This is a genomic window from Streptomyces sp. NPDC037083 (assembly GCF_055606485.1).
The window spans coordinates 1-44,388 of sequence record NZ_JBVJSQ010000026.1 but is presented as its reverse complement, the minus strand read 5'-3'; the positions used below and the strand labels follow the sequence as shown (position 1 = coordinate 44,388).

Below are 44,388 nucleotides of genomic sequence, written 5' to 3'. Positions count from 1 at the left end.
GTCACCGGCGACGTCGGCGGCCAGGTCCTGCCCTTCCTCTTCGGCTCCGGCAAAAACGGCAAATCCGTCCTGCTGGACGTGCTCATGAAGCTCCTCGGCGACTACGCCGACGCCGCCCCGCCCGGCTTCCTCATGGCCCGCCCCTACGAAGGCCACCCCACCGACCTCGCCGAACTTCACGGACGGCGCGTCATCGTCTGCTCCGAGGTCAAGCACGGCGACAAGTTCGACGAGGCCCGAGTCAAGCTGCTGACCGGCGGCGACCGCATCAAGGCCCGCCGCATGCGGCAAGACTTCTTCAGCTTCGAACCCACTCACAAACTGTGGCTGCTGGGCAACCACCGGCCCGAAGTCGGCACCGGCGGCTTCGCCTTCTGGCGTCGCATGCGCCTGATCCCGTTCGAGCGAGTCGTCCCCGACAGCCGCAAGATCGACAACCTGGCGGACATCCTCGTCACCGAGGAAGGCCCCGGCATCCTCGGCTGGCTCATCGACGGAGCCCGCCGCTACCTCGCCGGCGACCGCGACCTCACCGGACCCGAACGCGTCCGCATCGCCACCACCGCATACGCCGAAACCGAAGACCACACCGGACGCTTCTACGAGGAGTGCTGCACCCTCGGCCCCGACCTGCGCGCCGAACAGACCGCGCTCTACGCCGTCTACAAGACCTGGTGCCAGAATGAAGGCGCACCGGCCATGACCTCACGGGCGTTCGCCGCCCGCACCCGGGAACTCGTCGGCTTGGCCTCGCCCAAGGAGATGATCCTGTCCAACCAGCGCAAGCACTACCCCGGCATCGGCCTGCTCACCGACCAGGAGAGGGACCCCAGCACATGAGCTCCCTGATCACCGAGGACGAGATCAGCCACGAAGCCGACATCGTCTGGCTGGAGGACATCGACCACCTCGACTACGTACGCCAAAGCCTGGACCGCCTGCCCACCCGCAAGGCACGCCCGGCCTACCACCGCGACGGCCGCATGGTCGGCTACGCCCTCCTAGCCCCCACCGCCAAACCCTCCCGCGCCAGCGGCACCTTCCGCCGCCGCGTCTTCTGGCTCCTGCCCCACGACCGCGACAGCCAGCCCGAAGGCCTCTACGCCAAGAGCGCCCCCGCCGAAGCCGTCGACCCCCGCACCCTCGAACCCCGCATCAAGGGCTACAAGACCGAACGCTCCGAAGGCGGGCCGCCCTCAACCGCCATGCAGGAACTCGGCATAACACTGCCCCTGTGACAAGGCCTCCATGCCCTACGGAGCCGTCCATCCACGGGGACGACGTGGTCCGCACCTCCAGACACCGTCGGTACCCTAACGGACGGATCGCGAACCGCCGGTGCTTCTCACGCGTCGGCCGAGGTCACCGCGTTGCACCGTCGTGGGAGCAGCCACATGCAGCCCACGGCGGGTAGGGCCTGTTGTGGAGGCGTCGCAACGCTGCTCCAGGTGCAGGACACCCGCTCTTTCTCGCCCGTGCTGATCGTCCTCATTCTGTTGGAGTGTCAAATCGCCGATTTCAATCGCATGGGGACGGTGAGGGCACGCTCCGACGCAGCGGTACGGGTCCCGATCTGCGTCTTGGCCGACTACAGCATGGTGGCCGTCGTGGCGGTCGCCGACTCTCGCCAGATCCGCGTCCCTGTCGCGCTCGGCGGCCCGGCCCACGGGTGCCTGCACCGTCCAGCTTCTTCGACGTTGCCCAAGCCGCTCTCGCCAGGTTCAGCAGACCGTCTCGGCTCCTGTTTGCCCGTCGCGCGGTGTGCCCGTTAGTCGACGAGGAGCCTCGATCGTGTCGGGACCAGAGGCGAGGGTGGGATGATCCTCTCCTCTCCGGTACGCCTGGCGGCGCCACATTTACCGGATCGCACCGACGAGGAAGACGAAGGATCGATGATGCTGAGCGTGGGCCAACGGGTGCGGCTGGCGGTGGACCTCCGGTTGGCCGGGCCGGTGACCCCAGTCGAGGAGCTGGTTTCGTAAGCGAGAGCGGACAACGTTTGTCGACGGTTTCGGACAGCACTTTGGCGATCAACGCCGCAGAAATGGTGACGAGAACCGACAACGCTTTGGCCGCCTGCTAGGACGTCCTTGTCAGCCATGCTGGCACGTGGGGGCTGGCATACCCGCTGCCGCTGCGAGAGGCTGACCCATCACGGGTTGATCTTCACACGGAGGCTACGAGCTCATGGCAGCATCAGGGAACCAGCTCTTACCAGCAGCAGGTGCATACGAGATCGATCAGGCGGCATCAACGGTCCGCTTCGACACACGCGCCATGTTCGGGCTGCTCCCAGTCCGAGGTACCTTCGCCATCGGTCATGGCCGCATTACTGTGGCGGACCCGGCAGACGAGTCGTTGGTGCACGTCGTAATAGAGGCAGGAAGCTTCGAGTCGGGCAATCAGCAGCGTGACGACCACGTCAGGTCCTCTGACTACCTCGACGTGGCTCGGCATCCCGAGATCGGCTTCCGGAGCCAGCGTCTGGAACGATCCGACGCTGATGCCACTCTGTACGGCGAGTTGACCGTATGTGGGGTGACTCAGCCGATCGCCGTCACACTCGGCACGATTGCCCACGAGGACAAGCGGATAACGGCGAGCGGCACTACCACGATCGACCGGTACTCCTTCGGCATCACCAAGGCCAAGGGCATGACGGGCCGGCATCTCAAGATCACTTTGGAAGTCGTCGCGCACTGCTGAACCGATCGTGGTGCCAAGCAGCGCACGGATCAGCGTGACAATGATGAGGTCAGCCTGCGGCGTCCTGCGCTCGGGCCGCCCTGGTGCTGGCGAGCCGGTAGGACTCCGTGCCGGTCTCGATGATGTTCCCGCCGAAGGTGAGGCGGTCGACGATGGCCGCGCAGAGCCGCGGGTCGGTGAACGTCCTGGTCCACCCGCCGAACGATTCGTTGGAGGCGATGGCGACGCTGTTCTTCTCCTCGCGTTCGGTGAGCACCTGGAACAGCAGCTCAGCGCCCCTGCGGTCCAGCTCCATGTAGCCGAGTTCGTCTATGCATAGGAGATCGACGCGTCCGTAGCGGGCGATGGTTTTGGTGAGGACCTTTTCGTCCGCGGCCTCGACCAGCTCGTTGACCAGTTTGGTGGCGAGTGTGTAGCGGACCCGGAAGCCGGCCATGGCGGCCTCGGTGCCGAGCGCGATCAGCAGGTGGGACTTGCCCGTGCCGGAGTCGCCGATGAGACAGAGTGGCAGGCCCTTCTTGACCCATTCGCAGGTCGCCAGGGTGTGGATGACCGCGGCGTCGATGTTCCCGTTGGCCTCGAAGTCAAAGGTCCGCAGCGACTTCTCCCGCGGGAACTGCGCAGCCTTGATGCGTCGTTCGGAGCGTCGCCGGGCCCGGTCGTCACACTCGGCCATCAGAAGTTCAGCGAGGAAGCCGCGATAGGACATCTGGTCGCGGGCGGCGGCTTCGGCCAGGTCGGGGAACTGGGCCCGAATGGTTGGCAGCCGGAGCATGCGGCATGCCTGGTCGACGGCGGCGTCGGCGGCCTGTTCGGTCAGCCCGCGGTGGCGTTTGAGGGTCACGGCATCTCTCCCTGGATGGCGGGGCGATCGGCCGGCTGCCGTGCTCGCAGCAGCTGGTCGTAGGCCGCGACCGAGGGCGGCGGCCGGGTGTCGGGCGGCAGCTGGGCCAGCCGCCGTTCGGTCAGCGAGGTCACGTTCGTCCGGTCCGGCTTGGCCGGGACAAGATCCGCGACCTCGTCGGCTTCGGCCGCCTTCCGTGCCTCCAGGGCGACGGCGTCCGCGGTCAGGGCGCCGGCCCTGAGTGCGGAGGCAAGCCCGGCGACCAGGTGTTCGTGGGATGTGGGCCACCTGACGGCTGTGCTGTCAGGTGCCTCCCCGATGAAGCCGATAACTACAGCCACTCTGGTCAGCATGTACGTCAAGCCCGAGTGGCGTCGCGAGCAGATCGGCGCCCGCCTCCTGGCCGGCTTCATGGCTTGGGCCAAAGAGCAGCAGGCTCAGCGCGCCGATGTCACCGCCTACGCAAGCAACCCCGATGCCATCAAGTTCTACGAGCGGCATGGCTTCGCCGCGAAGTCGGTGGTCCTGGAAGCCGACTTGTAACTCGTTCATCCACACACACGTCGAAGAGCGCCCAGGCCGAATGGTGAAACTGGCAGACACGCGAAAGCCTGGAGCGCCCAGCGCTCCGGGCCTTCTGGCACGAGGTGCTCTCCACGTCGTGGCAAACGGCACCGGAAGCGTGATTGGACAACCCCGGCGCCGGTCGTCCTGCCCTCGCCGCGTTCCGTAACCGCGCCCGACCTGGTCGACGGCGATGTCGACCAGGCAGGAGCTCGTCCTCGAGGACCTGACCCGCAAGCAGGTCCTGGAGTGGCGCATGCGCCGTCGCTCGTGATCGCCAGGTGGTGTTCGACCACGTCGACCGCTACGGCCCGCCGGCTGTCACCCGGCGGTTCGTGGACCAGGTGCAGCGCCTGGCTGGCCTCGGGGACTGCTATGCCCCCTGAGGCGAGCATGAGCAGCGGCTATCCAGCGAGTTGGCACTCTCGGAAGTGCTTCCTCCCGCAAGTTATCGTCCACATGTTCTATTTAGGCGGTTCGGCCACCGCTCGGCAGGGTCGGTGGTCCCGCGGGGAGGGCCCGGAGGGACGGCGCGGTCCCGCCCATGTGACAGCACACGGGCGGGGTCAAGGGGCGGGGGGCCTCCACGGGGGTTTAGAGGATCACCGCCGTCACAGCATGGCGCTGGATTCGGCCAGGCAACAGGGTTGTGACTGGAATCAGCCACCTGACGGGTACGGGTACGTACCCGTACCCTTGAGGGATGGGAAGGAGCACGACGATGTCCGATGCCAACGTCCGTATCCCCGAGGAAGCCAAGGACCGGCTGGCCGCCATAGCTGCCGCTGAGGGTCTGTCGCTGCGCGCGTATCTCGCCCGTCTCGCTGAGACGCTGCTGACTCCGGCCGAGCGGGCCGAGCGGGCGGAGAAGGCCCGGGCCGCGCTGAAGGAGTGGAACGGCTACGCGCCGACCGCTGCCGAGGAGCAGGACCTGGACAGCGAGCTGGACCGGCGCCTGGCCCAGGTGACCAGCCAGTGAGCGACGCTGTGCACATCGTCCTGGACGACACCGCGATGGCCGCAGCCGGCCAGGGCAACGTCCTTGCTTCCCGTCTGATCCACCGTGCCCATGCCGAGTCGGGCTGGTTCCTGTACGCCCCGGCGTGCGCGTTAGTGGAAGCCGATCGCGCCCGGCCCGGCACGGCCGAGCACCTGGCTTCCCTGCCCGGCATCACCGTCCTCGATCTGGACCTGGCCGCCGCCCTGGCCGTCGCGCGTCAGGAGACCTGGGCCGCGGCCCACAGCCAGCACGCGGCGCAGCCCACCCCGGACCGTCCGGACGGCGCGATCATCGCGACCACGGCCCCACACCGGTGGGCGGGTGAACCAGTCCGCGTGCTGGACCTCACCCCCTGATCACAGCAACAGAGTCTGCGGGTTCCGCCGAATCCGGCGGGGCCTGCAGCGCTTGATCGGGTGGCGCGCAGGTGACTGCGCTTGGCGGTGACCAGGCGCCCCGCCACCACTGGAGCGCGGGCTGTTTTCATCGAGCTACCGTGCTGGTGAGGGGCAGCCCGAGAGGGAGGCCGGCCATTGAAGTGGGCGAGATCACCGCCTCGCGCACGCCCCAGCCATCAACGTGTTCATCGCCTCCGGCTACGACGACAGAGACGCCATCGACATGGCGGAGCCGCCGGGAAGACGCTTGCGCCAGGTCCTCGCCCACATCTGAGCGAAGCCCCCGTAGTCCGTCGCACGGCTTTCCGGCGAGAAACGCACCCACCAGCCACCACCTGGACGCCACAACTGGCGCGCTGGTCATCGAGCGGGGTGGAAGCTGCAGGTCACTGATGCCATCCTGCGCAAGCGGTCCGGCCATCGCTTGGCGTGGGCCGGGTTCATCGCGGCCACGTCGTCGATTCCGGCCGACTCCCTGGACCCGGAGTCGACGGTCTAGCGGCCTGAAAGGATGATCCCGGTCAAGGGGAGGGGATCTCACATGGGCTTCTATTCGGGCTGGTCCAGCGGCAGAGGCGTCTACAGCGGCTATCGGGCACGGCTTTCAGGGGGGACGAGGCGGGCCGCAGCGACCAGGCCCTCGCCGGCGCGAGCGGTCGGACGCACAGCGAACGACCTTCCCGAGTGGGTCGAGTTGTCATACTTCCTTACGGCGGCCTTGGTCTTCTGCGCTGGCATGGCGACCGCTGCGGTGTGGCTGTGGATCAGTACGGTTGGCTACTTCGACAGCCTCGCGGGGAGGCTCACGCTCATCACCTTGCTCCTCATCCCGGCCGCGATCGCAAGCGCCATCGCGGCCATCGCCGCTGGGCTTGCGGCACCCATCGTCGTCGGCCTGGTGAAAGCTGTTCTCGCCGTGGTGCGTTGGATCAAGCGACAGCGAGGGACGGTGTGAAGGGCAGTTGTGGCAGTGGGACCGTTTTCCGTGGGAAACGGGTCCCCTCTTTGGTCACCGTCCGGCGCGCAGGTGCGCCTGACGGGCGATGACCAGGCCCCGCCAGCGGCTGCGGATGTCCTGTTCACCGTCGAGCCACCGGGCTGCGGAAGCTTGATCGACAGGCAGGTCGGCCATGAACTGGGCGATGTCGACGAAGTAAGCATGATCGTCGTCGGACGTCATTTCTCGTAGCCGGGTGATGGTGGCGTGCAGTGCGGTGTGGTCGTCGAGGACGGCCTGGTGGAATGCGCAGGCCAACTCGATCGCGGGCGTCAGCGAGGTGAGGCCGGCGATGTCGAGTTCGGTGCGCACCGTGGCGACCTGGTCGTCGACGCTGTCGCCGCCCGCGTCGCGGACGGCCTGGTCGTCTCCACCCGCGCCCGCTTCGGCTTCACCGCCGCCGCAGGCACCACCGATGACGCCCGGATCCGCGACATCACCCAGGCCCTGCCGCCCGAGTTCGCGGACCAGCTGTTCACCGCCCGCGAGCAGGGCGCCACCGAGCAGCAGCTCCAGCAGATCGCGGCCGACGGCCTCGCACAGATGTACTTCCGCGCCAACAACAGCCGCGCGCACGGGCTGGGCGTCGAGTTCACCGACGTGGAACGGCTCGACATCGAATTGTGAACGCCAGCCCGTGGCCTGGGCCTCCGACCTCTTGTGACTGAGCAGTTCAGTTGGCGAGTGAGCAGTCGACATGGCGGGGTGAGTGTTCACCGCCGTCGCCAGAATTCTGCGGCCGCTGGTTTGCCTCCATAGCGCTGCGGATGCGCGGCGACCGGGCAGAACCGACTCTGGAGAGATGAGAGTCCCGCAGCCCTCTCATGATCCCGTTTCGGCGCGGTGAGAGCGGCCGTGCGCATGGACCGCTGACCACGCCTCCGGCACCCCACGGAGATCGACTCCGGGCTGCCGGCCTCCGCGTCGGGCCAAAGATGCGTGTCGTCGGTTCGGAGGAACAACTGCACTACATGTCTTGATAGGTCAGCGTCACGAACTTGGCCAGGCCGCCGGGTACGGAGAGGTGAGCCTTCAGAGCCGTACGGCTGTGGCCTTCTGATCAGTTACCTCTACCCGATGCGTTTTCATGAACTCGCGTATGAGGTCGGAGTTCGAGCCGTCGGCGAGGCCTTTCGGCAGCTCAATTTCCGTGATAAATCGATCCCGATCCGTCGCCAAGCCCGGAGCTGGTACATTCGAAGGGCAGCTAAGCCCCTCATAGATCCTGCCTTCGGCGTCATGGACAACGAAGAATCTCATCCTGGGATCCCCTCATTCAGGAACGATCATGGCGATATAGAATTCGAAGGCGTGGAGAGCGTTGTAGGCATGCGCATTGGTGACGCTGAAGTTGACCCCAAGATAATTACTCGATTCTTTGACGACGTGGAGGTCGGTGACGCGCACGGCCTGGACGTCCGCATGCTGCCTCGCAACGGCTGTAACGGTCAGGGAACGAAGTTCTTGCTTAGAACCCTGGACCGGGCTAAGGATCCTTTCCGCAAAGAACTTACTTTGACCCGGATCCAATGGTTCTGCAGTGTCGTTATCAGGCCAGGGATAGGGCCCCATGACCACAGTCCTTCTCGAAGTCACTTGCCCAACATAGTCTGATGTCACATCAATCTCCCCTCTTTTTGAGGCCGGAATCCATCATTCGCGGACCCTCATGGCGATCCAGTAATTAAAAAACTCGACAGGATTCGTTGCGTGGACATTGGTAATGATGAAGTTGACGCCGATCACTCCATCGGGCATGGTGATGACGTGGAGGTCAGTAACGCTCATAGCGCCCTCCAGGACTTCTTCGGCATATTCATCGGGCGCAGCCACTGTGACGGTCAGAGCTTGAAGGATTTGCGGGTAACCGTCTATCGTCTCAAGGATCCTGTGCGAACGAACGACATGATGGCCTGGAAGTAGGTTACCAGGCGAATACCACCCATAGGGACCGAGGAGAATTACCCTTGTCGAGACCCTTTGTGCGACATCAGCTTGTGTCACCTCAATCTCCCCTTTCAGGTAGTGTTGAATTTTCTCCACTTAGCGTTGAAGTCGCTCCGGGTTCCATCGCCGGCAGGTTATTCAGGGGTAATCATGGCGATGTAGTAATTGAACTCGTAGAGAGTGTTTGAGGCGTGAAAGTTAGTGACATTGAAGTTGACCCCAATGTATCCATCGGGTTCCGTGACGATGCTGAGGTCGGTGACACCCACGGCTTGGACGTCCGCATGCTGACTTGCAGTAGCTGTGACGGTCAGGGACCGAAGGACTTGCGCGGCGCCATGGACCGGGCTAAGGATCCGAGCCGCAAAGAATTTACTTTGTCCCGGAAGTAGTGGTTCCGCAGTGCCGCCAGACCAAGGATAGGGTCCGAGGATTACTGCCTTTCTTGAAATTTCTACCGGCGTCACCTCAATCTCCCCTCTTGATAGGAAACCGCGGACGTTCACTATCTCCAGTGAACCTCTGAACGGGCTCCTCCGCACCTGAAGCGGACATCATTGCCCTCGGATCCACCTATCGCGCCCTCCAGGGCCAGGGAGAGGGCGAGTCGAGGTCTCTGCCGGTCCTTGGAGTCGCGGATATGGACGGTGGGGGCGAGGGTGACCTCGACGCAGTCGCCGCGGCTGCCAGCGCGGTACCCACGCGGTCTGTGGAGGGTCACAGCACCTTCACGTCCGGTGCGGTGGATGCCACCGCCTGAAGTGCTCAACCCGCCAACTGGAGTGGTCAGTCACACCTCTGTGATTGGGCTTCAGCGGGCGGATGCGTGGTCGATCTGGCGAGTCGAGCGCGGACCTGGATTCGTGCCGCCTTCACATCGTCGGCTGGCTCTTTCGGCGACGGCTCGCGGACACCGGGATGTCTGCAACGACGCACCTCACTCGAACGAGTGACGGCGGATCGGTTGTGCGCACAGACGGCCGCCCGTGGCGACTTGCGCTTCGCGGGATGCCCACGCAGTGCCGAGGTCAGTGTGAGCTGTGCCACGAGTCCGACGGTTCTTGAAATGTGAACTTTCGCCCTTAAGTCAGTCGCCGCAGCTCACGGCCGATTTTCGAACTCGCAGACTAACTCCGCAATCACGTTCCGTTTATGTTGAGGATCGCAGAGTCACGGTTTTCTGGAGGGTGCTTGAGTTTCAGGACCCGAAAAACGCCAGGGTGGTGCGTGAGGGCCCCACTCAACGGGGCCCTCACGCGGGCGAGTTGGCCTGCGTCCGAACCTGCCGGCCTCGACGGAGAGGAACCGGTGTTCACCGCCTGGAGGACTGCATGGGCAACGGCGACGTCACCACTGACGTATCGCCCCAGGACGGCGGCCACGGCCAGCCCGTCCAGGCCCCGCCCGATCTGCCCCTCGACTTCGAGGGCTTCTACCTAGGGCACCAGGAGTTCTTCCACGACTTCGCGGAGATCCACCTCGGCAGCCGCCGCACCGCCGAACACGTGGTCCATCAGGTGTTCCTGGAAATCCTCGGAGGCTGGGACGAGTTGCTGCAGCAGGGCGACCTCGAACAGCAGACGCTCGCTGTGCTGCACCGCGGCGTCACCCGCCGTCTTGAAGAAGACGGACGTCCGCCGGCGTTCCTCATCAACGGCCCGATAACGCAGAACCTCGAGGCGGTCCGCAGCCAGCTGGAGCTCAGCCGCAGCGCCGGCGGCCTGTACGAGGCGGTCCTGGAGCTGCCCACCCGCCAGTTCACGGTGATCGTCCTGCGCCACCTGCTCGGCTACCCCACGAAGCGGATCGCCCGCTACATGGGCCTGGACACCCGCACCGTCGACTACCACGGCCGCAAGGGCAAGGAACGCCTGCGTATCCGGCTGGGACTGCCCGCGGCCCCCGGCAAGAACAAGAAGGGGACAGGACAGTGACCGCCATTGATGAGCTTCTGGCCGACGCCCGTATCCCCACCGCACCGCGTGACGCCTTCGACGTGGGCGCCGCCCTGCGCCGCCTGGCCGTCGATGCGGCCGCCGTCGCGGCCAAGCCGCACCCGGACACCGTCCGCGCCGCCCAGGCCGGGCAACGGCTGTCGGTGGTGTGCCGTTGGATCCTCAACAAGCCCGACGCCGCCGACCACGTCGACCGTCTCGCCCAAGAACCTGAGATGCTCACGGACGACCGCCACCTGGACGTGGACGGTGCCCTTGTCTTCGCGTGCCTGCTCCACCTGACCGACCACCGCGAGAGCGCCCAGTTCTGGTGGCAGCTCGCCGCTGGGGCCGGCCACCGGGCCGCTGCCTACTGCCTGCACCTGCACCACCTCTCCCTCGGCGAGACCCGGGAAGCACGGCACTGGCTTCACGAGGTCACCGATGACGTCCTCGACTCCGACGCCCCCGACAGCACCTTCCTCGCCACCTTGGAGGCCGTCGCAATGTACGTGCGCAGGACCGGCTCCAGCCTCGCGAGCGCTCCCTCTGGGGGCCTCGAGATGGAAGTCGACCGTCTGGCCACCGCGCAGGCCGACTCGTGCATCATCGTCCGGCGCCCCGACCAGCGCCTCGCCGACCAACTGCACGACTTCACCCGGCGCTGAAACCGACGCGCCCCGCACGCGCCGGCTCGATCCGCCGGAGAGTGGTTTGCGTATCTGGGAGCGGAGTCGTAGCTTCTGCGGCCTCAGCGATCCAGAGCGCCTATGGCGGATCTCGCGGGCCCACGCCTGCAGGCCGTCGGCCGTAGGTCTTTTGGGCCATGAGGTTCGGGGTTCAACCAAGGCTAACGGGTGCTTCGTTGAACTGAGTGTCAGAGCCGCATCACTCGAGTGTTTCACCACGCAAAAGGAGCCCTGGGTCCCAACAGGTTCCTAAAGGTTGTCCCGCAATGATCGACTGACTTGGCATGGTCAGCATCGAGGATGCCCACCTTGGGTGGGCCTAACCGGCAAGTGCGAGGTTGTACAGGCGGGCGATGCCAAGCATCGCGTGATGAACGCCGTCGCCTTTCAATCGGCAGTCGCGGAGGATCTTCCAGCTCTTCATGCGGGCGAACGTGTGCTCGACACGGGCACGGACCCTGCGGTGTGAACGGTTGTGCTCCTCTTTCCAGGCCAGGAGTTCGGCCTGGCCTGGTTGACGGCGGTGCGGGATCACCAGGCCAGTTCCGCGGTAGCCGCCGTCAGCGATCACCGTGGTGTTGCCGACGGCAGCCTTCGCTCCGGACAGCTCCCATGCCGTGCAATCGTTGCGGTTGCCGGGCAGAGGCCGGCCGACTGTGACGACGAGCCGTGTATCGGCGTCGATGACGACTTGGTGGTTGGTGGAATACCGGTAGTTTTTCGACTGCTCGGCCACCGTGTGGTCGCGTGTGGGGACCAGGGTGCCGTCCACGATGAGCACGGTGTCCTTGCGGAACCGTCGGCGCGGCCGTAGAGCGAGAAGTGGCGCGAGGTGGTTGATGATCCGGGCGGCCGCAGACTTCGAGATTCCGAACAGCAAGGCGAGTTGGCGCAGCGTCAAGTTTGTGCGCCAGTACGCTGCTACCAGCAGGACGCGGTCCGGCAGGTGCAGGCTCCAGGGCCGACCCCGGCGGATCATGTCCGCCCCCTCGTGGCGCAGGGCGGTCACCAGTTTGCCGAAGCAGCGCGGGCTCAGCCCGGTGAACGGGCCTATCCAGGACGGCTGTGACGCCGTGATCAAACCAGCCACAACGCGATCATGGCATCACATCGGCCGGGGACAGATGCTCTCCTTCTTCTCCAGGTCAAAAAGGTGGTTCGCTGCTGCAGTCGCCCGCCCACAGGTCCTCGTTTTGCTCGTCGGGCAGCGAACGCGTCTCTTGTCTCCAGGACTTGAGGCCACGGCCGGCGCTGAATCGATACGAACGATTGCCGCTGGAGGCCAGCACATCACGGACCAGCGGTGTGAGAAGGGCACGCTGCCCAATGAGCTCCGGGGCGTCCAGGAGCGGAACAGCCGCAGCAAGGGCTGCTTCCTGAACAGCAAGGTCCGGAGCGTGGAGGAAAGCAGAGACGGCCTGAAAGAGGTCGGGACGCAGGGCCCGGATCTGGACGGACTCCGGATGCTCGTCCAGGCAAAGCCCCACGCGCGCCATGTGGGTCTCTGCCTCACTGTCGACCTCGGTGGCCACCGACTTGACCCAGTCCAGCAAGGCGGCGCGCAACGGAAGGACCCGGCCGTCGCGGTCGGCCACCAGGGTGCCCGTGCGCGGGTCCCTGAGGATCTTCGCCACATATACCGCCGCATGCACGGTCGCTGAGTAGATCGTGTTCTGGTGATGCACCGGATCGTCGAGGTGACGCAGAGCCCTGGCCTGCGTGCCGACGTCATCCGCCAGCAGGCCGGCCAGCAGAGCAGGCGTTCCTGCGGCCGTCCCACAGGCATGTTCGAGCGAAGCCCAGTCGGTCCCCGCCAGTAGATCCCGCGGGTCTGGCAGCAGACCGTCAACGTCCGTGATCGTCACGCATCGAGTATGGCTGTTGCTCCCACGACTGCCCCAGCCACCTCATGCACATAGCGGGACAGCCTTTAGCGGCCCTCAGAGCTACCGAGTAGCGCACAGAACAACACTGATGGAATTGAATCTTCAGCCGGAGTGAGGCTCACCGCGGTGCTCTTCCTCCTCTACAGCGATGATCCGTGCAACCACCTCGTCAATCTCAGCAAGGAGATCCGGCAGATGGGTAGAGTGCCGAGGTCTAGCAGAGACCACTTGTTCGACCATCAGATTTGACGCCAGCTCAAGGTGGGTCCCGTTCAGATCTGCCCCCTCCAGACTGGCGCCAAAGACGTATGCCCACAGATAGGCACCGGTCAGGTTCGCATTTTGCAGGTGGGCGCCGTACAGGACCGCGGCCTGCAGGCGTGCTTCGGTCAGGTTCGCCGTTTCCAGGTGGACAGCAGTCAGGGTCGCATTCTCGAGATGGGCCTTGGTCAAGTTCGCGCCCTCGAGGTGGGTCTCGTGCAGGACTGCCCAGTCGAGGTGGGCCTTGGTCAGGATCGCCTTCTCCAAGCGGGCGCCGGTCAAGTCCGCCTTCTCCAGGTCGGCCTCGTGCAGGATCGCCCCCTGCAGGCGGGCGTTAATCAGGTTTGCTCCGCGTAGGTATGCCCAAGACAGGTTGATCCGGAATGGCTCATCGCGGCCTTCTGGTCGACGGCCTAGCACGGTCAGCGCTGCCTGGACCGGTTCGGCTGGGCTCGTGGGTTCCATAGCCGGTCTGCCGAGGTTTCTGGGCGCTGGCGCCGAGTCCGGCATTCCGGCGCGAAGGCGTCGGCGCGCGAGTCGCAAGCGGTCCTGGGTCGAGAGGGGCTTGGCCGGCACAAGTGCGTGTTCGCGGACGAATGCGGCGAGAACCTCCACAACAGTGGCGTGGTCGCACGGCGAGTCCCGCATGATCCGTTCCAGAGCGTAGATCCCGCCGAGCTGCTCGACCGGCTTGTTTGAGGCGAGTTGGCCGACGGCTTTGGTGTATCGGTCGGTGACCTGCCCGTCTCGGGTCAGCTCCGTCTGCTCGCGGTCCCTCTCCCGGGTGTGCTGCAGAGTGCGGTGGGTGTAGAGAATTCCGATCGCGGCCAGGGCTCCGGCGCCGATCGCTACTAGGGCTGTGCGCACTCCGGATACCGTGGTTGCTACCGGCTGCGTCAGATTCTTGAGGTAGTGGTCGTCGATCCACCAAGGCACTCGCCACACGGCGGCTCCCGCCGCCGCGATCGCGGCAATGACTGTCAGTCCGTACCACACCGGAACCAGGCCACGCCGGCGCCACCATTTCTGGTCCGTGTTCATGCCGCTCAGCACAGCGTCTGCTCGGCCAACCGGTCGTGCGGCTCGACTCCGCGCGGCGAAAGACCACCTGGATGGGGTGCACGTTAAACGGACGTGTCGGTGTGGCACGGTTCTTGCCGGCATCTCGAATAGCGCACGGCTAGAACACGGCCTCTTCACCAGTAAAACGCTTCGCGCAGGTAACTTACCCCCGCCCTAGGAGATATCCAACCACAGCTAGTAGAACGGTGCTGACGATGGACACGTAGGCAATCAAGAGATTCAACAGCTGCTCGCGCGCCTGGCCGTTAGGTGCTGAAAATCCTTGTACCGATTCGAGCTGTGCTTCCCGTCCCATGAGTCGCTCCCCGGCTGAGCCAATTGTCCAGGAGGCCGTCACGTCCATTGCACGCCCCGGTTCTGCCCCGACGGTGCGGCGCATCAGTCTCGACACGATGCGCCGTGTGTGTTCCGCCGCAACGCTAATCTTTTCAATTAGGTCGTTGTATGTGCCGAGAAAACTGCCGAGCGCAGCTAGGATCACCAGAACTTCGACACTGTGCCCCATCTTGATCACAAGCGGCTCTACTGTGATGTTCGCTGAGGGCCCGAGCTCTTGGTAGACAGCCTGGTAAATCTCCTCATGAACCTCCTCCGACACGTGGGAAATCCCGCGTGCGATAAGTCTTTCCAGAGTGACGGTGTTGACGTCGCTCTCGGGCCGATCGGGCTCGGCAAGGTGAGCCTCAATGCGGATCCGAATCCTTGCGAGCTCCCCCACCAGTGGCTGACTGTGACCGGACTCTGAGCCTGACCCCTCTGGCATCCCGCGGCGTCCTCTCGGGAATGAGCGTCATCGGACGCTGCACATGAAGATCATGAAAGCCGCTGGGCGGGCAGCGGGCAACTTGAGCGGTCTGGCCAGCCGCTGCCCGCGCACCGCTGGCGCAGGTCTGTCACTGGAGCAGCTTGCTGCACACGTAGATGTGCCAAGCGAGGAACCACCCGCTCGGGAGTTACTCCATCTGACCAGTTACCTCCGCAAGTAACGCGAATAGCGCACGGTCAGAACACTGCCTCTTCACCAGTAGGGGACGCCGGGGCCGGCCCGTGAGGTAGCAGCCGGCCTCGCCACGGTCGTATGGGGGATGGCGTCCATTCTGGCGATGCGAGGCCTCAACCTGCGATCGATCGCGTCGCAAAGCGTGGTCGTCTCCAAGGACTCCTAACGTCCGTATGAGGTGGCGCCGCTTCCAGCGCGGACGTTGAACTTGGCCTGGCATTCCGGTTCATGATCGGTTACGGCGGTGACAGCGCAGGGCAGTGCCTGTCTTTCCGGCGAGCAGGATGCCGAGGTTGACCACAGCGTCGGCGTCTCCGGCGTCCGCGGCGAAACAGCCCCGTTGAGCGCCGCGCCGGCGTCTCCGGCGTTCGCAGCTTGGCGGTACGCCCCTTCGGCCTCCTGACACCGCCCTGCCTTCGCAAGCAGACCACCGAGGTTGAACGCCGCGCGGGCGTGCCCGGCGTCTGCGGCCCGGCGGTAAAACTCCTCGGCTTCCTCGACCCGCCCTGCCTTCGCGAGCAAGATGCCGAGGTTGACTGCGGCGGCTCTGCGGAGGTGGCGATGAGCCGTGACGCGCAGCTGGCGTACCGGCCGATGACGACGGGGCTGGACCTGCCGCGAGATCTGGACCTGTCGGACCGCGAGCGGGCGCTCAAGCAGCTGGCCATCTCGTCGGAGAACGAGCGCTACGCCCGCTGGGCGAAGAGTGCCGCGCCTGCCGAAGCCGGAGTGACTGCGCACCGGCGGCCCGGGCCCGCCGCCAAGCAGGGGAAGACGAGGTAGCACGGTTGCCGAGGTTGGGGTGCCGCACGTCTGCGGCACCCGTTGCCCCGTGAGCGCCATGGTGGTCGCCTCGTACAAGCAGGGGTTCAAGGTGCCGGTGGTAGCAGCCAGCCTGCGGGCACGATGAGCCCAGGTGGCATGGGGGCGCCTGTTGCAGGGAGCAGATCGAGTGGAAAGACGATCCCACCCGCGCCGCCGAAGTGGACCGTGCCGCCGGCGAACGTCACCCCGCCGAAGTGGACCGTGCTGCCAGAGAACCTCGCTCCGTCGAAGTGGACCGTGCCGTCGGGAAACGACGCGGCGCGGAAGTCGACCGTGCCGCCGGCGAACGTCGCGACGCTGAAGTCGACCGTCGTGCCGCCGGCGAACGTTGCGGCGTTGAAGTCGACCGTCGTGTCGCCAGAGAACGTCGCGGCGCTGAAGTCGACCGTGCCGTCGGAGAACACGGCGCCCCTGAAGTGGACCGTGCCTCCGGAAAACCTCGCGACGCGGAAGTGGACCGTGCCGCCGGAGAACGTCGCCATGTCGAAGCGGACCGTGCCGCCGGAGAACGTCGCACGCATGAAGCGGACCGTGCCGCCGGAGAATCTCGCCCCGCCGAAGTGGACGATGCCGCCGGAGAACCTTGCCCTGTCGAAGTGGACCGTGCCGCCGGAGAATCTCGCCCCGCCGAAGTGGACCGTGCCGCCGGAGAACGTCGCCCCGCCGAAGTCGACTGTGCCGCCGGAGAACGTCGCCCCGCCGAAGTCGACCGTGCCGCCGGCGAATCTCGCGCCGCCGAAATCGACCACGCCGCCGGAGAACGTCGCCCCGCCGAAGAAGACCGTGCCGCCGGTGAACGTCGCGCCGCCGAAATCGACCATGCCGCCGGAAGACTTCACGGCACCGAACTTGACCTTGCCGCCGGAGAACGTCGCTTCGCGGAAGTCGACCCTGCCGCTGGCGAACGCCGCCCCGACGAAGTCGACCGTGCCACCGGAGAACGTCGCGCCGCTGAAGTCTCCTCCGTCGAAGGTCACGCCCGTGAAGTCGAGATCGTGTCCTTGCCACGAGTCGTGATGCTCGATGGACAGGCGGAGGTGGTCGCGGATGAGTCGGATGATGGTGTGCCGGACTTCGCGCAGGGCAAGGTAGGCGTGGCGGGCTCCCGCATCGTTCGCCGGTAGGTCGTCTTCGGCGACGTAGGGCAGGCGGAGGTAGGCGCACAGGACGTCGATGCAGGTCTGGCGCAGCTGACGGGTGGGGGCGTCGTCTGCGAGTCCGGCCAGGGCGTGTACGCCGCCCAGGCGGACAGCTTCGGAGGCGTCGCCGAGCTGGGAGACGGCGGTGGTGAAGCGTTCGGTGTGCAGGCGGGTGGCGTCGCGCAGGGCGCCGTCCTCGTCGACGCGCTGGCGGCGGTAGGCCACGACCAGGGCGACGAGGGCGCCCGCGCCGGCGACGACGCCGAAGGCGAGTTTGACCAGGTCGAACAGTGTTTTGGAGTCGATGCGGCGTTCGGGCTTCAGCTCGTGGACGTCCAGGAGGTTCCAGCCGGCGTAGAAGACGGCCGAGGCCGCCAGGACCGCGGTGGTGAAGGCCAGGATCAGGACGGGGCCGACGGGCCACAGGCGCAGGCCGCGCCGTTCGCTCTGGCGTCGGGGCGGGCGAGGGCTCATGACCGACAGGACAGACGCGGGCGCACGGCCGGTTGCAGCGGCCCGGCCGTCCCGGCCTCCGTTCAGCGCGGGGGCTGCTCGGGCTGCCCTGCAGGCGATGCGAGCCGTAGTGGGTGCTCCTAGGCTGGTGGTGCTCGGGGCCGTCGCGGAGGTTGGCCATGCCCCGAACGATCTGGTCCGACGCGATCAGCTTTGGCCTGGTCACGGTGCCGATCCACGTCCAGTCCGCTACCCAGAACCACAGCATCCAGTTCCACCAGTACCACCTGGAGGACATGGGCCGGATCCGCACGCGCAAGGTGTGCGAGGTCGAGGACCGCGAGGTGTCGAACACGTAGATCGGCAAGGGCTACGAGCTGACCAAGACCCAGGTCATCCCGATCTCCGATCAGGAGCTGCGCGACCTGCCGCTGCCCACGGCGAAGGCCATCGAGATCGAAGCGTTCGTGCCGCTGGACTCCGTGGACCCGATCCGCATCGCGGAGGGCTACTACCTCGCCCCCGACGGTCAGGTCGCGGCGAAGCCCTACAAGCTGCTGCGGCAGGCCCTGGAGCGCTCGTCGAATGTGGCCGTCGCCAAGTACGCGTGGTCCGGGCGCGAGCGCCTGGGCCTGCTGCGGGTGCGGGACGACGTGATCGTCCTGCACGCTATGCGCTGGCCCGACGAGATCCGCGACCCCGCCGAGCTGCTCCCATCGCCGGTGGAGGTCTCCGAGGATGAGATCAAGGGGGCGCTCGCCCTGACGGAGACCATGGCCCGCGACGACCTCGAGGCGACGACTTCAAGGACACGTACACCGAAGCGATGGCGAAGATCATTGAGGCGAAGCGGGCGGAGAAGCCGCTGCCGGAGGTGCCCAAGGTGAAGGAGCCGGGCCAGGTTCTCGACCTGATGGCCGCCCTGACGGAGTCCGTGTCGAAGGCGAAGGCGAAGGCGAAGGCGAAGGCGAAGGCGGCGCGCGGCGAGGACGCCGACGTGCACGAGCTGCCGACGCCGAAGAGGACGGCCGCGAAGAAAAAGACCGCCGCGAAGCAGCCGACCAAGAAGACGGCGAAGAAGACGGCGCAGCGCAGGTCGAGGTCGGCCTGAGACAGGTCCGCCCCGCGTCGGCCGCCGACTACGGCGAGGTGGAGGCGGCACTGGTCCCAGACGTGTGCCTGCGACCGGCAGAGACCTCGCTCTCGGGTGAGTGGGAGATGCCGTAGTCGCGCTCGAAGCGGTTGCCCTCGGCCGCGGAGCCCGTCAGCCGGTGAAGCCAGAACCCGTACGCGAAGGATCGGCCGCGCTCGTCACCGGACTGCGCACCGCCATGGTTGCCGTCGTCGCCGCCCTCGGCGTCGGCATCGCCCTGCTCTACACCGCCCGCACCTACCGCCTCACCCGACGAGGCGCGGCGAGACCGGTGGTCTGGGGGCTGAGTTCCGGGCGCAGGGTGAGGTACTCGCCTCGTTCTGGTGGCAGAAAGGCAGAGGCGGTGTGTGCCACAGGTGCGGGCCTTCTCGTGTTTGCCAGTGCTGGCGCAGGCCAGCACTGCTTCTCTAAGGACCGGGCCTACTTCTCCTGCAGGTCACCGGCAGCATAGCGGGCGGCGAGTTCGTCCGACGTGTGTCAGGGGTGGTGTGTACTCGTCATGCCGGGCCTCCACTGAGGTAGGAACTCGAGCGCAATTGCCAGGTCAATGCCACCTATCACCGCTCCGATGAGTACGCCAGGCGAGCCGTAGAAATGGGAAGAAGGCCAGCGGCCAAGCCTGCGACCCCCAGGAGAGCCGCCGCGATGAACGCCGGAAGGTAGCCGGGCTCATGCAGCGGCCATGCCCATTTGGCAGGTATCCCGTAGTGAACGCCGAACGCTGCACAGGCAATCGGGAACATGGTGACCACGGCGGCCGCGACCCGCGGGTTGGTGAATGCGCGCAGGAGGAGAGCGAGTCCGAGGTAGCCAAGGAAGTTGCGGGCCATGCCGGCGGCGAGGAGATGGCCGGTCATTGACGAGATAAGCCAACCGCCGACCAGCGTCAGAGCCGTACAGGCCACCATGAACGCAGCATCCCATAGGCGTACCGGACGGACGGAGGTCACCTCGATGGAACTGCCTCCGCGGGACTGTCCGTGCAAGATGAGGCACACCGGGGCAAGTGGCAGTAGGAACGGCAGCGGGAACGCGAACGAAAGTCCGCCCACCACCACCGGTACGGGCACTTGGATCGAATCAGCCACGGCACCGAGTACCAGGCAAGCGGCGAGGCTGGCGCAGACTGCAGGTACTCGGCGGACGTGAAGCCACCAGTCCATGGATGAATCTCTCTGTCAATCGGCTTGTGGTGGCGGCGTCAGTAGCGCGTAGCGTCAAGAACGGGCTGGAGGTCGCATCGTGTCAGAGTTTTGGCGTTCTGCTGGAACCATGCCAACTGAGCTGTGCGGGGACGCTGAAGAACGCGGGTAGCAGCGTCGGCTTCCTCGGGTGCGTAACGCGATGCAACGACCTTGGGGTCCACGCCGGCGTTGACGGTAAGCCAGAAACTGAGCGGTCCAAATGCTCGGCTTCCGGGCCACTCGCCATACGTGGCGCATGTGGGGATATCTTCGGGCAGGGCGCTCATCGCGACAAGAGACCGCACGTCATTCGATGTCGGTGCAGGTGATCGCGGAGACAGCTCTGGAGTGGTGGTAACCCCTAGAGCAGCCAAGCGGGTGTGTGCGTCGGTGGCCCACTTGACGATGTCTCCGGCGACACCGTGTTGCTCGGGCCAAAGACAGACCTTTGGCTGCGTGCCGGAGCAGGTGCGCAGCGCGGCGGGCCGAGGTTCGGCCGCGGTGTATCCAAGAGGGTTGGCGATCCACGCTGAGATCGCGACGGCCAGGGTCAAAACGATGGGTCCCAAGATCCGCAGTTTCCACTGCCGAAGTGTCACCAGCCGGGCGGTGATGAGCATGGCGATAGAAACAAGCGCCGGGGCCAGGATGCTGCGGGGTGCTGCTACTTGGTCGAGCGCGCAGCACTCGGCGAGGTTCGTGCCATTCAGTTGCCGCACCCAGAAGACGTTCATTGCCGCCGGGTATGCCATCCACACGAAGCTGCCCACTATCGCTGCGGGAACGGCCAGTAGCCGAGGCAGACTGAGCCCGATGACGTACCCCACGGCCGTATGCGCCGCGATCACCAGCAGTTCCAGGCCCAATACCGCTGCGGAGGTCCAGTTCGGGCTGCCGGCGGCCTGCGGCAGGAGAAGACCCAGGGCCAGGGCCACCGCGAATACGCCCAGCACGAGGGTGGGCGTCAGGGCAGCCAGGGAAACGCTGCTGAAGGAACGGGCCGGGGCCCCTTGCAGAGCTCGGGACTGCCGGACACGCAGACCCTCCCACGCGCCACATGCGGCCACTGCCGGTGCCGTCCAGACCAGCAGAGCAGTGCTCTGCGCGGCAACCGACTCCCAGTACCCGCGTGTGACCATGGCGGTGACGTTGCCCTTGTAGGCAAGCAACCACAGGATCAGCACGATGCCGATGCGCGGGGCGATGGACACGCGTAAAACGACGCGCCAGGGCACTTACATCTCCTCCTTGACGAGGCCGGCGTAGGCGGCCTCGGCTCGGCGTTCCCGCGCGACCTGACGCGGCGCGAGGTCGAGGAAGGAGGCAGTCGACCCTTCGAAGAGGATGCGGCCCTGATCGAGGAGGATGACCAGGTCGTAGCTGTCAGCCAGATCCTCCGTCTGATGGGTGGACACCACGAAGTTCGACTGATCCCGGAGGTCGTCCAGGAGAGCGCGGAACACTCTGCGCTGTGTCGGGTCGAGGCCGGCGGTCGGTTCGTCCATGAGGACCATCCGCGCCGAGTGCACCAGCGTCTGGGCGATGCCGAGGCGCCGCAGCTGGCCTCCTGACAGCTGGGCGGCGGAGCGTTCGGCCAATTCGCCCAGCCCCACCCGTTTGATCGCTTCCAGGGAGCTGTCCCATGCCTCCCGCCGCGACAAGCCCTTCAGCCACCCGGCGTATGCAGCCTGCTCTCTGACTCGCAGCCCAGGAACGGGGGTCACCTGCTGTGGCAGCCAGCCGACTTGCCTGCGATAGCGCTTCAGATCGCCTCGTCTGCTCGTGTCGAGGTCGCCCAGCGTCACGCTGCCCGATCGGGGCCTGAGCGCGGATGCGAGAAGTGCCAGCAATGTGGACTTGCCCGCGCCGTTCGGCCCGAGGAGCACAACGCAGCCTGACGGTAACGTGAGGGTCAGGTCTTCGAGGACGAGATCCCGGCGCCGGTAGCCAAAGGAACAGCGCGAGACTTGGATGGTCATTCCGGCCTTCTGTCGACTTCCGTGAGAGGCGCGGCCCCCGGGGTGCCGGGGGCCGCCGGCGGTTCGAGGTCTGTCAGTAGCGGGTGACCACGCTGTTGACGCTGAGCCTGGTCGAGCCAATGTAGATGAAGTAGAACTGTCCGGCCCCCACCTCGCCCCAGGACGACGTGCCGCAAGAGTTCCTCTTCTGGCCGTGGCTCACGTCCGGAAGGAAGTCGCGAACATGATCAAGCTCAAGCGTAACGGAGCTTGGTCCTCCGAAGCTGCAGCCCGAGAAGCTCACAGTCGTGCTTGCGCCGTCGTTATGGCCGTCCGTCCAGCGGCGGGATTCGTCACCGCCTCGCCAGTTGGATATCGAGCTGCTCCAGCTTCCCTCAGCCGAAGCCGGAGGAGCCAGGGAAAAAGCCGCAGCTAAAGCAGCAGCCACGACTACCCCCGCCCGATTCACTCTCATGTCCATGCCATTCCAATCCGTGTTAGTGCGCCTTGGTCGTGTCTTGCTTCCCTCGGAACCGGGAGTCACGACGACCTGGAACGTACGTTCCGGACAGAGGTTCGGCAACTGAGCGGCATCAAGATCAGTCATGTCGGCTGTAGCGGTCGCCTTCTATGGAAATGTCCGAAATGTGATGCTACTCATTACCTGCTGATTGCACCTAGAGCTGTTGATCGGTCACGTAAGCGGACGGATGGTCGGCGAGGTGGCCGGAGTGACGTCCAATGCGCCCGCGAGTGGCGCTTGGGGTCGCCTTCGCGGCGACGTCAACTTGGGTTAAGTCACCTGAATCTGTCACGTGGGGGTGCCATGTCTAGGCGCGAGTGACGGGAAGAGATGCGCGCAATCTAACGTAAAGTCATCAGACGGTAAATTTGGGGACGAAGGTAATTTCTAGCCAGCGTGCGATCGTCAACGGAAGGGGGACCTGTTCCTAGCTGTAGCGGCGACAGTTTGGCCTCTGCAAGGGCATTCCAACGACGGCGGTGGAGTGAACATGTCCGATAGTGATCGCCAGTAACTCAACTGGCAGTACCTCCTGCACGTTTCAAGGTGATGCTCTGGACAAGCTCTCAAGCCGCGGATAACGGCCGACACGGCCTCGCGGGACCCGTGGCCACCGCTCCAGTTGAGGTCGCGCTAACTGTCCCTACAAAGCGGTTTGACGTGGCGGCGGGTGATCTGTAGACAGCGAGCTCAAGGAATACATCGTGAATGTCGTCGCGTCGTTCCCGGCGGATGCGCGGGCGACGGAAGTCGTGGAGCCGGGCGATCGCGCGCTTGAAGACGCGCCGTTGCCCGACATCTACCGGCCGGCAGCCCTCTTCTCTTGCGATCGCGCATGACGTTTCAGCGACCCGCGCTACTAGCGTCTCCTGCTGGCGCGCCCCTCTCAGCTCAACCCGCGGACGGTGGCCTGAGGCGGCCGCCCCCGCATCGCCGTGCGTCTCCGTCCATGTCGAGGCCGGCGCTCGATGATCTCTCGGACCGTATGTCCTGATGGCCGTGTCAAAGGGTTCAGCGGTCGTTGAGTACGCCCACTGGGAAGCTCCGTGGCTGCACACCCGGCGAATGTAGGGTTCCGGCGATCCCTGTCCGACGCTGCACCCCATCAGACGAGCGCGCCGAATCCAATCGGTATCCCTATTCCCAGTGGAGGCCCTCTCGGGCAGAGGGCCCTGCCCAGCAGACACGCGACAAGGCGAGGCGTGATCTTCAGACAAGCTTCCTGCTGGGGTCTGCCGTCGCATTCTTTGATTGCCCGGCTGACGCACCGCTGGGTCCGGTCACGTAACGTGACAATTAGGTCAGCTCTGCAAGTGTATGTGCCAGAGAGCCGTGCTCTAGGCGCGACTTAGGGGCGGCTACGGACCGCAAAGCAGTGTCACGCTGTGTCGAGCACGCAGACGCAGCCGACTTCGTTGCGCAGCGTTACCGGTAACTGGTAGATGGGAGCGGTTGTACAGCGATTGCTTCTGTGATGATTCCGGCGGTTCTGGGCTGCGTTGCGCAGATGACCAATAGAGACTGGTTGCACATTGCCACACTGCAGATCGCGAACTTAGGGTTTGCATAGCTCGCAGACCGCACATGGATGCGAAGTTCACGGCCGGCTTTCGCAAGCTCACGAAAGAGGAATGTGAATGAAGGTTAATTTACGCCGCCTCGTCGCACTCGTGGCAGCAGTACTAACTGCTGCCGTTACGACGGCAACACCAGCTTCGGCGGAGGGAAGCTGGGGTAGCCACATCAGTAATTGGCACGGTGGCGAAGAGTCTCGCCGCTGGACAGACAATCACAGAGACTCGACCAGCACGACAGTCGGTTTCGCCGGTTGCAACTTCGACGGCGCCACTGGGTCCGCCCTGGAACTGGATAGAGTTAGGGACTTCCTCCCTGACGTGAGCCACGGCTCGCGCACCAACAAGTGCAACACTGTATCCTGGGGACAAATTCAGACCGGCGGCCAGTTCTACTTCGTCTACACAAGTGGGCACTTGCTCACGGTCAACAGCGTCACCACACGCTACTGATCGAATGCGGGCTCCTGGCTCATGAGCCAGGAGCCCGCACGTTCACCAAACGGATGTAAGGTAGAAATACTCGCTGATTCTCGCGTCGTGATCGTTCAGTACACGCGTAAGACAACGGACCAGAAGTACGATGCCGGCCGGGGGCAGACAATCGGCGTCATCAACGCCTTCTGCCGCAACCAGCCGCACAACAAGTGTCCTGCTTGGATGAACCAGTGATCGACTCTGAAGACCGTGAGCAGCAGGCGGCGGTCAGTCGCCTGCTGCTGTACTACCTCAACAGCCCACTGGTCGAGGGGTGCCGGCTTCGCGGAGTGCTGCCCGCCCCCGGTGCCGTCCGGGTTGCCGTCCATGCCGGGGACGACGAGGACGGCGTCACCTTCTTGTACGAGATCCCTCACGATACCGTCGCCCCGTACTACATTCCGGGCCTCCTGCGCACGGTGCTGGCGGGCACTCAGCTCTACGGGACGAGCGACATCAGCGAAGCCATGGGAATGACGGTCATCCGCCTCCGCCCCGAGGAGATCATCCCGGACCCGGAAGGGGAGTACGGCCAGGCCCTCACCGTCGTCCGCGCCTTGTCCGACCCCGGCGACGAGGAGAACCCTTTTCTGCTCGGGTTTCTGATGCTGGGCCACAGCCTGTTGCGCCTGTACGTACAGCGCCCCGACCGCCCAGGCGTCATCGGTGCCGACGTTCGCCTGACCGACACGACCACCGCCCTGATCGCCTCACTTCCGAGTCTCATCGAGGAAGCGCAGCACCAGCGGCCGTCCGGGGACGACTCTCACTGCGATCTCCTCGTGGACTTGACCAACTGGTAGAGCATCCGGCCTGCCGCTCGAACTGCCTCGCGCCCGCCGCACCGTACCGGATGCCGCCGGGCACGAGGGTGGTTGCTGTCAGCGACAGTCCCTTCGTCCGGCACCCGCGCTTGGGGCGACGTCGCGCTCCGCGTGGGTCAGGCGGACGCGTTGTTGTCGCCCTCGCACCGTCGTCGCGCTTGGGAGCTGCGGCACGGCTCAGGCTCGTGCCCAGCGCGCCGGTTAGCGAGGGCGGCCTTGCCTCGGAGCTGGTGCGCTAGGTGGTGGAGCGGACGGTCATCCCGCCTGCGTCGGTCGTCCGACCGTCGTGTGCTTCGCCTACTGGTCGCTGCGCCACCTGTCCTTGCGGGGCATCGTCTGGCTCGGGCCGGGCCTGGCGTGGTCAGCAGCTGGCAGCGAGATGGTGCGAGCACTGTATTCGCCGACGGCGAGAGCGGTCCGATCTTCCAACTGGCCGCCGTCTTCATCCGCCCCGGTAGAACACGGCCGTGACCTTAGAGCTCCGCTGCCTGTTTCTGCGCCGTGAGTTGACGATCCTGACGTGTGGGGGTGTACGTGAGGTATGAGGACAGCGCCGTTACGGTGCTGCAGGTGGTGGCCGACCGTCAGGAGGCGGCCGGCTATGGCTGGGCCTTGGACGGGGAGCTTCGGCAGGTAAAGCAGCGTGTGTTCAATCTTGCTGCGCGGGGCCTGGTGGAGCTGGCCGGCCGGGAGGACCGTGCGGAATTGTCGGCGTGGGAGGGCCGCGCTGTGCGGTGGGCGGCGCGCCTGACGCCGTGCGGTCACGACCTCCTCCTCTTCAGCCGCCTACGCCCTCAGCCCGCCTCGGACGGACCAGGGCCAGGGTTGAGGCGGGTGGAGCTGATCCCGTCGCAGGTGAACGCGCTGCGTCTGTTCGTCGCCCTCGCCAGCCAGCTGCGGGTGCCCCCAGCCGCCGGACTTGCGGAACGAGTCCGCGGGGCCCGGCGCGAGTCAGGCACGAACCGGCACGTGCTGTACCTGTCGCAGGAACAGATGGAGTCGGTGGCATACGGGTTCTGGCTGCACAAGGCGTCCGGCTCCGCACTGGAGGCCAACCGCTTCGCCCGCGACTACAACCTCGCCCACCACCCGGCTCCCACCACGGGGCCCGCGGCTTCGACGCGCGCCAGCGCCGGCCTGACAGGCTCTGGGTAACCCCTGCCCAGAGCACGCCCCAGCCATATGGCAGCCGAAGATCAGCACGCATTGTGGGCGTGAGGCTGTTACTCACTTTCGGGTGACGGCCGCGACGCCTCTGCGGTCCCGGGTGGGGACCGACCGTCGCGTGGGCCAACTCCTGCAACGGGTCCCGGGCTGCGTGCCGTCAACCTCGTGCACCGCCAACATAAATTGACGATACAAGCGAGAGTCACAGAAATGCGGGCAAGAAGTAACGCAGTGCCTGTTTCTCTCCCAGCTCGCCGCCGGAGAGGACAGAGTCTGCGGTGCGCGGCCAGTCCGGCCGCCGCCCGCACACCGCACCGACATCCCCCGACGGCCCTGAACGCCGGCAGGGGAGGGTGCCCGCACCATCTGGGGGACTTCTTGTCCGCTTCTGCTTCCGTCACCACCCGCCGTCTGGCCGCCGCCGCCCTCGCCGCCGGCGCCCTCGTCTCGGTGGCGGCGCTGCCGGCTTCCGCGGCCGACCACCGTCCGGCCCGCGAGCGGGTGGAGATTTCCGCCGTCCAGGCCGACTCCCCGGGACGCGACGACCGCTCCAACCGCTCGCTGAACAAGGAGTGGGTGGAGCTCACCAACACCACCCGCCAGAGCGTCAACCTCGACGGCTGGACCCTGAGCGACGACTCCGGCCACCGCTACACCTTCGACGACTATCGCCTGGCCGGCCGCGCCACCGTCCGCATCCACACCGGTGTCGGCCGTGACACCCGCACCGACCTCTACCAGGACCGCCGCGCCTACGTGTGGAACAACGACCACGACACCGCCACCCTGCGCAACGACCACGGCCGCTTCGTCGACGACGCTTCCTGGGGCCACCGCCGCGGCGGCCGCCACTGACACGGTCGCCCTCTCGCAGGGCCACGCCACGGGGTGATCGCCCCGTGGCGTGACCATGTCGGCGGCGCGCGACCCGGTGGTGCGGTCGCGCGCCGCTTCAGTGCTTCGCCTTACAGGTCCCGTGCGGGTCGGTGTTTTCCGTGATTCTCGCGAGGGTTGTTTCCGTGGGGTGGGTCCGGGGACGCGGTGGGCGGAGGTCGCGTCGCGTGCGGGTTCGGCAGTGAGCCGGCATTCCATTCGTCCGCCCGCTTTGCCGTCCCGCTCCGAACGGGGGCGGCAGAGCTGTGTCGGCTTTCAGGCGGATCGAGCACTTGCCAGGGCCTCGTCCAGAGCGGCGCGAATGTCGCCGGGCAGTTGTTCGCCCTGGGCCCAGTCCAGGATCAGTTCCGCGATATGCCTCAGTTTGACGTTGGTGCGCTGTGATACCTCGCGCAGGACTTCGAAGCCCTGATCGGGGCGCACCCTTCCGTGGGTGACCACCACACCGATCGCCTGGTCGACCACGGCGTGGGAGACGACGGCCTCGTGGAGCTGCCCGATCTCCCTCTGAAGCTCGCTGATCTTGTGCAGGAGCGGTTCCCGTCCCGGGAGAACATGCCCGTCGAACCGCGTCGGAGTGCCGTTTCGAGGGGTGTCCATGAAGATCACATCCCAGATCGCGGGGTCTCCATGCCCCGCTCGCTGATGCCAGTCCACATCGCCGTGGCGACACTTCGACTATTACCCCAGGACAACGGTTTCGTGCATCCTCTTCCTCGGCGAGCAGCGCCCGGAGACGGGGTACTCACCTCCACACACCAGGCGCTTTGCCTGCTCGCCTCGCTGTGTCCGCGGACACCACGGCCGGGTTCGCCGAAGTCTCCGCCATCGCTGTGGCCTGCAACGGCCCGAGCAGAGCACCGCCGTGGCCCTCGTAGGGGGCAGTGGATCCCCACACTCCCCGCAGAACCGAACCGTTCCCCGGCCGCCACATCCCTGATCATCCGGGTATACGCAGGTCGCGGCCAGGGATCAAAACGCCTCCCCACGTTCGGCGGCTTCCCTGTGCCGGGGTCCGCTGGTGTTCGTAGGCTGGTGGTGCTCGGGGCCGGCGGTGGTGGAGGTGTGCGGTGCCCCGAACGATTTGGTCCGGCGCGATCAGCTTCGGCCTGGTCACGGTGCCGATCAACGTGGTCAGCGCGACCGAGGACCACAGCATCCACTTCCACCAGTACCACCTCGAAGACATGGGCCGCATCCGCACCCGCAAGGTCTGCGAGATCGAGGACCGCGAGGTTTCCCAGGCGGAGATCGGCAAGGGCTACGAACTGACCAAGACGCAGGTCATCCCGATCACGGATGAGGAACTGCGCGACCTGCCGCTGCCCACGGCCAAGGCGATCGAGATCGAGGCCTTCGTGCCGCTGGAGTCGGTGGACCCGATCCGCGTCGCCGAGGGCTACTACCTGCAGCCCGCCGGGCAGGTCGCGGCCAAGCCCTACAAGCTGCTGCGCCAGGCCCTGGAGCGCTCGTCGAAGGTCGCGGTCGCCAAGTACGCCTGGTCGGGCCGCGAACGCCTCGGCCTGCTCAGGGTCCGGGAGGACGCGATCGTTTTGCACGCGATGCGCTGGCCGGACGAGATCCGCGACCCCGCCGAGCTGCTCCCGCCGCCGGTGGAGGTGTCCGAGGGCGAGATCGAGGGCGCGCTGGCGCTGATGGAGTCCATGACCCGCGAGGACCTGGAAGGCGAGGAGTTCCGCGACTTCTACACCGATGCGGTGGCGAAGATCATCGAGTCCAAGCGGGAGGACAGGCCGCTGCCCGAGGTGCCGGAGCCTAAGGAGCAGGGCCAGGTGCTGGACCTGATGGCCGCACTGCAGGAATCGGTGCGCAAGGCGCAGGCCTCCCGCGGTGAAACCGAGGAGCCGGACGCCGACGTGCACGAGATGGAGCCGAAGAAGAAGACGGCCGCCAAGAAGAGCACGACGAAGACGCCGGCCAAGAAGACCGCAGCCACGGGCCAGGCGAAGAAGACGAGCGCCGCCAAGAAGACGGCGAAGAAGACGGCGGCGCGCAGACCGCGCAGCGCGTGACGCCTCCGTACGGCGCCGCTGGGAGGAACATGGAGGCAGGGCTCCCGTTCCGTGTTTCCCCCGAGCCGGGACGGGAGCCCGCCCGCCCGGGTGGTAGTTGTCCGTTCCCGGTGAAGGTGAGCGCTTCCCGCGCTATCTGATCGGCGAAGTGATCGGGTCCCGGTTGTTCTGATCAGCGGGACCCGGTCGGCGTCTCAGCCGGTCGGTGCGCCGACGTAGGTGTGGGTGCGGGTGTACGCGGTGAAGCCCAAGGACTCGTACAGCCGCTTGGGGATGGGGTATGCGGCGTCGCCGCGTGAGTAGACGATGGCACGGTGGCCACCGGCGTCGGCGAAAGCGTGCAGCACCGCGATGCAGGCGGCTCGGGCGAGGCCCAGGCGACGGTGTTCGGGGTGGGTGCCGACGGGTTCGAACTCGCCGATTCCATTGGTCGGGTCGTACCAGCCTTGGCAGTAGGCGACGACTTCCCCGGTGGGCGAGGTCACGATGAGGTCGTGTTCGGGCCGGTAGGGCCAGGTGTCCCTGATGCGGGCGTGTCGTTCGGTGGTGATTCGGGTCGATCCGAAGGCGGCGCGGTGTGCTGCCGCCCGGCCTGCCACGTCGGCATGGTCGCGCTGGGGGTGGATCGAGTAGCCGTCCGGCAGGTGCGGGATGTCCGGCAGCTCCGTGAGGGGGCGGCCAAGGCACGCCATGAACGGGCCGTCGTCGCTCCGTGTGTAGCCGCGCTGCTCCAGTGCCTTGATCAGGTGTGGTTCGGTCTCGGCGACGTCCATGCTCAGCGCGCCTGACGCCTTGTGCTCGGCCCAGGCGAGGACGTCGTGAGCCAGTTCCGGGTGCTCCGGGTCGACCAGGAGCATCAAGGTGTCGGGCAGTTCTAACCAACCCCAGGCCAGCGTCTGTTCGTCCTGGGTCCAGACGGCTGTCGGGCACTGGTCGGCGCGGTCGAGGGCCAGGCACCAGTTCCATGTGAGGTCGCCGATGTGGTGGTAGCCGGTTGTCGGAAAGGTGCGTGTGGCCAGGCTCTGCATGGCGCGCAGTGCTGCGGGTCCGGCGTGCTCATGTCGTTGCATGGCGCCATGCTGTCGAACCGGTTTTTGATCAAGCAACGGAGTATCGGTGCTCTGGCCCGTGGGCTGCGGGGACGATCGTCCGGCTGAAGCCCTGCAGAGTTTTTCGCCGCGTAGGCGACCGCCCCTCCACGACCACCACCCCCTTCACCCGCAAGCCCCGGCCGGCGAGAACGCCGCCCGGGGCCGCCGTTCACCGCCAACCACCGTGACCTGCCGGTCGCCGCGTTGCCCTGATCGTGGACGACTACGCGCACCTCGACCTCGACGAGATCGACTTCGCCCCCGTCGAGCACGACACGAAGCGGCTGCCCCTGCTGACGCTGGACGAGGCCCATGACCTGCTCAGAGTGCTGCGCACGGTGGCGCTGGAGGGCGGGACGGCCGCCTGGCACGCGGACCGCCTGGCACGCGAAATCGGTGCCCGCCTCCCCTCGGCAGACTGATCGCCCCCTTCCCGGCCGGCCGCCGGAGGCAGGTCAGGGGCGGGTGCTGAGGTGGCGCACGTGTGGACCCCACTGGTCCAGGACCGGCGTTGCGCACCACTGGCACAGCGGCATGCCGCCGTGCCCGTACTTGTGGGTTTTTCGCTGGCAGGCGGCGCAGGGGCCGACCTGGCTGCCCAGGCAGGTCAGCGCGGACGGGTCGGGGTCCGTGAGCGGCGGTGGGGGAGCGGGGTGCATCGAGGGTGTCCTTCCGACGGCGTGCAACGGGGGTTGGGGGTGGGGCCGTCGGATAAGTCGATGACGTTCAGGCGGGTGTCGGGCCGGCAGTGCGTGCAGGCGCGCAATCCGTCGGCCAGCAGGCGGCGGGCTTCGGCCTGGTCGACGGCGCGGCGGCGCTTGCCGGCCGCGTAGCAGTCGCCGGCGTGGATCTGCACGGGTAGGCGGCCTGCGCCGATGCCGAGCTCGACCGTCCACTCTGGCGGCCGCGGCCGCCGCTCCCGGCCCTGCACGATGTCCGCCTGCCTTCGCTGCACGGCTTCAATCTTCGCGTCGATGCGGGTCAGCCACATGGCGTGCCACACCCGCAGTGTGTGCAGGCGCTCCAGATCCGGCGGCAAGTCATCGAACACGCTTCCGATTCTATGCCCAAGATCGGCATTGCGCCCTCACGTGTTCGATTTTATGTTCGATATCGTAAGTGTGGGAGGTGACCGTCGTGACCGCACGGAGGCCAGCAACTCAGAGCACGATGATGCACGTGCGCTGCCGGGACCGACTGCCGGAGGAGACCTACCGGCAGGTCCTGGAACAGATGAAGGAGCTGACCTCCGTCGTGCAGGCCCTGCCGCCGACCGCCGCCCTGGCGGAGCTGAAAGGCGCCCTGCGCTACCACGACGCACGATGCCCGCCAGTTGGGGGAGGTGCTGCGGGTGCGCACCCTGTCCCGCCTCGGCGTCGACCTCCGGATCGGCATCGGCCCGTCCATCACAGTCGCCGCCACCGCCTCCAGCCACATCCACGCGCCCGGTGGCGTCCTCGCCGTCGTCCCCGACCAGGTCACCGACTGGCTGGGCCCGCTCCCGGTCGACGCCCTGCACGGCATCGGCCCCCGCCAAGCCGCAGCGCTGCACGACTACGGCATCCATACCATCGGCCTGCTCGCCGCCGTCCCCGTTGAGACGGTGCAGCGCCTGCTGGGCGGGCGCCGGCCGCACCGTCGCCGACCGCGCCTGCGGCATCGACCCACGCCCCGTCACCGCCCGCACCCTGCCAGCCGCCGCCACTGTGCGCTGCTCCTTCCCCCGGCACGTCCTGGACGGCGCCGACGTCCGCAGCGCCCTGCTCGACCTGGTTGTACGACTCGGACACCTGCTGCGCCGGCGCGGTCAGGCCGCCCGCGGCCTGACGCTAAAGGTTGTCCCGCAATGATCGACTGACTTGGCATGGTCAGCATCGAGGATGCCCACCTTGGGTGGGCCTAACCGGCAAGTGCGAGGTTGTACAGGCGGGCGATGCCAAGCATCGCGTGATGAACGCCGTCGCCTTTCAATCGGCAGTCGCGGAGGATCTTCCAGCTCTTCATGCGGGCGAACGTGTGCTCGACACGGGCACGGACCCTGCGGTGTGAACGGTTGTGCTCCTCTTTCCAGGCCAGGAGTTCGGCCTGGCCTGGTTGACGGCGGTGCGGGATCACCAGGCCAGTTCCGCGGTAGCCGCCGTCAGCGATCACCGTGGTGTTGCCGACGGCAGCCTTCGCTCCGGACAGCTCCCATGCCGTGCAATCGTTGCGGTTGCCGGGCAGAGGCCGGCCGACTGTGACGACGAGCCGTGTATCGGCGTCGATGACGACTTGGTGGTTGGTGGAATACCGGTAGTTTTTCGACTGCTCGGCCACCGTGTGGTCGCGTGTGGGGACCAGGGTGCCGTCCACGATGAGCACGGTGTCCTTGCGGAACCGTCGGCGCGGCCGTAGAGCGAGAAGTGGCGCGAGGTGGTTGATGATCCGGGCGGCCGCAGACTTCGAGATTCCGAACAGCAAGGCGAGTTGGCGCAGCGTCAAGTTTGTGCGCCAGTACGCTGCTACCAGCAGGACGCGGTCCGGCAGGTGCAGGCTCCAGGGCCGACCCCGGCGGATCATGTCCGCCCCCTCGTGGCGCAGGGCGGTCACCAGTTTGCCGAAGCAGCGCGGGCTCAGCCCGGTGAACGGGCCTATCCAGGACGGCTGTGACGCCGTGATCAAACCAGCCACAACGCGATCATGGCATCACATCGGCCGGGGACAGATGCTCTCCTTCTTCTCCAGGTCAAAAAGGTGGTTCGCTGCTGCAGTCGCCCGCCCACAGGTCCTCGTTTTGCTCGTCGGGCAGCGAACGCGTCTCTTGTCTCCAGGACTTGAGGCCACGGCCGGCGCTGAAGCGATACGAACGATTGCCGCTGGAGGCCAGCACATCACGGACCAGCGGTGTGAGAAGGGCACGCTGCCCAATGAGCTCCGGGGCGTCCAGGAGCGGAACAGCCGCAGCAAGGGCTGCTTCCTGAACAGCAAGGTCCGGAGCGTGGAGGAAAGCAGAGACGGCCTGAAAGAGGTCGGGACGCAGGGCCCGGATCTGGACGGACTCCGGATGCTCGTCCAGGCAAAGCCCCACGCGCGCCATGTGGGTCTCTGCCTCACTGTCGACCTCGGTGGCCACCGACTTGACCCAGTCCAGCAAGGCGGCGCGCAACGGAAGGACCCGGCCGTCGCGGTCGGCCACCAGGGTGCCCGTGCGCGGGTCCCTGAGGATCTTCGCCACATATACCGCCGCATGCACGGTCGCTGAGTAGATCGTGTTCTGGTGATGCACCGGATCGTCGAGGTGACGCAGAGCCCTGGCCTGCGTGCCGACGTCATCCGCCAGCAGGCCGGCCAGCAGAGCAGGCGTTCCTGCGGCCGTCCCACAGGCATGTTCGAGCGAAGCCCAGTCGGTCCCCGCCAGTAGATCCCGCGGGTCTGGCAGCAGACCGTCAACGTCCGTGATCGTCACGCATCGAGTATGGCTGTTGCTCCCACGACTGCCCCAGCCACCTCATGCACATAGCGGGACAGCCTTTAGCGGCCCTCAGAGAATCAACATGCTGATTTGATCTCCGTGGGGCTGCTGTTTGCGAGGAACGCGGTGACGTCAGCAGGTGTCCGGAATCTGGCTGTCGAGGGTGGAATGGTGTAGCCGTGCTCGGCGAGGAGGGGCTGGACTTGGTGCACGGCCCTGGTGAGGGTGCTGCCGTTGACTCCGTAGAGCTGGGCGATCAGGTCTCGGGTGCCAAGTTTGCGCAGGTAGAGCACGGTGGCCAGCACTCTGTCGGCGGTGGTCAGCCTGTCTTTGGCCCCCGCGCCGCGAGCACGGATGCGTTCACCTCCTCTCTGTTGGAGTCGTCCTTGCTCACGTAACTCGTCCAGCTTCTGAGCCAGTTGGTTTACGAGTTCGTCCAGCGCTGGTTCGGGCATGCCGGTCAGCTCCGGGTTGCGCAGACATCCCTTGCAGGGCCGCGGGGACGGGCATCCGGCTGACCGCGGCTTCCTGGATGCGATGGTGGTGTCGCGAGGTTGAGGGTGGAGGGTGTAATTCCAGTCGCCGTGGAAGCGGTGCCGGTGCAAGGGCAGAGCGTCGATATCGCTGTCGGTGACCTTGATGCCGGTGTCGTAGGTGCCCGGGTCGAGTTCGGCGTGGACTCTCAGTCCGGTGCGGGTGGTGGTCGCCGCGATGCTGTTCACGATGACGTCGTGGCTGGTCAGCGGGCGGCCTCGCCAGTTCATGCTGATGTGGGAGAACAGGCGGTGCTCGATCTTGTTCCACTTCGAGGTGCCCGGCGGCATGTGGCAGACCGTGATGTCCAGGCCCGTCTCGACGGCAAGGGCTGAGAGCTCGGTCTTCCATGCGCGGGTGCGGTATCCGTTGGACCCGCCGGCGTCTGCTGTGATCAGCAAACGGGTGGCGGCAGGGTAGTCGTGCCGACCGCGGGCCTGCCACCAACGGTGGATGGAGGCGACAGCGAACGCAGCGGTGTCGTGATCGGTGCCGACATTGACCCATCCGGTGTTCGCGGCGATGTCGTAGATCCCGTACGGGATCGCCTTGCCCGGTCCCTGCCGGTCCAGGAAATCGTGCGTCTTGACCAGCGCCGGCTCACCGGCAGGCCGCCATTGGTGGCCCGCGTTCTTGTAGTCGCCGACCAGTTCCTTCTTCTTGCTGTCCACGCTGATCACCGGCTGTCCGGCGTCAATGTGCTGCCTGGCCCGCTCGTTGATGTAGCGGAACTGGGCGTCCCGGTCCGGGTGCTGCTTGCCCTCGATGGTCTTGGCACCAGCCTGCAGGCTGAAGCCCTCCTCACGCAGCAGGTCCCCGACCGTGTCCGCACTCACCCTGTGCCCCAGGCGGGAGAGCTCGGCTGCGAGATTCCTGGTGGACTTCACCGTCCAACGCAGCGGCGACATCGGATCGCCCCGCTCATCGGGTTCCACCAGTGCCAGCAACGCAAGCCGCAGCCCCGGATCAAGGTCCACGGCCTTCTTGCGGCCACCACCGGGCCTGCGTACCCGGCCCAGAGGCTCGTCGCCAGCCTCCAACTCGTCCACGCCCTTGCGGACCGTCGTCTCACTGACCTCGGCCGCCCGTGCGACCGCCCGGATACCACCATGCCCCAGGATCCGGGCCTCGGCCCCCATGAGCAGCCGCCGCTGCCGCTCGTCGAGATGCGGAAACAACACCCTGAACTTTACAGCGAGTTGACTACGGACCTCATCGGAGACGCTCATATCACAACAACGAGCCACATCACGGGAAGCAACACCTTGATTCTCTGCGAGCCCTTAGCCACCCAGTCGAAACGGTGTTCCATCTGTGCTGGATGGCGGGTTAAGGTCGCGTTCCGCGAGGATCTTGTACGGAGGTGGCCGGGATGGAAAACACCGCGCCCTCACGCCGAGGCCGCCCCTCGGGCCCTCAGACCGCCGAAGGGGAACTTACGAGCCGCCAGGCGGCGATCGTTCGCTACATCACGGAGACGGTCCGCCGGCAGGGCTACCCCCCGTCGATGCGGGAGATCGGCCAGGCCGTGAAGCTCGCCAGCACGTCCTCGGTGGCCCATCAGCTGATGGCCCTCGAGCGCAAAGGAATCCTCTACCGCGACCCGCACCGTCCCCGGGCCTACCGGGTGAGGCCGTCGTGGGCACCCGAGTTGGGGGACCGTAGCGAGGCACCTGTCGACGTGCCGCTCGTGGGCCGGATCGCCGCGGGCGCACCCCTGCTCGCCCAAGAGATGGTCGAGGACGTCTACGCCATGCCCCGCCAGATCGTCGGCGGCGGCGACCTCTTCGCCCTGACGTTGTCCGGCGACTCCATGATTGACGCGGCGATCTGCGACGGCGACATCGTCACCGTCAAGCGGCAGGACAGCGCCGACCACGGAGACATCGTCGCTTCTAGCGGGGTCAACCGTCGTGCAGCGTGATCCGATGAGGATTAGTGCAGCTCAGCAGCAGTGTGGAGGACGCTACCGCGTGCAACAGGTGTGGCGCTATCACTCGATCGGGTAAGGGACGCACCGTCTCATAGGGCCCCGCATCCCAGGTCGAATACCAGTGCGCATTGCCTGCGGCGCGAGATACCGTTTAACGCCGTTGCGTATACCGGCGGGGGCGTGATGCAAGTCCGCCTTCCATGACGTGGATCTCGACGGAAGAGAGTGTAGGTCTGGGCGGTTTGCGCCTGTTTTCCTGCGTTCGGCCCGTACTTGCTCGTCAGGTTCTTGCGGCTGTGGGCCTTGACGCGCTGGCGCCGTAGGGCGGGTAGCAGGTTGACCAGGACCGTCCGGCCGATCGGTCCGAGCAGGGGGTTGGCGGGTTCGGCGGCGTGTATGCCGGTGGCAGTGGCGACATGGTCGGCGGCCGCCTGCATCAGGACGGCGAAGCTGTTCGGCATGCGTTCCCATGAGCGCGGCAGTCGGGGTCGGATGGGCTCACAGGGAACCGGCAGGCTGGGGTCAACTGTCCGCGGGCAGGTGTGCGTCCGCCGAGCCCGGTGCCGATGATCGTGACGGGGCGCATCGTGCCTCCTTCGGGAGCAGGGAAGGCATGGACGGACCACACGATCCCCGCGTCGTAGCCGCCCCGACGGGGGCTGTTCAGCCTCCGGGATCCGCTCATAGACTTTCCGCATGGACTTGGGGGAGGCCTCGGCATCGGGGCACGTCGACGACGATGAATGGTCCCAACTGCGTGCCACGGCCGTCGCCATCCTGTCGGAGCTGAAACTGAGGGAGCTGTCGCCTCAGCGCTGGTCCAGTGCCGCAGGGGTGCTGGGCCGCCTGGCGGACGCGACGGCGGCCGCCGACCCGGCGGCCATGACCGCCGTGATCGACGATCTCCGCCTGCTGACCGTCATACGCGTCAAGCACGTCGACAAGCAGCCCGCACCGCGGGAGGTCCAGGAGCGGCTGGATGTGTTGATCGCCTCGCTGAACGCGCGCGGGCGCGGGCCGCGGGCCGCCGCGGGCCCTCCCGGTGGCGGCTGAACACGAGCTCGTCATCCATCGGTTCGCGCCCGCCCAGGGCGAGTTGGCTGACGAGTCGTACGCGGGTCTGCGGGCGCTGTGGGGCAGATGCGCGGAGGTTCTCGGACACTCGGCGAGTGTCACTGCGGACATCGCGCACACTCTGCCCGCCACGGTCTCCGCCTTGGGCACCGAGCCCGTGCTCGCACTTGCGCAGAACGAGGCCGGCAGCGGGCAGTCGGTGCTCCGCCGGCACGGCGACGCGCTGTGCCTGTCGGTCGCGCTGTCCGGTGCACCGGACTGGGCTCCGTTGCTGGCCTGGTGGGAGAGCGTCGCGGGCGGCACCGATGAGGTGCTCGGCGAAGTCCGGGTTTTGCTCGCCCAGACTGCTGACGTTCCGACCGAGCGTGAGGCGCGGCAGGCTGCCGGAAGCGACACCGCGACCCTCGCGGGCCGGTTCGCGGTCGCGGAGCGGGCCGACGGGAACGGCCGGGCCCGGGTTCGGAGTGTGGTGGTGCTGGCCCGGCGCAGGGACGCCGACCAGCTGAGCAGCTGGGCCTGGTCCGACGATGGACACCTGCCGCCGCTGGCCGTCCACCTGCTCCACTGCGCGAAGCTGCGGCACCACCTCCGGGTCTGGGACGAGGGCCATGCGTCCGGCGCCGTGCGTGCCCACCTGGACGGCGTCACCGGTGAACTACTCGACCGCTTCACGGCCCTGCAGGGCGGCGGCGAGGTCGTCACCACGGAACAGCTCACCCGGCTGCTCGCCGACGAGGCCCGGGCGATCATCCATGCCACCCGGCTCCTTGACCTCCGCCGCGCGGTGGACGCCACCCGCGTCAACCTGGCCGCCGCGGCCCGCATCGCGCAACTCACCGGCGGCCCGTCCGACGAGTCGCCGACCGCCACCTGGCTGGCCGAGCGGCTGGGCGACGAACTGGCCTACCTGGAGACGGCCCTCCAGCGGGCACGTGAGCTGCGCGGCCTGGTCGACACGGTGGCGCAGCGGGTCGCGCACGACGCGCAGGAGGACCACCGCCGCCGCCAGGAGCACGTCAACATCCTGCAGCTCGCGGTGGTGGGGGCGGTCGCGACGGCGCTCGCAGCGATCCAGGCACTGTCGTACCAGGTTCCGCTGCCCGGACCGGCCAAGCCGGCCCTGGTGGCACTGCTCGGCACCCTGGCCCTGGCCCTGGCCCTGGCGGTCGGCGCGGTGGCTGGCCGCGGTACGCGCCTCAGCCGGCTGTTGCCGGTCGCCTCCGGCGCGGTAGCAGCGGCGGCGGCCTGGCTGGTGTCGAGTCTGCTGACGGGCTCCACCCCAGCGCCGGCCGTCATCGCGGCCGGGGTGGCGTTCCTGGCCGCCACCGGCATCCACATCTGGCGAAGGCGATAGGGGCAGCGATGCCGGACCCGGTCCACGAGCTTGCCGAGACACTCCTTCGCTTCGTCTTCGCCCCGGACTGGCAGCGCTCACGGGAGATCCTCGAACGTCACCCCGAGCTGCTGGGGCCCGAGGCGGACGCCTCCCTCGCCGACACGGACGCGTCTGACGAGCAGGTGGCGACGGCGATCCGTCAGCACCTGGCTCTGCTCGAACGCTGCCGTCGGCTGGGCCTGGTCAACGCCTTCTCCGAGCTGGCGACCGAGGACGAGCTGGACGCACTGGTCCCGCCCGCGGTACGGGGTCGGTGGGACCAGGCAGTGGCCCTGAACCGGGAGTACCAGCGGACCCAGAGGGCGGATCTGCTGCACAAGGAGATACGCGCCTGGTCCAAGGTCATGGCCGGCCGGCATTTCCGCAGGGCCACCACCGGCTTCCGGCTCGGGGTGTGCGCGCTGGCCGGACGGGCGCGCGTCCGGCGGTTCCTGGCCTACAGGAAGCAGCGCGACTTCGGATACGCGCTCGACCTGCTCGGAGAGGCGGTGTCGGATCTGCCCGAGGGCAGCGCCATCCGGGCCGAGGCGCTCCTCCACCGGGGCCACACCTACATCACGGCCGCACAGGTGTACGGGGACCCGCAGGTCCTGCACTGGGCGGCCATGGACGCCTGGAAGTTGGTGCGCACGAATCCCGGCGACCCTGAGCTGGCCTGCGACGCCCGGATGCTTCTCGGCGTGGCCGCATTGCTGCTGCGTCGCTCGTGCGGGAACGGGTTCTGGCTCCGCCGGGCTGAGTCCGAGCTCCGGACTCACCACCCGGCACTCCCGGCGGAGGCAGCAGCCGCCCAAGCCGACCTGCTGCGGGAGGTGATGCTGGAAATGGCGGTGGTCGAGCAGGATCCCGAGCCGATCACAGCCGTCGCCGACCCCCCGCCGTCGAGCGGCACCGCGGCGGCCGAGCCCGGCGCCCAGGACAGCCCGACGCTCCGCTGGTTGCAGGTCGCGTTTCTCGCCAGAGGCTTCGAACGGACCGGGGACACCGCCGACCTCGATCGCGCGCTGGCTCTGGCGGACCGTATCGCCGACACCTCGGCCCCGGCGAAAGCCATGGCCCTGGCCTGGCTCGGAGGCGCGCAGTACGCACGGTGGGAGGGTCGCCAGGAGTACCTGCACCGGGCCGCGGACGCTCTGCGTGGTGCCCTGTCAGCCGGAGGGCTCGACGCGGCCGGGCTGGTCTCCGCGTATTACACGCTCGGTGCCGTGCTCGAGCATCAGTACCACCACCAGGGCGAACGACGACTGATCGCCGAGGCGATCGCCATGCACCGCAAGGCCGTGGCCGCGGACGACGGCGCCGAGTCCCGGATGCTGGCTGTGAACGTCGCCAACGCCCTGCGCGCCGCCTGCACGGCCACCGGGGCACCGGACCTGCTCGACGAGGCGGAGGCGGTGATCGACCCACGGCTGCTGACCGGGCCGGACCGCAGCCCCCACGCGCTGAGCTCCCTGGGCCGCATCCGGCTGCGCCGGTTCCTGGACACCGGTGATCGCGCCGCCCTCGATTCGGCGGTGGAACTGCTTCGGGACTCGGTCGAGTCGGCCGCGGGGGACACCGGCGCCCTGCGTATCCGGTTGACCGCGTTGGGCGATGCCCTGCACCGGCGGTACCTCCTGTCGGAGGACCGAGAGGACCTGGTCGCGTCGCTGACGGAGACCGAGCGCTTCACCGAACTCGCTGTCCCAGCCGGCCCCGACGGGGCGGAGCGGCTCCGGGAGCTGGTCGAGTTGGCCTCAGCGATCCGCCGCGATCCGGGCGGCCACGGGCCCGAGCAACTCGCCCGGTATTGCTGGCTGCGGTACCTGTCGTTCTCGCGCTTCTTCGACCAAGAGCACGACCTACAGCTGACCCTGGTCCACCTGGAACGGGCTCTGGCCGCCGGGGCCGACCCGGCGCCGTGGCAAGAGCAAATATTGGCTCTCCTCGACGCACTCACCGAGCTCTACAACTGGTTGCTGTTGACGGATGGTCCGGCCCTCGCCCGCCGGTTCGTGGACACCGTCCGGGCGGTGCTGCGGATCGCCGCCGACCACCCGCTCCGCGGCGAGCTGCGGAGCCTCCTGGTCGCGGCGCTGAGTCGGCAGTACCTGCTGGAGGGGAGCCTGCCGGCGCTGGAGGAGGCGTACTCCACCGCACGCGACCTCCGTGACCGCACGGCCCCTGGCACCGAGGCGCACACCCAGACCCTGGACGACCTCGCCCATCTGGGAGAGTTTCTCTACCACCTCGACGGTGACCCCGACGTTCTGGAGGAAGCCGTACGGTGCGGCACGGCGGCGGTGGCCGACACCTCCGGGGACGACGTCCGCCTCCCCGTCCGACTCGTTCACCTGGCGAACGCACTGAGCTCACGCTGCTGGCGCACCGGCGCGAGCGCCGACATGGACACCGCGATCGGTCACACCACGCGGGCGGTCGCCCTGCTTGAGGGCCATCCGAGTCTCCCCGCTGCCGTCGCCGACCTCGCTTGCCACCATCAGGACCGCTTCGAGCAGACGGCCGATCGGGCCGACCTGCAGACCGCCATCGACTTGGGGCGCCGAGCGATGGCCCTGGACCCGGGCGCCCCTGTCGTCCTGAGCAACCTGTCCTTTGCCCTCGAAGCGCGCTACGAGACGACGGGCGATCTGGCCAGCCTCGACGAGGCGGTGGCCGTCGCCGAGGAGGCGACCGCGGCAGCCGGCTCGGCCCACCGGGTACGGGGACGCTGCTGGTCCGCGCTCTCCGTCGCCTACCGCATGCGCCACCTCAGCGGGGCCCGGCAGGACGTCGCCGATCTGGAGCGGTCGGTGTCGGCCGCCCGTGAGGCCCTCCGCGACACGACGCCGACCCACAGCAACTACAGCTCCTGGCAGCTGATGCTCGCTCTGGCGTTGCGCGTGGAGTTCGAACGGACCGGGGACGCCGAGGTGTTCACCGAGGCCTGCGAGGCGGCGCGTCGAGCAGCCGAGGCGCCCCGGGCGCTGCCGGCGGACCGTGCTCGGGGATGGTCCAATCTCGCCCGCATCCACCTCACCCGATTCATGCGCTCCACCGAGGACGTCGATCTGGCTGCCGCCGAGGACGCCGCCCGGCAGGCGATCCGGCTCGTGGAGCCAGGCAGCCACCTGCTGGCCCGGCTCCGGCTCGACCTCGCTTCCGCTCTGGGCGGCCGGCTCCAGGCACTCGGGGCCGACCTCGCACGGTCGGACGCCGAGGCGATCGCGACGGAGGCCCTTGAACTGTTCGGTGCTGTCAGCACCGCCGAATCGGGCCTCGTCGACCTGCGCGTCCGGGCCGGCCTGGCCGCCTCGCAGGTGGCTGCACAGCGAGAGCGCTGGGCCGAGGCCGTCATGCACTTCGACACCACCGTCGCCCTGCTTCCCCTGCTGGCGGATCGGGCGCTGACCCGCGAGGGCCGCCAGCGGCTGCTGCTGGAGATCGGCGGGCCGGCCGCCGACGCCGCAGCCGCCGCGCTGCAGGACAACGACCCGGCCAAGGCGTTCGAACTGCTGGAACGCGGGCGCGGCGTGCTGCTGGCTCAGGCCCTCGACGACCGTGCCGATCTCGGGGCGGTCCGCGCGAAGCTGCCGGACGTGGCGGCCGAACTCGAGGAGTTGCTGCACGTCCTCAACGCCGCACCGGACGGCGGACTCGACTCCGGCCGGCTCGACTCCGGTCGGCTGGGCGAGGCCCGGCACCGGGCCGCGCTCCGCTGGCGCGACCTGGTGGCCCGGATCCAGCGGGAAGAGGGCCTGGAAGACTTCCACCGGGCGCCCACCGCCGAACGGCTCGCCCCGGCCGCGGAGAGCGCCCCGATCGTCGCGATCAACCTGAGCGCGATCCGCAGCGACGCCCTCGTGCTCACCGGCGACGGCCAGGTCGCCGTCGTATCGTTGGCGCCGACCACGGCGGCGGAGGCCCTCGACCGGTTCCGGTCCTTTCAGTCCGCCCTCGGTCCCGAGGCGGACGATCCCGTGCTCGCCAACCGCACGCTGACCGATCTGCTGCGGTGGGCCGGAACGGCGGTCATGGGACCGGTGCTCCAACACCTGCGCCACCGCGCCGCACCGGGAGAGGGCCGGCCCTGGCCCCATGTCCAGTGGATGCCGGTCGGAGTGCTTGCCTTCCTGCCCCTGCACGCCGCAGTCCTGCCGGAAGGCGACCACGTGATTGACCGGGTCGTCTCGTCGTACACCGCGACCGTGCGGACCTTCCAGCGGGCGCTGAGCCGACGCACCGGCCCCGAGCGGCTGGCCAGAACACTCATCACAGCCGAGGCGGCGGCCGAACTGCCCAAGGCCGCCGAGGAGGCCGCGATGGTGCGGCGCCGGCTGTCCGCGGCCGAGCCGCCGCTGATCGGCGCAGCGGCCGGGCTGGCCGAGGTACGGACGGCACTCGCCACGGCCGGCTGGGCGCACTTCGCGTGCCACGGCGTCACCGACGTCGACCACCCTGACCGCAGCGCGCTGAAGCTCCACGACGGCGACCTGACCGTCGCGGAGGTCGGCGGCCTCGACATCGACGCGCACCTCGCCTACCTGTCGGCGTGCTCGACCGCGCAGGGCAGCAGCCGACTGATGGACGAGGCACTGCATCTCGCGACGGCGTTCCAGCTGGCCGGGTTCCGCCACGTGGTCGGCACCCTGTGGCCGGTGTCGGACGAGGCGGCCTACGCGTTCGCGGACCACGCCTACACGGCGCTGGCCGAGCACCCTTTCGAGGTCGCCCAGGCCGTGCACACGGCGACCCGGCGACTCCGGGCCTCGTTCCGCGCGCCGCTCCTGTGGGCGTCCCACATCCACCTCGGCCCGGCGAGCGACACCACCTGACCGCCCCCCGGTCAGTGAAGCGTGGATAAGCAAGGGGTCTTACGGGTGCCCTGCTCTCCGCGCTGGTTGAGGGTCCGGGTCAGCTCACGGTTGGCTTCCCGGGCCGCTGCCAGATCGGCCTGGCTCTCTTCCAGGGCTTCGGTCAACTCGACGTTGCGCTGCTCGAGCCGCAGGATCGTTCGCTGAAGCTCCTCGATGTCGGTGGGAGCGCCAAGCCCCGACTCGCGCCATGCCTGTTCGCCCAGTTCCTGGGACAAGCGCTCCTCCAACTGCTGAATTCGTGCAGACAGGCGGAGGGTGCGGGCTTGGGCGTTCGCGAGGTCGGCCTGGAGGGAGACCCTGCTCACCGCGGAGGCACCTGATGCGGGTCTCGCCCCGCGGGCTCGAGTTCGGCAGCGTGCACCAGGGCGAGCAGATCCCGGTGCCGGTACAGGAAGGTCCGGTCTACCCTGGCCTGACGGGCGATGCCCGAGACCGTGATGCGGCTCCCGTTACCTTCTTCGTGGCCCCGCAACGGGGCTCCCGGCCTCCGATCCCGGCATGACTTGGGTCCCCAGTCGGCCATGATCGAAAAGGTGGTGT

Annotated in this window: 44 protein-coding genes and 4 pseudogenes; 23 read left to right on the top strand and 25 right to left on the bottom strand. The window is 67.2% G+C overall.

The annotated features are described in order from the left end of the window. The 3 genes from ACZ7DE_RS39695 to ACZ7DE_RS39685 form a co-directional block, all read left to right on the top strand. Positions 1–840, top strand: an 840-nt coding sequence (locus ACZ7DE_RS39695) for a DNA primase family protein (RefSeq protein WP_470769295.1), incomplete at its 5' end; no start/stop codon positions are given. Continuing rightward, the gene (locus tag ACZ7DE_RS39690) at positions 837–1,238 is read left to right on the top strand and encodes a DUF6009 family protein (protein ID WP_470769294.1); all 402 of its coding nucleotides are present in this window, start codon (positions 837–839) and stop codon (positions 1,236–1,238) included. The genes ACZ7DE_RS39695 and ACZ7DE_RS39690, both read left to right, overlap by 4 nt. A 949-nt stretch (positions 1,239–2,187) precedes the next feature. Continuing rightward, complete coding sequence (locus tag ACZ7DE_RS39685) at positions 2,188–2,706, top strand: YceI family protein (protein ID WP_060905622.1); 519 nt, start codon at positions 2,188–2,190, stop codon at positions 2,704–2,706. A 49-nt stretch (positions 2,707–2,755) separates the two neighbouring features. Here ACZ7DE_RS39685 and istB read toward each other — a convergent pair whose 3' ends face one another. Both istB and ACZ7DE_RS39675 read right to left on the bottom strand, forming a co-directional pair. Beyond that, complete coding sequence (gene istB, locus ACZ7DE_RS39680; RefSeq protein WP_060905623.1) at positions 2,756–3,550, bottom strand: IS21-like element helper ATPase IstB; 795 nt, start codon at positions 3,548–3,550, stop codon at positions 2,756–2,758. Further along, entirely contained in the window at positions 3,547–3,891 is a 345-nt protein-coding gene (locus ACZ7DE_RS39675; protein ID WP_470769291.1) for a hypothetical protein, read from the bottom strand. Before ACZ7DE_RS39675 ends, istB begins: the two co-directional genes overlap by 4 nt. A gap of 10 nt (positions 3,892–3,901) precedes the next feature. Here ACZ7DE_RS39675 and ACZ7DE_RS39670 point away from each other — a divergent pair, with 10 nt between their 5' ends. The 4 genes from ACZ7DE_RS39670 (at position 3,902) to ACZ7DE_RS39655 (ending at position 6,467) form a co-directional block, all read left to right on the top strand. Continuing rightward, complete coding sequence (locus ACZ7DE_RS39670; RefSeq protein ID WP_470769289.1) at positions 3,902–4,093, top strand: GNAT family N-acetyltransferase; 192 nt, start codon at positions 3,902–3,904, stop codon at positions 4,091–4,093. Between the two features lie 742 nt (positions 4,094–4,835). Continuing rightward, the gene (locus tag ACZ7DE_RS39665) at positions 4,836–5,093 is read left to right on the top strand and encodes a hypothetical protein (protein ID WP_389780944.1); all 258 of its coding nucleotides are present in this window, start codon (positions 4,836–4,838) and stop codon (positions 5,091–5,093) included. After that, positions 5,090–5,470: a PIN domain-containing protein gene (locus ACZ7DE_RS39660; protein WP_470769287.1), complete on the top strand. Its 381-nt coding sequence runs from the start codon at positions 5,090–5,092 to the stop codon at positions 5,468–5,470. Before ACZ7DE_RS39665 ends, ACZ7DE_RS39660 begins: the two co-directional genes overlap by 4 nt. A gap of 778 nt (positions 5,471–6,248) precedes the next feature. Next, a complete protein-coding gene (locus ACZ7DE_RS39655; protein ID WP_470769285.1) occupies positions 6,249–6,467 on the top strand; it encodes a hypothetical protein in 219 nt (72 codons plus the stop codon). 54 nt (positions 6,468–6,521) lie between these two features. On the opposite strand, the gene ACZ7DE_RS39650 is transcribed toward ACZ7DE_RS39655, so the two are convergent. The 4 genes from ACZ7DE_RS39650 to ACZ7DE_RS39635 all read right to left on the bottom strand — a co-directional run bounded on the left by ACZ7DE_RS39650 (position 6,522) and on the right by ACZ7DE_RS39635 (position 9,177). Then, positions 6,522–7,226, bottom strand: a complete 705-nt coding sequence (locus tag ACZ7DE_RS39650) for a hypothetical protein (protein ID WP_470769283.1) — start codon at positions 7,224–7,226, stop codon at positions 6,522–6,524. A 555-nt stretch (positions 7,227–7,781) separates the two neighbouring features. Then, complete coding sequence (locus ACZ7DE_RS39645; RefSeq protein WP_470769281.1) at positions 7,782–8,081, bottom strand: hypothetical protein; 300 nt, start codon at positions 8,079–8,081, stop codon at positions 7,782–7,784. A gap of 81 nt (positions 8,082–8,162) precedes the next feature. After that, a complete protein-coding gene (locus ACZ7DE_RS39640; protein ID WP_470769279.1) occupies positions 8,163–8,552 on the bottom strand; it encodes a hypothetical protein in 390 nt (129 codons plus the stop codon). A 409-nt stretch (positions 8,553–8,961) separates the two neighbouring features. Beyond that, the gene (locus ACZ7DE_RS39635) at positions 8,962–9,177 is read right to left on the bottom strand and encodes a DUF397 domain-containing protein (RefSeq protein ID WP_470769277.1); all 216 of its coding nucleotides are present in this window, start codon (positions 9,175–9,177) and stop codon (positions 8,962–8,964) included. Positions 9,178–9,787: 610 nt separating this feature from the next. On the opposite strand from ACZ7DE_RS39635, the gene ACZ7DE_RS39630 reads away from it, so the two are divergent. Together ACZ7DE_RS39630 and ACZ7DE_RS39625 are read left to right on the top strand one after the other, a co-directional pair. After that, on the top strand, positions 9,788–10,390 hold the full coding sequence (locus tag ACZ7DE_RS39630) for a sigma-70 family RNA polymerase sigma factor (RefSeq protein WP_470769276.1): 603 nt from the start codon (positions 9,788–9,790) through the stop codon (positions 10,388–10,390). Next, the gene (locus ACZ7DE_RS39625) at positions 10,387–11,058 is read left to right on the top strand and encodes a hypothetical protein (protein WP_470769275.1); all 672 of its coding nucleotides are present in this window, start codon (positions 10,387–10,389) and stop codon (positions 11,056–11,058) included. Before ACZ7DE_RS39630 ends, ACZ7DE_RS39625 begins: the two co-directional genes overlap by 4 nt. A 340-nt stretch (positions 11,059–11,398) precedes the next feature. Here the strand turns inward: ACZ7DE_RS39625 and ACZ7DE_RS39620 are convergent, their stop codons facing one another. From ACZ7DE_RS39620 to ACZ7DE_RS39600, 5 genes are all read right to left on the bottom strand, one after another. Beyond that, positions 11,399–12,169 (bottom strand): transposase, encoded by a 771-nt coding sequence (locus tag ACZ7DE_RS39620; protein WP_470769243.1) that lies wholly within the window; start codon positions 12,167–12,169, stop codon positions 11,399–11,401. A 55-nt stretch (positions 12,170–12,224) separates the two neighbouring features. Then, on the bottom strand, positions 12,225–12,944 hold the full coding sequence (locus ACZ7DE_RS39615; RefSeq protein ID WP_470769242.1) for a hypothetical protein: 720 nt from the start codon (positions 12,942–12,944) through the stop codon (positions 12,225–12,227). 123 nt (positions 12,945–13,067) lie between these two features. Next, positions 13,068–14,267: a pentapeptide repeat-containing protein gene (locus tag ACZ7DE_RS39610; protein WP_470769273.1), complete on the bottom strand. Its 1,200-nt coding sequence runs from the start codon at positions 14,265–14,267 to the stop codon at positions 13,068–13,070. A 184-nt stretch (positions 14,268–14,451) separates the two neighbouring features. Beyond that, positions 14,452–15,027 carry a hypothetical protein gene (locus ACZ7DE_RS39605; protein ID WP_470769271.1) on the bottom strand — a complete coding sequence of 192 codons (576 nt, stop codon included), beginning with the start codon at positions 15,025–15,027 and terminating at the stop codon, positions 14,452–14,454. Positions 15,028–15,471: 444 nt separating this feature from the next. Continuing rightward, positions 15,472–15,831: a hypothetical protein gene (locus ACZ7DE_RS39600; RefSeq protein ID WP_470769269.1), complete on the bottom strand. Its 360-nt coding sequence runs from the start codon at positions 15,829–15,831 to the stop codon at positions 15,472–15,474. 39 nt (positions 15,832–15,870) lie between these two features. Here ACZ7DE_RS39600 and ACZ7DE_RS39595 point away from each other — a divergent pair, with 39 nt between their 5' ends. Next, complete coding sequence (locus tag ACZ7DE_RS39595) at positions 15,871–16,092, top strand: hypothetical protein (protein WP_470769268.1); 222 nt, start codon at positions 15,871–15,873, stop codon at positions 16,090–16,092. 86 nt (positions 16,093–16,178) lie between these two features. Here the strand turns inward: ACZ7DE_RS39595 and ACZ7DE_RS39590 are convergent, their stop codons facing one another. Further along, positions 16,179–17,747 carry a pentapeptide repeat-containing protein gene (locus ACZ7DE_RS39590; RefSeq protein WP_470769267.1) on the bottom strand — a complete coding sequence of 523 codons (1,569 nt, stop codon included), beginning with the start codon at positions 17,745–17,747 and terminating at the stop codon, positions 16,179–16,181. 158 nt (positions 17,748–17,905) lie between these two features. Between ACZ7DE_RS39590 and ku (ACZ7DE_RS39585) the strand changes: the two are divergent. Continuing rightward, positions 17,906–18,837: pseudogene (gene ku / locus ACZ7DE_RS39585) on the top strand (non-homologous end joining protein Ku). Between the two features lie 28 nt (positions 18,838–18,865). On the opposite strand, the gene ACZ7DE_RS39580 reads toward ku (ACZ7DE_RS39585), so the two are convergent. The 4 genes from ACZ7DE_RS39580 to ACZ7DE_RS39565 form a co-directional block, all read right to left on the bottom strand. Next, a complete protein-coding gene (locus tag ACZ7DE_RS39580) occupies positions 18,866–19,279 on the bottom strand; it encodes a DUF6417 family protein (RefSeq protein WP_470769265.1) in 414 nt (137 codons plus the stop codon). A gap of 157 nt (positions 19,280–19,436) precedes the next feature. Then, entirely contained in the window at positions 19,437–19,967 is a 531-nt protein-coding gene (locus ACZ7DE_RS39575) for a hypothetical protein (protein WP_470769263.1), read from the bottom strand. 113 nt (positions 19,968–20,080) lie between these two features. Then, positions 20,081–21,298 carry a DUF7224 domain-containing protein gene (locus tag ACZ7DE_RS39570; RefSeq protein ID WP_470769261.1) on the bottom strand — a complete coding sequence of 406 codons (1,218 nt, stop codon included), beginning with the start codon at positions 21,296–21,298 and terminating at the stop codon, positions 20,081–20,083. Then, complete coding sequence (locus ACZ7DE_RS39565) at positions 21,299–22,042, bottom strand: ATP-binding cassette domain-containing protein (RefSeq protein WP_470769259.1); 744 nt, start codon at positions 22,040–22,042, stop codon at positions 21,299–21,301. A gap of 1,206 nt (positions 22,043–23,248) precedes the next feature. On the opposite strand from ACZ7DE_RS39565, the gene ACZ7DE_RS39560 reads away from it, so the two are divergent. The 4 genes from ACZ7DE_RS39560 to ACZ7DE_RS39545 all read left to right on the top strand — a co-directional run bounded on the left by ACZ7DE_RS39560 (position 23,249) and on the right by ACZ7DE_RS39545 (position 27,441). Further along, positions 23,249–23,383, top strand: a complete 135-nt coding sequence (locus tag ACZ7DE_RS39560; protein WP_470769257.1) for a hypothetical protein — start codon at positions 23,249–23,251, stop codon at positions 23,381–23,383. 1,403 nt (positions 23,384–24,786) lie between these two features. After that, the gene (locus ACZ7DE_RS39555) at positions 24,787–25,398 is read left to right on the top strand and encodes a hypothetical protein (protein ID WP_470769256.1); all 612 of its coding nucleotides are present in this window, start codon (positions 24,787–24,789) and stop codon (positions 25,396–25,398) included. A 543-nt stretch (positions 25,399–25,941) separates the two neighbouring features. After that, positions 25,942–26,574, top strand: coding sequence for a DUF6417 family protein (locus ACZ7DE_RS39550; RefSeq protein WP_470769255.1), 633 nt, complete (start codon positions 25,942–25,944; stop codon positions 26,572–26,574). Positions 26,575–26,964: 390 nt separating this feature from the next. Then, a complete protein-coding gene (locus ACZ7DE_RS39545; protein ID WP_470769253.1) occupies positions 26,965–27,441 on the top strand; it encodes a lamin tail domain-containing protein in 477 nt (158 codons plus the stop codon). Positions 27,442–27,735: 294 nt separating this feature from the next. Here ACZ7DE_RS39545 and ACZ7DE_RS39540 read toward each other — a convergent pair whose 3' ends face one another. Beyond that, positions 27,736–28,080 (bottom strand): ANTAR domain-containing protein, encoded by a 345-nt coding sequence (locus ACZ7DE_RS39540; RefSeq protein ID WP_470769296.1) that lies wholly within the window; start codon positions 28,078–28,080, stop codon positions 27,736–27,738. A 470-nt stretch (positions 28,081–28,550) separates the two neighbouring features. Here ACZ7DE_RS39540 and ku (ACZ7DE_RS39535) point away from each other — a divergent pair, with 470 nt between their 5' ends. Further along, a complete protein-coding gene (gene ku, locus ACZ7DE_RS39535; RefSeq protein WP_470769251.1) occupies positions 28,551–29,513 on the top strand; it encodes a non-homologous end joining protein Ku in 963 nt (320 codons plus the stop codon). 194 nt (positions 29,514–29,707) lie between these two features. Here ku (ACZ7DE_RS39535) and ACZ7DE_RS39530 read toward each other — a convergent pair whose 3' ends face one another. Beyond that, on the bottom strand, positions 29,708–30,583 hold the full coding sequence (locus ACZ7DE_RS39530) for a GNAT family N-acetyltransferase (protein ID WP_470769249.1): 876 nt from the start codon (positions 30,581–30,583) through the stop codon (positions 29,708–29,710). A 236-nt stretch (positions 30,584–30,819) separates the two neighbouring features. Between ACZ7DE_RS39530 and ACZ7DE_RS39525 the strand changes: the two genes are divergently transcribed. Further along, on the top strand, positions 30,820–31,026 hold the full coding sequence (locus ACZ7DE_RS39525) for a DUF6417 family protein (protein WP_470769247.1): 207 nt from the start codon (positions 30,820–30,822) through the stop codon (positions 31,024–31,026). 185 nt (positions 31,027–31,211) lie between these two features. On the opposite strand, the gene ACZ7DE_RS39520 is transcribed toward ACZ7DE_RS39525, so the two are convergent. Continuing rightward, on the bottom strand, positions 31,212–31,655 hold the full coding sequence (locus ACZ7DE_RS39520; protein ID WP_470769245.1) for a DUF6233 domain-containing protein: 444 nt from the start codon (positions 31,653–31,655) through the stop codon (positions 31,212–31,214). Positions 31,656–31,946: 291 nt separating this feature from the next. Here ACZ7DE_RS39520 and ACZ7DE_RS39515 point away from each other — a divergent pair. Together ACZ7DE_RS39515 and ACZ7DE_RS39510 are read left to right on the top strand one after the other, a co-directional pair. Further along, positions 31,947–32,126 (top strand): annotated as a pseudogene (locus tag ACZ7DE_RS39515) (hypothetical protein); the annotation flags it as partial. Between the two features lie 73 nt (positions 32,127–32,199). Then, a complete protein-coding gene (locus ACZ7DE_RS39510) occupies positions 32,200–32,454 on the top strand; it encodes a DinB/UmuC family translesion DNA polymerase (protein ID WP_470769297.1) in 255 nt (84 codons plus the stop codon). Between the two features lie 49 nt (positions 32,455–32,503). Here the strand turns inward: ACZ7DE_RS39510 and ACZ7DE_RS39505 are convergent, their stop codons facing one another. From ACZ7DE_RS39505 to ACZ7DE_RS39495, 3 genes are all read right to left on the bottom strand, one after another. Next, entirely contained in the window at positions 32,504–33,274 is a 771-nt protein-coding gene (locus tag ACZ7DE_RS39505) for a transposase (protein ID WP_470769243.1), read from the bottom strand. Positions 33,275–33,329: 55 nt separating this feature from the next. Continuing rightward, positions 33,330–34,049, bottom strand: a complete 720-nt coding sequence (locus ACZ7DE_RS39500) for a hypothetical protein (RefSeq protein ID WP_470769242.1) — start codon at positions 34,047–34,049, stop codon at positions 33,330–33,332. A gap of 83 nt (positions 34,050–34,132) precedes the next feature. Beyond that, the gene (locus ACZ7DE_RS39495) at positions 34,133–35,818 is read right to left on the bottom strand and encodes an ISAzo13 family transposase (protein ID WP_470769240.1); all 1,686 of its coding nucleotides are present in this window, start codon (positions 35,816–35,818) and stop codon (positions 34,133–34,135) included. Between the two features lie 143 nt (positions 35,819–35,961). Here ACZ7DE_RS39495 and lexA point away from each other — a divergent pair. Continuing rightward, positions 35,962–36,486, top strand: a pseudogene (gene lexA, locus ACZ7DE_RS39490) (transcriptional repressor LexA); the annotation flags it as partial. Between the two features lie 125 nt (positions 36,487–36,611). Here the strand turns inward: lexA and ACZ7DE_RS39485 are convergent. Next, positions 36,612–36,983, bottom strand: a complete 372-nt coding sequence (locus ACZ7DE_RS39485) for a hypothetical protein (protein ID WP_470769239.1) — start codon at positions 36,981–36,983, stop codon at positions 36,612–36,614. A gap of 235 nt (positions 36,984–37,218) precedes the next feature. On the opposite strand from ACZ7DE_RS39485, the gene ACZ7DE_RS39480 reads away from it, so the two are divergent. The 3 genes from ACZ7DE_RS39480 to ACZ7DE_RS39470 are packed head-to-tail and all read left to right on the top strand — an operon-like array spanning position 37,219 to position 43,806. Continuing rightward, on the top strand, positions 37,219–37,575 hold the full coding sequence (locus tag ACZ7DE_RS39480; RefSeq protein WP_470769238.1) for a CATRA system-associated protein: 357 nt from the start codon (positions 37,219–37,221) through the stop codon (positions 37,573–37,575). Next, complete coding sequence (locus tag ACZ7DE_RS39475) at positions 37,565–38,950, top strand: CATRA conflict system CASPASE/TPR repeat-associated protein (RefSeq protein WP_470769236.1); 1,386 nt, start codon at positions 37,565–37,567, stop codon at positions 38,948–38,950. Before ACZ7DE_RS39480 ends, ACZ7DE_RS39475 begins: the two co-directional genes overlap by 11 nt. An 8-nt stretch (positions 38,951–38,958) precedes the next feature. Then, a complete protein-coding gene (locus ACZ7DE_RS39470) occupies positions 38,959–43,806 on the top strand; it encodes a CHAT domain-containing protein (protein ID WP_470769234.1) in 4,848 nt (1,615 codons plus the stop codon). Between the two features lie 11 nt (positions 43,807–43,817). Here the strand turns inward: ACZ7DE_RS39470 and ACZ7DE_RS39465 are convergent, their stop codons facing one another. Further along, positions 43,818–44,153 (bottom strand): hypothetical protein, encoded by a 336-nt coding sequence (locus ACZ7DE_RS39465; protein ID WP_470769232.1) that lies wholly within the window; start codon positions 44,151–44,153, stop codon positions 43,818–43,820. Then, positions 44,150–44,388, bottom strand: a pseudogene (locus ACZ7DE_RS39460) (hypothetical protein); the annotation flags it as partial. The gene ACZ7DE_RS39465 and the pseudogene ACZ7DE_RS39460, both read right to left, overlap by 4 nt.

Bases quoted from the DNA above. Each gene is read 5' to 3' on its own strand.
- ACZ7DE_RS39480 (WP_470769238.1), top strand. From the start codon at position 37,219: ATGGACTTGGGGGAGGCCTCGGCATCGGGGCACGTCGACGACGATGAA.
- ACZ7DE_RS39670 (WP_470769289.1), top strand. From the start codon at position 3,902: ATGTACGTCAAGCCCGAGTGGCGTCGCGAGCAGATCGGCGCCCGCCTC.
- ACZ7DE_RS39470 (WP_470769234.1), top strand. From the start codon at position 38,959: ATGCCGGACCCGGTCCACGAGCTTGCCGAGACACTCCTTCGCTTCGTC.
- ACZ7DE_RS39565 (WP_470769259.1), bottom strand. From the start codon at position 22,042: ATGACCATCCAAGTCTCGCGCTGTTCCTTTGGCTACCGGCGCCGGGAT.
- ACZ7DE_RS39530 (WP_470769249.1), bottom strand. From the start codon at position 30,583: ATGCAACGACATGAGCACGCCGGACCCGCAGCACTGCGCGCCATGCAG.
- ACZ7DE_RS39630 (WP_470769276.1), top strand. From the start codon at position 9,788: ATGGGCAACGGCGACGTCACCACTGACGTATCGCCCCAGGACGGCGGC.
- ACZ7DE_RS39685 (WP_060905622.1), top strand. From the start codon at position 2,188: ATGGCAGCATCAGGGAACCAGCTCTTACCAGCAGCAGGTGCATACGAG.
- ACZ7DE_RS39665 (WP_389780944.1), top strand. From the start codon at position 4,836: ATGTCCGATGCCAACGTCCGTATCCCCGAGGAAGCCAAGGACCGGCTG.
- ACZ7DE_RS39495 (WP_470769240.1), bottom strand. From the start codon at position 35,818: ATGAGCGTCTCCGATGAGGTCCGTAGTCAACTCGCTGTAAAGTTCAGG.
- ACZ7DE_RS39540 (WP_470769296.1), bottom strand. From the start codon at position 28,080: ATGGACACCCCTCGAAACGGCACTCCGACGCGGTTCGACGGGCATGTT.
- ACZ7DE_RS39610 (WP_470769273.1), bottom strand. From the start codon at position 14,267: ATGAACACGGACCAGAAATGGTGGCGCCGGCGTGGCCTGGTTCCGGTG.
- ACZ7DE_RS39595 (WP_470769268.1), top strand. From the start codon at position 15,871: ATGAGCCGTGACGCGCAGCTGGCGTACCGGCCGATGACGACGGGGCTG.
- ACZ7DE_RS39645 (WP_470769281.1), bottom strand. From the start codon at position 8,081: ATGGGGCCCTATCCCTGGCCTGATAACGACACTGCAGAACCATTGGAT.
- ACZ7DE_RS39690 (WP_470769294.1), top strand. From the start codon at position 837: ATGAGCTCCCTGATCACCGAGGACGAGATCAGCCACGAAGCCGACATC.
- ACZ7DE_RS39590 (WP_470769267.1), bottom strand. From the start codon at position 17,747: ATGAGCCCTCGCCCGCCCCGACGCCAGAGCGAACGGCGCGGCCTGCGC.
- ACZ7DE_RS39485 (WP_470769239.1), bottom strand. From the start codon at position 36,983: ATGCCGAACAGCTTCGCCGTCCTGATGCAGGCGGCCGCCGACCATGTC.
- ACZ7DE_RS39655 (WP_470769285.1), top strand. From the start codon at position 6,249: ATGGCGACCGCTGCGGTGTGGCTGTGGATCAGTACGGTTGGCTACTTC.